This window comes from Bradyrhizobium sp. YCK136, from assembly GCF_044570075.1.
Taxonomy (GTDB): domain Bacteria; phylum Pseudomonadota; class Alphaproteobacteria; order Rhizobiales; family Xanthobacteraceae; genus Bradyrhizobium; species Bradyrhizobium diazoefficiens.
The window spans coordinates 8657157-8713407 of sequence record NZ_CP172424.1 but is presented as its reverse complement, the minus strand read 5'-3'; the positions used below and the strand labels follow the sequence as shown (position 1 = coordinate 8713407).

The 56251-nt window shown below is 65.5% G+C and carries 50 protein-coding genes, 1 other RNA gene and 2 pseudogenes (2 of these 53 only partly in view); 27 read left to right on the top strand and 26 right to left on the bottom strand.

Features of this window, described 5'->3' with window-relative positions; genetic code table 11:
• On the bottom strand, positions 1-10 hold the start of the coding sequence (locus ACFLEY_RS42105; RefSeq protein WP_060909159.1) for a protein-disulfide reductase DsbD domain-containing protein. It extends 830 nt beyond the left edge of the window; the window shows 10 of its 840 coding nt (coding positions 1-10); its start codon is at positions 8-10; the stop codon falls past the left edge of the window.
• 142 nt (positions 11-152) lie between these two features.
• On the opposite strand from ACFLEY_RS42105, the gene ACFLEY_RS42100 reads away from it, so the two are divergent.
• A complete protein-coding gene (locus tag ACFLEY_RS42100; protein ID WP_011084308.1) occupies positions 153-797 on the top strand; it encodes a YqgE/AlgH family protein in 645 nt (214 codons plus the stop codon).
• A gap of 162 nt (positions 798-959) precedes the next feature.
• Here ACFLEY_RS42100 and ACFLEY_RS42095 read toward each other — a convergent pair whose 3' ends face one another.
• Positions 960-1847 (bottom strand): TauD/TfdA family dioxygenase, encoded by an 888-nt coding sequence (locus tag ACFLEY_RS42095; RefSeq protein ID WP_060909158.1) that lies wholly within the window; start codon positions 1845-1847, stop codon positions 960-962.
• Positions 1848-1945: 98 nt separating this feature from the next.
• Positions 1946-2725: an SDR family NAD(P)-dependent oxidoreductase gene (locus ACFLEY_RS42090; protein ID WP_060909157.1), complete on the bottom strand. Its 780-nt coding sequence runs from the start codon at positions 2723-2725 to the stop codon at positions 1946-1948.
• A gap of 98 nt (positions 2726-2823) precedes the next feature.
• Between ACFLEY_RS42090 and ACFLEY_RS42085 the strand changes: the two genes are divergently transcribed.
• Both ACFLEY_RS42085 and ACFLEY_RS42080 read left to right on the top strand, forming a co-directional pair.
• A complete protein-coding gene (locus tag ACFLEY_RS42085) occupies positions 2824-3561 on the top strand; it encodes an SDR family NAD(P)-dependent oxidoreductase (protein ID WP_060909156.1) in 738 nt (245 codons plus the stop codon).
• A 72-nt stretch (positions 3562-3633) separates the two neighbouring features.
• Positions 3634-4008, top strand: a complete 375-nt coding sequence (locus ACFLEY_RS42080) for a CsbD family protein (protein WP_060909155.1) — start codon at positions 3634-3636, stop codon at positions 4006-4008.
• Positions 4009-4076: 68 nt separating this feature from the next.
• On the opposite strand, the gene ACFLEY_RS42075 is transcribed toward ACFLEY_RS42080, so the two are convergent.
• Both ACFLEY_RS42075 and ACFLEY_RS42070 read right to left on the bottom strand, forming a co-directional pair.
• The gene (locus ACFLEY_RS42075; RefSeq protein ID WP_060909154.1) at positions 4077-5786 is read right to left on the bottom strand and encodes an SGNH family hydrolase; all 1710 of its coding nucleotides are present in this window, start codon (positions 5784-5786) and stop codon (positions 4077-4079) included.
• 180 nt (positions 5787-5966) lie between these two features.
• Positions 5967-7349 (bottom strand): lytic murein transglycosylase, encoded by a 1383-nt coding sequence (locus ACFLEY_RS42070; protein ID WP_373565348.1) that lies wholly within the window; start codon positions 7347-7349, stop codon positions 5967-5969.
• Positions 7350-7553: 204 nt separating this feature from the next.
• Here ACFLEY_RS42070 and ACFLEY_RS42065 point away from each other — a divergent pair, with 204 nt between their 5' ends.
• A complete protein-coding gene (locus ACFLEY_RS42065) occupies positions 7554-8429 on the top strand; it encodes a UTP--glucose-1-phosphate uridylyltransferase (RefSeq protein WP_011084315.1) in 876 nt (291 codons plus the stop codon).
• 133 nt (positions 8430-8562) lie between these two features.
• Here the strand turns inward: ACFLEY_RS42065 and ACFLEY_RS42060 are convergent, their stop codons facing one another.
• Entirely contained in the window at positions 8563-10059 is a 1497-nt protein-coding gene (locus ACFLEY_RS42060; RefSeq protein WP_028173459.1) for a diguanylate cyclase, read from the bottom strand.
• Between the two features lie 153 nt (positions 10060-10212).
• Here ACFLEY_RS42060 and ACFLEY_RS42055 point away from each other — a divergent pair, with 153 nt between their 5' ends.
• Positions 10213-10479, top strand: a complete 267-nt coding sequence (locus tag ACFLEY_RS42055) for a hypothetical protein (RefSeq protein WP_028173458.1) — start codon at positions 10213-10215, stop codon at positions 10477-10479.
• A gap of 42 nt (positions 10480-10521) precedes the next feature.
• Here the strand turns inward: ACFLEY_RS42055 and ACFLEY_RS42050 are convergent, their stop codons facing one another.
• Together ACFLEY_RS42050 and ACFLEY_RS42045 are read right to left on the bottom strand one after the other, a co-directional pair.
• Positions 10522-13398 (bottom strand): EAL domain-containing protein, encoded by a 2877-nt coding sequence (locus tag ACFLEY_RS42050; protein WP_060909152.1) that lies wholly within the window; start codon positions 13396-13398, stop codon positions 10522-10524.
• Positions 13399-13536: 138 nt separating this feature from the next.
• A complete protein-coding gene (locus ACFLEY_RS42045) occupies positions 13537-14535 on the bottom strand; it encodes an NAD(P)H-quinone oxidoreductase (protein ID WP_060909151.1) in 999 nt (332 codons plus the stop codon).
• Positions 14536-14648: 113 nt separating this feature from the next.
• On the opposite strand from ACFLEY_RS42045, the gene ACFLEY_RS42040 reads away from it, so the two are divergent.
• Complete coding sequence (locus ACFLEY_RS42040; protein ID WP_060909150.1) at positions 14649-14840, top strand: DUF1192 domain-containing protein; 192 nt, start codon at positions 14649-14651, stop codon at positions 14838-14840.
• Positions 14841-15418: 578 nt separating this feature from the next.
• A complete protein-coding gene (locus ACFLEY_RS42035; protein WP_011084322.1) occupies positions 15419-15928 on the top strand; it encodes a DUF1465 family protein in 510 nt (169 codons plus the stop codon).
• Positions 15929-16136: 208 nt separating this feature from the next.
• On the opposite strand, the gene rpmE is transcribed toward ACFLEY_RS42035, so the two are convergent.
• A complete protein-coding gene (gene rpmE, locus ACFLEY_RS42030) occupies positions 16137-16364 on the bottom strand; it encodes a 50S ribosomal protein L31 (RefSeq protein ID WP_011084323.1) in 228 nt (75 codons plus the stop codon).
• Between the two features lie 201 nt (positions 16365-16565).
• On the opposite strand from rpmE, the gene ACFLEY_RS42025 reads away from it, so the two are divergent.
• Positions 16566-18416 (top strand): ABC transporter ATP-binding protein/permease, encoded by a 1851-nt coding sequence (locus ACFLEY_RS42025; protein WP_060909149.1) that lies wholly within the window; start codon positions 16566-16568, stop codon positions 18414-18416.
• A gap of 196 nt (positions 18417-18612) precedes the next feature.
• On the opposite strand, the gene ACFLEY_RS42020 is transcribed toward ACFLEY_RS42025, so the two are convergent.
• Genes ACFLEY_RS42020 through ACFLEY_RS42010 form a run of 3 tightly spaced genes read right to left on the bottom strand, consistent with a single transcriptional unit; the run spans position 18613 to position 21111 of the window.
• A complete protein-coding gene (locus ACFLEY_RS42020) occupies positions 18613-19059 on the bottom strand; it encodes a GNAT family N-acetyltransferase (protein ID WP_060909148.1) in 447 nt (148 codons plus the stop codon).
• Entirely contained in the window at positions 19059-20087 is a 1029-nt protein-coding gene (locus tag ACFLEY_RS42015; RefSeq protein ID WP_011084326.1) for a peptidoglycan -binding protein, read from the bottom strand. Before ACFLEY_RS42015 ends, ACFLEY_RS42020 begins: the two co-directional genes overlap by 1 nt.
• Positions 20088-20091: 4 nt before the next feature.
• A complete protein-coding gene (locus ACFLEY_RS42010) occupies positions 20092-21111 on the bottom strand; it encodes a hypothetical protein (RefSeq protein ID WP_038965387.1) in 1020 nt (339 codons plus the stop codon).
• Between the two features lie 185 nt (positions 21112-21296).
• On the opposite strand from ACFLEY_RS42010, the gene ACFLEY_RS42005 reads away from it, so the two are divergent.
• The 5 genes from ACFLEY_RS42005 (at position 21297) to ACFLEY_RS41985 (ending at position 28013) form a co-directional block, all read left to right on the top strand.
• Positions 21297-21449 (top strand): hypothetical protein, encoded by a 153-nt coding sequence (locus ACFLEY_RS42005; protein ID WP_171901146.1) that lies wholly within the window; start codon positions 21297-21299, stop codon positions 21447-21449.
• Positions 21446-22486, top strand: a complete 1041-nt coding sequence (locus ACFLEY_RS42000) for a cyclopropane-fatty-acyl-phospholipid synthase family protein (RefSeq protein ID WP_060909147.1) — start codon at positions 21446-21448, stop codon at positions 22484-22486. Before ACFLEY_RS42005 ends, ACFLEY_RS42000 begins: the two co-directional genes overlap by 4 nt.
• Positions 22487-22832: 346 nt before the next feature.
• Positions 22833-23240: a hypothetical protein gene (locus ACFLEY_RS41995; RefSeq protein WP_038965389.1), complete on the top strand. Its 408-nt coding sequence runs from the start codon at positions 22833-22835 to the stop codon at positions 23238-23240.
• A 420-nt stretch (positions 23241-23660) separates the two neighbouring features.
• Positions 23661-24854 carry an efflux RND transporter periplasmic adaptor subunit gene (locus ACFLEY_RS41990; RefSeq protein WP_011084331.1) on the top strand — a complete coding sequence of 398 codons (1194 nt, stop codon included), beginning with the start codon at positions 23661-23663 and terminating at the stop codon, positions 24852-24854.
• Between the two features lie 6 nt (positions 24855-24860).
• Positions 24861-28013: a multidrug efflux RND transporter permease subunit gene (locus ACFLEY_RS41985; RefSeq protein ID WP_060909146.1), complete on the top strand. Its 3153-nt coding sequence runs from the start codon at positions 24861-24863 to the stop codon at positions 28011-28013.
• Positions 28014-28145: 132 nt separating this feature from the next.
• Here the strand turns inward: ACFLEY_RS41985 and ACFLEY_RS41980 are convergent, their stop codons facing one another.
• From ACFLEY_RS41980 to tkt, 8 genes are all read right to left on the bottom strand, one after another.
• Entirely contained in the window at positions 28146-28937 is a 792-nt protein-coding gene (locus ACFLEY_RS41980; RefSeq protein WP_028173448.1) for an inositol monophosphatase family protein, read from the bottom strand.
• 98 nt (positions 28938-29035) lie between these two features.
• Positions 29036-30100: a tetratricopeptide repeat protein gene (locus tag ACFLEY_RS41975; RefSeq protein WP_211433871.1), complete on the bottom strand. Its 1065-nt coding sequence runs from the start codon at positions 30098-30100 to the stop codon at positions 29036-29038.
• Between the two features lie 8 nt (positions 30101-30108).
• Positions 30109-30783, bottom strand: a complete 675-nt coding sequence (locus ACFLEY_RS41970; RefSeq protein WP_060909145.1) for a thiamine phosphate synthase — start codon at positions 30781-30783, stop codon at positions 30109-30111.
• A gap of 3 nt (positions 30784-30786) precedes the next feature.
• Entirely contained in the window at positions 30787-31812 is a 1026-nt protein-coding gene (locus ACFLEY_RS41965) for a class I fructose-bisphosphate aldolase (protein ID WP_060909144.1), read from the bottom strand.
• A 239-nt stretch (positions 31813-32051) separates the two neighbouring features.
• Positions 32052-33119, bottom strand: a complete 1068-nt coding sequence (fba, locus tag ACFLEY_RS41960; RefSeq protein ID WP_011084337.1) for a class II fructose-bisphosphate aldolase — start codon at positions 33117-33119, stop codon at positions 32052-32054.
• Between the two features lie 54 nt (positions 33120-33173).
• Positions 33174-34370 (bottom strand): phosphoglycerate kinase, encoded by a 1197-nt coding sequence (locus ACFLEY_RS41955; RefSeq protein ID WP_060909143.1) that lies wholly within the window; start codon positions 34368-34370, stop codon positions 33174-33176.
• A gap of 139 nt (positions 34371-34509) precedes the next feature.
• Positions 34510-35517 (bottom strand): type I glyceraldehyde-3-phosphate dehydrogenase, encoded by a 1008-nt coding sequence (gap, locus tag ACFLEY_RS41950; protein ID WP_060909142.1) that lies wholly within the window; start codon positions 35515-35517, stop codon positions 34510-34512.
• Between the two features lie 149 nt (positions 35518-35666).
• The gene (gene tkt / locus ACFLEY_RS41945) at positions 35667-37682 is read right to left on the bottom strand and encodes a transketolase (protein ID WP_082755570.1); all 2016 of its coding nucleotides are present in this window, start codon (positions 37680-37682) and stop codon (positions 35667-35669) included.
• Positions 37683-38048: 366 nt separating this feature from the next.
• On the opposite strand from tkt, the gene ACFLEY_RS41940 reads away from it, so the two are divergent.
• The 5 genes from ACFLEY_RS41940 to ACFLEY_RS41920 all read left to right on the top strand — a co-directional run bounded on the left by ACFLEY_RS41940 (position 38049) and on the right by ACFLEY_RS41920 (position 40790).
• Positions 38049-38369 (top strand): DUF4164 domain-containing protein, encoded by a 321-nt coding sequence (locus ACFLEY_RS41940; RefSeq protein WP_020608063.1) that lies wholly within the window; start codon positions 38049-38051, stop codon positions 38367-38369.
• Positions 38366-38749 carry a cell division protein ZapA gene (locus ACFLEY_RS41935; protein ID WP_060909141.1) on the top strand — a complete coding sequence of 128 codons (384 nt, stop codon included), beginning with the start codon at positions 38366-38368 and terminating at the stop codon, positions 38747-38749. The genes ACFLEY_RS41940 and ACFLEY_RS41935 overlap by 4 nt, the downstream gene beginning before the upstream one ends.
• Before the next feature lie 274 nt (positions 38750-39023).
• Positions 39024-39184, top strand: a non-coding RNA gene (gene ssrS, locus ACFLEY_RS41930) — 6S RNA.
• A gap of 207 nt (positions 39185-39391) precedes the next feature.
• The gene (locus ACFLEY_RS41925) at positions 39392-39988 is read left to right on the top strand and encodes a 5-formyltetrahydrofolate cyclo-ligase (protein WP_060909140.1); all 597 of its coding nucleotides are present in this window, start codon (positions 39392-39394) and stop codon (positions 39986-39988) included.
• Positions 39966-40790 (top strand): TIGR00282 family metallophosphoesterase, encoded by an 825-nt coding sequence (locus ACFLEY_RS41920; protein ID WP_060909139.1) that lies wholly within the window; start codon positions 39966-39968, stop codon positions 40788-40790. The genes ACFLEY_RS41925 and ACFLEY_RS41920 overlap by 23 nt, the downstream gene beginning before the upstream one ends.
• A 207-nt stretch (positions 40791-40997) precedes the next feature.
• Here ACFLEY_RS41920 and ACFLEY_RS41915 read toward each other — a convergent pair whose 3' ends face one another.
• Genes ACFLEY_RS41915 through ACFLEY_RS41905 form a run of 3 tightly spaced genes read right to left on the bottom strand, consistent with a single transcriptional unit; the run spans position 40998 to position 44979 of the window.
• Positions 40998-42341, bottom strand: a complete 1344-nt coding sequence (locus tag ACFLEY_RS41915; RefSeq protein WP_060909138.1) for a cytochrome c — start codon at positions 42339-42341, stop codon at positions 40998-41000.
• Positions 42338-44506, bottom strand: a complete 2169-nt coding sequence (locus ACFLEY_RS41910; RefSeq protein WP_060912732.1) for a xanthine dehydrogenase family protein molybdopterin-binding subunit — start codon at positions 44504-44506, stop codon at positions 42338-42340. The genes ACFLEY_RS41915 and ACFLEY_RS41910 overlap by 4 nt, the downstream gene beginning before the upstream one ends.
• 8 nt (positions 44507-44514) lie before the next feature.
• Positions 44515-44979, bottom strand: coding sequence for a (2Fe-2S)-binding protein (locus ACFLEY_RS41905; protein ID WP_028173437.1), 465 nt, complete (start codon positions 44977-44979; stop codon positions 44515-44517).
• Between the two features lie 147 nt (positions 44980-45126).
• On the opposite strand from ACFLEY_RS41905, the gene ACFLEY_RS41900 reads away from it, so the two are divergent.
• Positions 45127-46256, top strand: a protein-coding gene (locus ACFLEY_RS41900; RefSeq protein ID WP_129557324.1) for an IS3-like element ISRj2 family transposase whose coding sequence is annotated in 2 segments (ribosomal slippage) — positions 45127-45379 and positions 45379-46256 — 1131 coding nt in all. Because the reading frame shifts where the segments join, the coding sequence is not laid out codon by codon here.
• 254 nt (positions 46257-46510) lie between these two features.
• A pseudogene (locus ACFLEY_RS41895) lies at positions 46511-46849 on the top strand (transposase); the annotation flags it as partial.
• 125 nt (positions 46850-46974) lie between these two features.
• Here the strand turns inward: ACFLEY_RS41895 and ACFLEY_RS41890 are convergent.
• Both ACFLEY_RS41890 and ACFLEY_RS41885 read right to left on the bottom strand, forming a co-directional pair.
• Entirely contained in the window at positions 46975-48399 is a 1425-nt protein-coding gene (locus tag ACFLEY_RS41890) for a methyl-accepting chemotaxis protein (protein ID WP_161536587.1), read from the bottom strand.
• Positions 48400-48518: 119 nt separating this feature from the next.
• On the bottom strand, positions 48519-50267 hold the full coding sequence (locus ACFLEY_RS41885) for a methyl-accepting chemotaxis protein (RefSeq protein ID WP_060909136.1): 1749 nt from the start codon (positions 50265-50267) through the stop codon (positions 48519-48521).
• Positions 50268-50472: 205 nt separating this feature from the next.
• On the opposite strand from ACFLEY_RS41885, the gene ACFLEY_RS41880 reads away from it, so the two are divergent.
• The 7 genes and pseudogenes from ACFLEY_RS41880 to ACFLEY_RS41850 form a co-directional block, all read left to right on the top strand.
• Positions 50473-51219 carry a YebC/PmpR family DNA-binding transcriptional regulator gene (locus ACFLEY_RS41880; protein ID WP_011084350.1) on the top strand — a complete coding sequence of 249 codons (747 nt, stop codon included), beginning with the start codon at positions 50473-50475 and terminating at the stop codon, positions 51217-51219.
• Positions 51220-51458: 239 nt separating this feature from the next.
• Positions 51459-51986, top strand: coding sequence for a crossover junction endodeoxyribonuclease RuvC (gene ruvC, locus ACFLEY_RS41875; protein ID WP_211434367.1), 528 nt, complete (start codon positions 51459-51461; stop codon positions 51984-51986).
• A gap of 185 nt (positions 51987-52171) precedes the next feature.
• The gene (gene ruvA, locus ACFLEY_RS41870; protein WP_011084352.1) at positions 52172-52789 is read left to right on the top strand and encodes a Holliday junction branch migration protein RuvA; all 618 of its coding nucleotides are present in this window, start codon (positions 52172-52174) and stop codon (positions 52787-52789) included.
• A gap of 20 nt (positions 52790-52809) precedes the next feature.
• Complete coding sequence (gene ruvB, locus ACFLEY_RS41865; RefSeq protein ID WP_171901310.1) at positions 52810-53841, top strand: Holliday junction branch migration DNA helicase RuvB; 1032 nt, start codon at positions 52810-52812, stop codon at positions 53839-53841.
• 93 nt (positions 53842-53934) lie between these two features.
• Positions 53935-54804, top strand: coding sequence for a DUF6869 domain-containing protein (locus tag ACFLEY_RS41860; RefSeq protein WP_060909133.1), 870 nt, complete (start codon positions 53935-53937; stop codon positions 54802-54804).
• Positions 54805-54889: 85 nt separating this feature from the next.
• On the top strand, positions 54890-55807 hold the full coding sequence (locus ACFLEY_RS41855; protein ID WP_060909132.1) for a metallophosphoesterase: 918 nt from the start codon (positions 54890-54892) through the stop codon (positions 55805-55807).
• A gap of 39 nt (positions 55808-55846) precedes the next feature.
• Positions 55847-55966: pseudogene (locus ACFLEY_RS41850) on the top strand (acyl-CoA thioester hydrolase); the annotation flags it as partial.
• A 69-nt stretch (positions 55967-56035) separates the two neighbouring features.
• Here ACFLEY_RS41850 and ACFLEY_RS41845 read toward each other — a convergent pair.
• Positions 56036-56251, bottom strand: partial view of a recombinase family protein gene (locus ACFLEY_RS41845; RefSeq protein ID WP_396604422.1) — the 3' end only. Its footprint extends 882 nt past the window's final position; the window shows 216 of its 1098 coding nt (coding positions 883-1098); its start codon lies off the right edge, out of view; it ends in the stop codon at positions 56036-56038.

The following is a 56251-nucleotide window of genomic DNA, read 5'->3' as shown; positions in this document are numbered from 1 at the left end:
TTGTGAGCATAGTACGTCTTTACAGGGGCAACCCGGGTCAAACCATTGAATTGGTTGTGATGGATGCACTCGAATCAAGTCTCTGCAAGCCTTGATTTGACAGCGGCCGGGCCCAACATCAGGATAGGAATTGAAACCGGAGTGCTTCACCGATGGCTCCCACAGGCAAGAGGACGGGCGAAAGCACCCGCAGCACGGGCCCCGCGCCCCCCAGTTCGGCCGGCTACCTCGACGGCCGCCTCCTGATCGCCATGCCCGTGATGGGCGATGCGCGCTTCGAGCGCTCGGTGATCTATCTCTGCGCCCATTCGGCCGAAGGCGCGATGGGCATCATCGTCAACCATCCCGCCGGCAGTATCGACTTCCCCGAGCTGTTGGAGCAGCTCGGCATCATCAGGAAGGGCGAGCACATCAAGCTGCCGGAGAACGCCGAAAGCATGAAGGTGCTGCGCGGCGGTCCGGTCGATACCGGGCGCGGCTTCGTGCTGCATTCCAGCGATTTCTACATCGAGAACGCGACGCTCCGGATCGACGACGGCGTCTGCCTCACCGCAACCGTCGATATCCTGCGCGCGATCGCCAACGGCTCCGGCCCCAAGCACGCCATCCTCGCGCTCGGCTATGCCGGCTGGGCGCCGGGCCAGCTCGAGACCGAGATCCAGAGCAACGGCTGGCTGCATTGCGATGCGGATGCGGACCTGATCTTCGGCGACGACGTCGACGAAAAATACGGCCGCGCGCTCCGCAAGATCGGCATCGATCCCGGCATGCTCTCGAACGAGGCAGGGCACGCGTAGCTGGTGTGCCGTCGTCGGCTGTCGCGCCTCAGCCTCCGCTGTCATGCCCCGGCTTGACCGGGGCATCCAGTACGCCGCAGCTTCTCGATTCTATCACTGCTGCCTCTGGAATACTGGATCGCCCGGTCAAGCCGGGCGACGACACCGATTGCTGAGTAGCGCCTACTCCGCCGCCTGCCGCTGCACCGTCGGCTCCGTCCCCGCCACCGTCGCGCGGCGCATGTCGCGAGGCTGGGACTGGTCGTAGCGGCGGACGCGGTGCATGGTCTGGCGGTTGTCCCACATCACAAGGTCATGCAGCTTCCATTTGTGGACGTAGACGAACTCGGCCTGTGTCGCGTGCTCGTTGAGATCGCGCAACAGCAGCCGTCCCTCCGGCACGCTCATGCTAACGATCTTGCCGGCATGCGATGAGAGATACAGCGACTTGCGGCGGTGGACGGGATGGGTGCGCACGAGGCGTTGCAGCACCGGCTTGAACATCTGCTTCTCTTCGTCGGTGTACTCGGTGAAGCCGAGCGAGCCGCGCGAATACATCAGCGAGTGCTCGCAGACGAGGTCCTCGATCTCGGCCTTGGTCTCGTCGTCGAGCGCGTCATAGGCCGCGCGCATGTCGGCGAATTCGGTGTTGCCGCCCGTCGGGTTCACCACGCGCGCCGACAGCAGTGAGAATTTTGCGGGAATGGGACGGAACGAGCTGTCGGAGTGCCAGAGGCAGTTGCCGAGGTTGAACAGGTGCGTGCGGCTGTCCTTGGCCAGCGGCTTGCCGTCCTTGCCGAGATTGGAGACGTCGTTCAGGCCGGATTGCAGCCGGTAGTCCTTCTCCTTGGTGACCGTGCCGCCGCGCGCGTCCTCGCGCTGGCCGAAGTTCAGCGCGAAAGCCATCTGCTGCTCGTCGGTGATGTCCTGGTCGTGGAAAACGAGCACCGCGTATTTGTCCATGGCGGACTCGACTTCGCGGGCCTCGCCCGGCGTGAGCGGCTTTCGCAAATCGAGGCCGGAAACCTCGCCGACAAAATGCGTCTGAAGCTGCCGGATGGCGATCGTCATGGCGTTTTCTCCCGCGGACCGCGAGCGGTTGCTCCCGCTCTGCTGACAAAAAAGCTACTCCGGCAACCGCAGATGTCAACGCTTGCGCAGCATACCTCTTACGCGTTGCGGGCCATCAGGCCGCCGTCGACCGGGATCACCGCGCCGGTCAGGAACGACGCGGCCGGCAGGCACAGGCTCAGCGTCATGTGCGCGACCTCCTCGGGATCGCCGTAGCGGCCGAGTGCCGTCCGACGCTTGGCGTAGATGGTCTTGTGCTCTTCCGAGATACGGTCGGTGATCGCGGTGCGGATCGGACCCGGGCAGATGCAGTTGACGGTGATGCCTTCGCGGCCGAGCTCGACCGCGAGCGAGCGGGTCAGGCTCGCCACGCCGCCCTTCGCCGCCGAATAGGGACTGTGCAGCGCGGTGGCGCCGAGCGCCTCGGTCGAGGCAATGTTGACGATGCGCGGGCTCTTCGATTTGCGCAAGTGAGGCAGCGCGGCGCGGATGATGCGCGGATGCGCCGTCAGCATCACGGCGATGCCCTTGGCCCAGGCATCTTCGTACGTCTCGTCATCGATCGCGACACGCACGGAGATGCCGGCATTGTTGACGACGATGTCGAGCCCGCCGAAATGCGCTGCAACGTCATGGACCACGCGCTTGATCTCGCCGCCGTCGGCGACATCGAGCTTCCAGGCCTTCGCCGACCCGCCGCTCGCTGCGATCTCCTTTGCGACGGCTATCGCGCCTTGCTCGTCGTAATCGGTCACCGCGACGTTCGCACCCTCGGCGGCGAACACGCGCGCCGTCGCGCGCCCCATTCCGCTGGCCGCACCAGTGACGAGAGCGGTCAGGCCCTTCACGGACCGGCTCAGCTGTTTGAATTCGGACATGCTGTTTCCTCGCGTCCCTCTGTTTCTTGTTATGAGATTGACAAGGCTGGCATCGATCCGCAGACAGGTCAAACAAGCAAGACAAAAGGGAGGTCGCGATGGCGAACGAGCTCGATTTCACAGGCAGGCAGGTGCTGGTCGTCGGCGGCTCCAGCGGCATCGGCAACGGCATCGCGCAGGCCTTTCGCGCCAGGGGCGCGCATGTCACGGTCTGCGGCACGCGTGCTCACGCAACGGAATATTCGGCTGAGGAAGGCTCCGATCTCACCGGCCTTGCTTACGCGCAGCTCGACGTCAGCAATCCCGCTGCGATCGAAGCCTTCAAGCCGTCCTTCGATCGTCTCGACATCCTCGTGCTTGCGCAAGGCGCTGTGATCTATCGCCGGGGCGAATTTGAAATGACCGGCTTCCGCAAGGTCGTCGAGGTCAATCTGATGAGCCTGATGGCGTGCGCGACGCGGTTTCATTCCATGTTGCGGGATGCGAAGGGCGCGCTGATCATGGTGTCCTCGACCGCGGCCTATCATTCCACCATGGGCAATCCCGCCTACAACGCGTCGAAGACCGGCGCGGTCGGATTGACGCGCACGCTAGGGGAGGCCTGGGCCGAGGACGGCATTCGCGTCAACGGTATCGCGCCCGGCCTCGTCGACACCAAGATGACGAAGGTCACGACCGACAATCCCAAGCGGCTCGAAGGTGCCTTGTCGCGCATTCCCCTGCGGCGATTGGGCACGCCGGCTGACATGGCGGGCGCGGCGCTGTTTCTGGCATCGCCGCTGTCGTCCTACATCATCGGCCAGACGCTGGTCGTCGATGGCGGGCTCATTCTCTAGGCGATTGCTCTAGGCGATTGGAACTGCGCTGCGCCTGATCGGTTACTCCGGCTGACCCCCGAGGAGGACCACATGGACAAGGATCGAATTGTTGGATCGGCCAAGGAATTCGCTGGCCGCGCGGAAGGCGCAGTCGGAGATCTGGCGGGCGATGCGCAGACACAGGCGTCGGGCAAGGCGCGCGAGGCTGCCGGCACCGTGCAGAATCTCTACGGCCAGGCCAAGGACGCCGTGCGTGAGGCCAGCGAGACCGCGGCCGGCTACGCCAAGGATGCCTACGACAACAGCGGCGAGACCTTTCGCGATGGTTCGCAGGCGATTGCCAGGAAGGTGCAGGACAATCCGCTCGGCGCACTGCTCGTCGCTGGCGGCATCGGCTTCGCGCTCGCGCTGCTGATGTCACGGCCGGCACGCCGCCCGGCGCCGCGCTGGCGCTATTACGGCTGAGCCACCCCGCCTCGTCATTCCGGGCTCGCGCTTCGCGCGCCCGGAATCGCATCACATCAGAAATCCAGCTACCGGATCACTTCCGCCGATCGGCCGACATTGCCCGGCGGACGCGGGATCGCGGGGTTTTGGGCTGGATTGCGCGGCCCTGGTGCCGGCGCCAGCTGACGCGGTGCCGGCTGCGGCGAGCCGAAGCCGAAGAAATCACGGAACGACGGCGTCGCCTGGGCCGGCTGCTGCACCACCGGCGGTTTCTTCGGTGCGAGCTTTGGCGGCGCGATCGCAGCAGCCGCCGCGCCCGGCGCGCCGGGAGCAGCAGCGCCGCCGTCGGGCGTCGTCGTGGCCATCGGCGTATCGCCCTTGGCCTGCTCGCGGCCGACTTCGCGGCGCGGCCAGGCATAATCGTCGGCACGGCCTGCGGGGGCCGTCAGCGGCTCGCCTTTCACCATCGTCTTGGCAGCGAGCGCATCGACGGCAGCGGGACGCGAGCCCGGGCCGCCCAGCAATTGATCGGTCGAGATCGAGGCCGCGACTAGCGGCACGATCGGGCCGGCGAGCGGGCGCGGCGCGGGCTTGCCGGGCTCGACGCTGGTGTCGGGCGTCGCCGGCTCGCTCGGCAGCGCGATCGGGCCGGAGCGGCCTGCGAGCAGGCGCGTGATTTCGCGCTCGACATAATGCGCCAGCTTGCGCGCGCCGGGCTTGGTGAAAAAGACGCCATCATAGGTGCGGAGCTGACGGATCTGGCCTTCGAAGTCAGGACCCTTCTGGAGGAAGCGGCCGGCTTCGTCGACGAAGCCGTCCCAGACATCGACATAGGTGATGCCGGCCTTGGCCGCGCCCTCGCGATAGAGCGAATCCAGGAACAGCATGTCCGCCGTGCCCTTGGGGCCGCGGATCGCGGGCAGGCCGACCCAGAGCACCGGCACGCCCTTGGCCTTCAGGACGTTGGCCAGCTCCTCGATCTTCTTGGCGTAGAGCTCGACCCAGCGGTCGTCGCGGAATTCGTAGAGGCCGTTCGGGTTGCGTGCGGTCTTCTCGGGAATAGCGACCTGCGGCGCGTCGGCGTTGTCGGCGTCATCCTGCGGCAGGTCGGCATCGGCCGGCTTGTCGTCCGGCTTCGCCGCGATATCGGGCTTGGCGTCGCCGGGTTTCGCGTCAGGCTTTCCTTGCGGCTTGGCGTGCGCGCCCTTGTCGTTCTTCTTGTCCTTGTCCGAAGCCTTGTCGGATTTCTCAGTCACCGGCTCGCGGATCGAGATACGATCGTTGAGGCCGAGCATGACGACGATGACGTCAGGCTTCTCGGTCTCGAGGATGCCCTTGGCTGCCGCCGCCCAGTCCGAGGGTTCGCCCTTCGGCTGGTACTTGATCAGGCCGGACGTGGTCTTGTGCTTGCGGATCACGCCCATGTCGGGCTGCTCGCTGTAGGCGTCTTCCAGGCCGTAGGCGAGCCAGTCCGCCATGGCGTCGCCGATCACCAGCACGTTCTTGTCGGCAATGGTGTCACGCTTGCTAGGTGCCGGCGCGCGCGAGAAATCCTGGCGCGGCGCCTGCGGTTGTTGCTGCTGGAACGGCGCGAAGAAGTCGCCGCCGAACCAGCCGCCACCTCCGCCTTGACGTGGCGGCGGGGCCGAACGTTGCGGCGGGCCGCCGAAGCCGGGGAAGTTGAAGAATTGCGCCGAGGCGGGCCCCGCGACCGATACCAGAATCGCAAGCGCCGTCCCCAGCGCGATCAGCGGGCCGGTCTCGGTCAGCGCCTTGAACAGGGACTTCTTCGACATGCGATCTCGGGCACCCGCAACGGGTCTGGAAGTGGCTCGATATAATAACGGAATCAAGCGCCAAACGGGCAGATTCTATTGCAGATTCTCTCGCAGATTCTTTGGCCATACACCGGGGAACCGCCGCCCCGTCAAGGCCGTCAGGCGAAATCCCTGTTCAGGGTTACTTTCGGCGCGATTTCACCGTCCGCGCAGCCGTTCCAGCACGTCGGAGGAGGCAAAACCGTCCGCGGGGACCCCGATCGAGGCCTGGAAGTTGCGCAAGGCCTCCCGGGTCTGGCCGCCGAACTGGCCGTCCGGGGTGCCCTTGTAGAAGCCGCGCTGGGCCAGCAATTGCTGGAGTTCCAGCCGTTCCGTGCGGGCCAGCTCCCGTTCCTGCCGCGGCCAGGGCTGCACGAAGGGCTGCCCCCCACGCAGGCGGTCGGCGAAATGGCCGATCGCCAGCGCATAGGCCTCGGCCGGGTTGTACTTCATGATGACCCGGTAGTTCTGAAGCATCAGGAAGCCCGGCCCCTGCGCGCCCGCCGGCGCCAGCAGATAGGCTTTCTCCGCCGGGTGCGGGAAGGGCTGGCCCGTCGCGCGCTTGAGGCCGAGCTTTTCCCACTGCGCGATCGTCATCGCCTTGGCGCGGTCCGCCAGCATGTAGTTGAATCCCTGGGGCACCACGACCTCAAAGCCCCAGGTCTGGCCGGCCTGCCAGCCGTCCTTCTTCAGGTTGTTGGCGGTGGAGGCGATCAGGTCGGTGGGATTGTCGACGACGTCGCGCCGTCCGTCGCCATCGCCGTCCACGGCAAAGCGCTTGAAGGCGGTCGGCATGAACTGGGTCGGGCCGAAGGCGCCGGCCCAGGAGCCGCGCATCTGCTCGGGCCTGAGATCGCCGCGGTTGAGGATCTCCAGCGCGGAGAGGAATTCGTCCTTGAAATAAGCCTGGCGGCGGCCGATGCAGGCGAGCGTCGCGGTCGATTGCAGCACGCTGCGGTCGCCCATCTGCGTCGAGTAATTGGACTCGATGCCCCAGATCGAGGCGATGATGTAGCGATCGACGCCGGTGGCCTTTTCGGTGGCATCGAACTGCGCCTTGTACTTGGCGAGCACCTCGCGGCCCTTGGCGAGGCGGTTGTCGTTCACGAGAATGTCGAGATAGTCCCAGATCGACTTGGTGAACTCCGGCTGCGAGTCCATCAGGTCCATGATGCGCAGGTCGGGCGCGAGCCCTGCGGTGAAGCGCTGAAAATTTTCCTGGGTGATGTTGCGGCTTGCGGCATCGGGCCACATCCCCGCAACGCAATTGTTGAAATTGGAGGCGCCCTCGCGGATCGCGGCCGCCGTCATCAGCGGATGGCCGGAAGCGCCGTCCTCGCCGCTCCAGGGTTGCGCGCCGCCGGGACCTGGCGGGGCTTGCGAGGGAGCAGGGTTCGAGCCGGAGAAAATACCGCCGAACAGGTTCGACAGGCCGTTCTGCGCCTGTGCCTGCGCGCAAGCCGGCAGCAGCAAGGCAGCCGCAACCAACGCCACGCTGGTCACGGATCCAGCACGTTTTGCCAGTCCTGCCACTGATTGCATCATGTCCCACCTGTCAGGCCAAAAAATCCGCCATCAGGAGGCCCGGTTGCGGTTGCCAATAGCTTAACAAAGATGAAATTTTGGTGTCGGCCTTTTTCTCAACTCTGTAACGGCGAGGCCCCACATCCGCCTTTGTTAGCGGTTGCAAACAAGCTAGCAAGATCACATTGCTCCGTTCACGTCCTCAGGTATTCGATCGATCCCATGAAAATCCGCAAAGCCGTATTCCCCGTCGCCGGCCTCGGCACCCGCGTCCTGCCCGCCACCAAGGCGATGCCGAAGGAAATGCTGACCATCGTCGACAAGCCGCTGATCCAGTACGTCTATGACGAGGCGAGGGAAGCCGGCATCGAGCACTTCATCTTCGTCACTGGCCGCAACAAGAATGTCATCGAAGATCATTTCGACAAGATGTTCGAGCTCGACGCGACGCTGGCTGCGCGCGGCAAGAAGGCCGAGCAGGAGATCCTGGCGCAGAACCAGCCGGAAGCCGGCGCCGTCAGCTTCACCCGCCAGCAGGCGCCGCTCGGGCTCGGCCACGCGGTCTGGTGCGCCCGCGACATCGTCGGCAACGAGCCGTTCGCGGTCGTGCTGCCCGACGAGCTCGTGCTCAACACGCCCGGCTGCCTGAAGCAGATGATCGAGACGGCGTCCTCGCTCGGCGACAAATCCAACCTGATCGCGGTCGAGGCAGTGCCCGACCATCTCACCCATCAATACGGCATCTGCGGCGTCGGCAAGCGCACCGGCAAGATGTTCGAGGTCGACGGCATGGTCGAGAAGCCGGCCAAGGGCACCGCGCCCTCCAACCTCTCCATCACCGGCCGCTACATCCTCCAGCCGGAGATCTTCAAGATCCTGGAGACCCAGGAGCGCGGCGCCGGCGGCGAGATCCAGCTCACCGACGCCATGATCGGCCTCGCCAGGTCGCAGAAATTCTACGGCGTCGAGTTCGAGGGCGAGCGCCATGATTGCGGCTCCAAGCCCGGCTTCCTCCGCGCCAACATCGCCTACGGCCTGAAGCGCCCCGAGCTGCGCGACGGATTGATCGCGGAGATGAAGAAGTATCTGGGGCAGTGACATCGAAGGCGGACGCCTTCGATGTCATCCCGGGATGGTCCGAAGGACCAGACCTCAGGTGCGCAATTGCGCACCGGGGGATCTCGAGATTCCGGGTTCGGCTCTTCGAGCCGCCCCGGAATGACAGCCTAGATCACGCCACCAGCGACAGCTTCGGCAAGCTCGCGACCACGGACTGGTTACGCCCGCCCGCCTTCGCGGCATAGAGCGCCTTGTCGGCGGCGGCGACCAGGATCGACCAGTCCATGCCGGCGGCGGGGACGAGACTGGCGATGCCGCAGGAGACCGTCGAGGTCGCCGCATCGTCGGACCAGCCCTGCACCTTGCCGCGGATCGCCTCGGCGATCCCGAAGGCCTCGGTGGCGGAGGTGTTCGGCAGCAGCACGGCGAATTCCTCGCCGCCATAGCGCGCGGCGCAGTCGCCGGCGCGGCTCACCGAATCGGAAATGCAGATGGCGATGCCGACCAGCAGCTGGTCGCCGGCCTGGTGGCCGAACGTGTCGTTGTAGGCCTTGAAGTGATCGGCATCGATCATCAGGAGCGCGACCGGCGTCTTCTGGCGCATCGCGCGCCGCCATTCGACATCGATGACAGCATCGAACTTGCGGCGGTTCTTCAGGCCGGTGAGCGCGTCGGTTGTTGCCATCTCCTCGAGCTTGCGCTCGGCCTCGGCGCGTCGGTCGATCTCGCGTGCGAGCACGAGCGTCGATCCCAGCACGAACAGTGCAAGCGCCAGCACCACGGCGCCGATGCGATAAGCTTCCTTCTGCCACAGCGCGAACACGGCGCTCAGCGGCTTGCCGGCCACCACGAACAGCGGACTGGACCCGCCGCTGCGGACATAGAGCCGCGGGGTGGCGTCGACCGGGCCCTTGCCCGCAAAGGAGCCTCCGACCTGGAGGTTTTCCGGTTTCCAGTCCGGTCGCGTGCCGAGGTTCTTGCCAATGACGTCGAGATCGAACGGCCGCCGCATGATGATGGTGCGGTCGCGCCTGAGCACGGTGATGGTGTCTTCAGGGTCGAGGCTCAGGCGCTCGAACAATTCGTGGAAATAGCTGAAGCGGATCGAGCCGGCGACGACGCCAAGGAAGCCGCCGTCGGTGTCGCTGATGCGCCGGCTGAGCACGATGGAATAGGTGCCGCGGAACAGCATCGGCCGGCTGATGAAGAGGCCCGCTTCCGGATTGTCGTGATGAACCCTAAAGTAGTCCTCCTCGCTCCGGCTCTCCGGCAGGGGATCGAGCGTGGAAGCGTCGATGGTCAGCCTGCCCTCGGCATCGAACACCTGGATCGCGCCAAAATGCCGTGCCGTGGTCGCATGGTCGAACAGGATGAGGTGGCGGACCGTCTTGGAGACCGTCGCGAGCTCGGGCAGCAGCATGTTGTTGGCGACCGCCTTCAGCGACAGGTCGTAGATCTCGATGTTGCGGCTGACGTCGGACTCGATGGTCGTCGCCAGGTTTTCCAGCGTTTGGCGGGCGAGTGCCTCCTCGCCGCGGCGCATGTCGAGCATGACGTTGACGCAAATGGTGGAAAAGCCGATCACCGTCACGACGGACGATATGATCAGCAATTTCGCCGAGATCCGCCACGGCCGGCGTGCCGTGACTTCGCGCCATCCAGACAGCATCGTTTGCTCCCGATCCTAGTGGATGCGCCCGAAAGCTTGAGTAGTGTTTAAGGTAGGACGGCACTGCCGCAATGAGTTAAGAAACGGTTGATGCGGCTCACGGTTTTGGGCAGGCCTGATCGGGCAAATCCGGCTTCGGACGAGAGGACGACGGTGAACGACTACGACGCGTTGCGCGACTATCTGCTGCGGCAGAAGCAGGACGAATTCGTGCTGAGCTTTGAACAGATCGAGGAGATCATCGGCGCGGCCCTGCCGCGTGCGGCGAATCGCGCCTCGTGGTGGGACAGCCTGCGCAGCCCCGACATCCAGATGCCGCAGCGCGAGGCCTGCCTCGCCGCCGGGTTCGTGGCGACACGGATGCCGGACGGCGCGAGCGTCAGGTTCACGAAAAAGAAGAAGAACGACCGGCGGCGGTGAAGCTGCCGACCTCGAGGTTGATGTGGCGCGCGAGTCGCGAGTTCAGCTCGCCGCTTCCAGCCGCACTTCCGTCAGCAGGCGCATCGCCGCATCGGCGTCCATCGGCTCGCCGAAGGCAAAGCCCTGCGCGTATTCGCAGCCCATCTGGTAGAGCTCGACCGCGTCGGAATCGGTCTCGGCGCCTTCGGCGACCACGTCCATGCCGAGGTCGTGCGCGAGCGCGATGATCGACTTCAGGATCACCGGGCGGGTGCCGCGGTTGGTGGTGCGCACGAACGACTGGTCGATCTTGATGGTGTCGAACGGGAATCGCTGGAGATAGGCCAGCGAGGAATGGCCGGTGCCGAAATCGTCGAGCGACAGCCCGGTGCCGAGCTCGCGGATCCGCGTCAGCATCTGCGCCGCGTGCTCCGGGTTCTCCATCACCAGCGATTCCGTCAATTCCAGCTTCAGCGTGCCGCGCGCCACCGACGAACGCGACAGCACGGTGCGGATGTCGTGGATCAGGTCGTGGCGCAGCAATTGCCGCGAGGAGACGTTGACGGAGGCGAAGATCGGCTCGCGCGAGCGCATCGCGCGCTGCCAGATAGAGAGCTGCTTTGCGGTCTGGTCGAGCACGAACATGCCGAGGTCGACGATCAGGCCGGTCTCTTCGGCGATGGTGATGAATTCCGACGGCGCCATGCGCCCGAGCTTGGGGTGGTCCCAGCGCGCCAGCGCCTCGAAGCCGGCGACGGAGCGGTCCTCCAGCCGGACGATCGGCTGGTAGAGGATGGTGAGCTCCTGCCGCTCGATGGCGCGGCGCAGCTCGCTTTCCAGCGTCAGGCGGTCGGTCTTGCGGGCGCGCATCGCCGGCTTGTAGACGTCGATGCGGTCGCCGCCGATGCGCTTGGAGTGATACATCGCCAGCTCGGCATCCTTGATGATCTCGTCCGTCAATTGCGTCTGAGGATCAGAAAGCGCGAGCCCGATCGAGGCCGTGAGAAAAATCTCGCGCTCGTTGAAGGCGATCGGCGCACGGATGGTCTTGCGGATGGTCTCGGCGAAGGCGGTGATGCGGGCGGGATCCTGTTCCGACAGCAGGATCAGGCCGAACTGGTCGCCGGCGAGCCGCGCCAGCGTGTCCTGCGGCTTCAGGATGCGGGTGAGACGGCGGGCCAGCGTCAGCAGGATGGAATCGCCGACCGCGATGCCGACGGAATCGTTGACCTGCTTGAAGCGGTCGAGGTCGATCACCATCAGCGTCGGCCGCAGCGTCGGCATGGTCTTGGCGAAATGCGCGACCGCACCCAGCCGGTCCATGAACAGCTTGCGGTTGGGCAGGCCGGTGAGGTTGTCATGCACGGAATCGTGCAGCAGGCGCTCCTCGGCATTGCGCAGCTCGGTGACGTCGGTGAGCGTGCCGACCACGCGCGAGACCTCGCCGTCGGAGCCGACCACGGGACGCGCCTTCAGCGCGAACCACATGAAATGACCGTCCGGGGTGCGCAGGCGGAAGTCCTGCACCAGGCGGCCGCGGCGCTGGTCGAGCACGCTGTCGAGCGCGGCGCGGAAACGGTCCTGGTCGAGCGGATGCAGCACTTCCAGCCAGGACGCCGCCGGGCCTTCCAGCGTGCCGCGCTTGAGGCCGAGCAGGGCTTCGGTCTCGGGGCTGGTGAAGACCTTGTCGGCGGAGACGTCCCAGTCCCAGATCAAATCGCCGGAACCGGCGAGTGCCAGTGCGCGCCGCTCGATGTCGGAGACGACGCCGGTGGTGGCGCCGCCGCCGGCGAAGGCGTGCTGCATCACCGTGAAGCCGATCAGCATCACGATCAGGACGAGGCCGCCGAGCAGCGCCGGGCCGACGATGTCGTTGGTGACGGAGCCCGCCACCGTCATGCCGGCCGCGACCACCCAGACCACCAGGAGGAACCAGGTCGGGATCAAGAGCACCGCGCGGTCGAAGCCGTGGGTGGAGAGATAGATGATGAGCGCGAAGCCGGCGAAGGCGATCAGCACCAGCGAGATGCGCGCGATGCCGGAGGCCACCGCCGGGTCGAACAGCGCCAGTGCGACCAGCGAGCCGAGGAAGGCGAGCCAGCCCACCGTGATGTGCGAATAGCGCACATGCCATCGACTGAGGTTGAGATAGGCGAACAGGAACACCAGCAGCGTCGCCGCCAGGATCGCTTCACCCGCCGCGCGCCAGATGCGCTCGGCGTTGTTCGACATGTCGAGCACCTTGCCCCAGAAGCCGAAATCGACGCCGATATAGACCAGCACGGCCCAGGCCAGCGCCGCTGCCGCCGGGAACATGATGCTGCCCTTCACCACGAACAGAATCGTGAGAACGAGCGCCAGCAGCCCCGAAATGCCGATCACGATGCCCTGGTAGAGCGTGAAGGAATTGACCTTGTCCTTGTAGGCTTCCGGCTCCCACAGATAGAGCTGCGGCAGCTTGTCGGTGCGCAGCTCCGCGACGAAGGTGATGACGGCGCCGGGGTCGAGCGTGACGCGGAAGACGTCGGCGGTCGGGCTTTCCTGCCGCTCCGGCCGGTCGCCGGTCGAGGGCGTGATGGTCGCGATGCGCGACAGCCCGAGGTCGGGCCACAGCAGCCCCGAGGAGACGATGCGGTAGTGCGGGGCGACGATCAGGCGGTCGAGCTGGTCGTCAGTGTTGTTGGCGAGCGCGAACACCACCCAGTTCTGGCCGCCCTCGCGGGCGCGCACCTCGATGCGGCGGACGATGCCGTCGGTGCCGGGCGCGGTCGAGACCTGGATGCGGTCGGCATCGCTGCGCTGATGCTCGAGCACGCCGGTGAGGTCGATCGCGGGCGCGTCACCGCGGACGCTGACGGCGTCGAGCGCGCGCGCCGGAAGCGCGGCGACAAGAATCATGAGGCCCAGCGCGATGGGCGCGAGGCACCTGATCAGACGCAAGGTCAGTTCTCCGCGTTCGACGCAAACTTCGTGTGCAAGGCGATTTCAGACCGGACGGAATTGGTTCGGTGCGTCGCGATAGATGCCACGAAAGCAAGGAAAATCAAAGGGTTTCCGGCGTCCCTATGGGGCAGAGGCCTAGGCCTCCAACACAATTTTGCCAATATGTGCGCTCGTCTCCATGCGCCGGTGGGCATCGGCCGCCTTTTCCAGCGGGAAAGCGCTGTCCATCACCGGTTTGACCCGGCCTTCGCGCAGAAGCGGCATCACTTTCGCCTCGATCGCGGCCACCATCGCCGCCTTGTCCGCATTACTACGGGGGCGCAGCGTCGAGCCGGTATGCGTCAGGCGCTTGACCATGACCTTGGCGATGTTGACGCTGACCTTGGGGCCGTTGAGGGTCGCGATCTGGACGATGCGGCCGTCAACCGCGGCAGCGTCGTAGTTGCGGTCCACATACTCGCCGGCGACCATGTCGAGGATCAGGTTGACGCCGGCATTGCCGGTCTCCGCCTTCACCACGGCGACGAAGTCTTCGGTCTTGTAGTTGATGGCGCGGTCGGCCCCGAGCTTGAGGCAGGCATCGATCTTGTCCTGCGAGCCGACGGTGACGAACACCTTCGCGCCGAACGCCTTCGCAAGCTGGATCGCCATGGTGCCGATGCCGGAGGAGCCGCCATGGATCAGCAGCGTCTCGCCGGCCTTGAGGCCGCCGCGCTCGAACACATTGTGCCAGACCGTCATCAGGGTTTCCGGCAGCGCGCCGGCTTCCTTGATCGACAGCGCCGGCGGCACGCTCATCGCCTGGGCGTCCTGAGCGATGCAGTACTGCGCATAGCCCCCGCCGGCGACCAGCGACATCACCTTGTCGCCGATCTTGTGCCGCTTGGCATTGCCGCCGACGGCGACGACTTCACCCGCGATCTCAAGGCCCGGCAGGTCGCTGGCACCGGGCGGCGGCGGATAGGCGCCGGAGCGCTGCGCCACGTCGGGCCGGTTGACGCCAGCGGCCTGCACCTTGACCAGGATCTCGTCGGGACCGGGCTGCGGCAGGGCCCGTTGTTCCGGCACCAGCACCTCCGGTCCGCCGGGCTTGGAGATGGCGACCACGGTCATTTGCGCGGGCAGCTTGTCCATGATGTGTCCTTGAGCAAAGGTGCGGGAGGAAACGAGGCCATTGCTTAGCCAGCGCGGTCCGAACTGGCAACCGCCTCAGCCGTGTGCCCGGTGCGAACGCAGGAGGAACGATCATGGCGACGGAAGACGACGACCGCCCGCGCAAGAAGATCACGCATGAAATCGGACAGGATCTCTCACTGTTGTCCGTGGAGGAACTGACCGAGCGCGTCGCCCTGCTCAAGACCGAGATCGCAAGGCTGGAAGAAGCCGCCACCAAGAAGCGCGCCTCGCGCGATGCGGCGAACAGTATTTTCAAGTCGTAGCGGCTGTCGCTCCACTCTCGTGTCCAGGACGTGGCGCCCGAACTCTCCTCGTCGTCATTCCGGGGCGGCGCGATAGCGCCGAGCCCGGAATCCATAACCACAGGCTTTTGCAGGGGGCAGGCTGACAGAGCCGGGTCGCCTCATCCGCTCGTGGTTATGGATTCTCAGATGCGCAATTGCGCATCATAGCTCGCGACTTCGGCGCGCCCCGGAATGACGAGGGGGAGTTTGTTCCGCAGTGCACTCGGCCACTGACCGACATGGCTAACGAACCCTCAAAAAATTCGCTCGTTTACCGTCGATTAAGCTTTCGGCTTTATGACTGGAACTGTCCTCGTTTGGACACCGAGTGGCTCCTGTCCACTCTGTTTGACGCCTCCCTGTTATCAACTTTCAAAGCCGCCGGTCTTCCGGCGGCTCTTTTTTGCGTCTCGTTGCGGTTGAATTCCGAGGAAAGACCCGCGGAAACCATATCCGAGCTTGTCGCTGGACTCCGCGTCCCGCCCGCGCAATGATTTGTTCATCATAAAGCCGGCGCAAAGCCGGACAGGTAAACAGTTGCGTAAGGGGCGTTAACCATGGAACGTTTGCAAGCCGACGGCGCTCTCGTTCAACTCAGCGAGCGGTTCACCAATTCGGCTGCGTTCGGCACGCTGTTCCGCGAGGGCATGGACCTCGTCGAAGAGACCGCCGCCTATCTCGACGGCGCCGGCCGCACCGAGGCCAAGGCACTCGATCGCGCCGTCAGCCTCACCTATGCGACCGAGAGCATGCGCCTCACCACCCGCCTGATGCAGCTCGCCTCCTGGCTGCTGCTGCACCGCGCGGTGAAGGAAGGCGAGATGACGCTGGTCCAGGCCAACCGCGAGAAGACCAAGGTCAAGCTCAGCGCGGCCGATCCCGGTCCCGCCGACACCATCGAGAAGCTGCCCTCGCAGCTGCAGGATTTGATCCATCGCTCGATGAGCCTGCAGACCCGCGTGCGCCGCCTCGACACCACCATCCACACCCCGCCGGCCGAGCACATCGCGATCGGCAACCCGTTGGTGCCGCACCTCAACGCGCTGAAGGCCGCGTTCGAGCGGTAAGCTCTATCGACAATCTCGGTCGTCATTCCGGGACGCGCCTCTTGGCGCGGGCCCGGAATCCATACTCCCGACCGTGGTTATGGATTCTCAGATGCGCAATTGCGCATCATAGCTCGCGACTTCGTCGCGCCCCGGAATGACAGCCGGAAAAAACAAAAACGCCCCCGGTCTCCCGGGGGCGTTTTCCGTCGCGGCCGAAACGGCCGGATCAATCCTTCTTGAGGAAGCCCGAGAACTTCTTCTGGAAGCGCGAGACGCGGCCGCCGCGATCCATGATCTGGGCGTTGCCGCCGGTCCAGGCCGGGTGCGACTTCGGGTCGATGTCGAGGTTCAGCGTGTCGCCTTCCTTGCCCCAGGTGGAGCGGGTCAGGTACTCGGTTCCGTCGGTCATCACGACCTTAATCGTATGATAATCCGGATGAATTTCGGCTTTCATGGCAATTCCTAGGGCGACCTGCGCCTTGCTTGAGTGGCTATCGAATGACGGATTTGGCCGGCTCTATACCCCAGCGGACCCTTCAAAACAAGCCATTGTGGGCAAAGGAGAACCGGGCCGTCCCCTAAGGGACATCCCGGATTTGCCACTCCCCCCGCACCGGCCTATGTGGAGCACATCTGTCTTCCTGGGTCCGATCTCATGAGCGCTGTGGAACGGCTTGACGACCAGTACCGCGACGAGCGCGATGCCGCGCCGCCTGAGGCCCCGTCCATCGAAGCCGAGCTGATCGAGCAGCCCGCCAAGGGCCGCGCCAAGCTGCGGCCGCTGCTCGCGCTCGCGCCCTATGTGGCCCGCTATCGCGGCCGGGCCGCGCTCGCCTTCGTCGCGCTCACGATCGCCGCGCTGACCACGCTGCTGGTGCCGGTCGCGGTGCGCCGGATGATCGATTTCGGCCTGACGCCTGAGGGCATCGAGCTGATCAACAGCTACTTCTCGGTGATGATCGCGGTCGTCGCCGTGCTCGCGCTGGCAAGCGCCGCGCGCTACTACCTCGTGATGACGATCGGCGAGCGCATCGTCGCCGACCTCAGGCGCGATGTCTTCGCTCATTTGCTGTCGCTGTCGCCCGCCTTCTTCGATTCCGCGCGCAGCGGCGAATTGATCTCGCGGCTCACCGCCGACACCACCCAGCTCAAATCCGCCGTCGGCGCCTCGGTGTCGATCGCGCTGCGCAACCTGATGATGTTCTTCGGCGCGGTGGCGATGATGGTCATCACCAGCCCGAAGCTGTCGGGCTTCGTGCTGCTGGCCATTCCCCTGATCGTGCTGCCGCTGGTCGCCTTCGGGCGCTGGGTGCGGCGTCTGTCGCGCAATGCGCAGGACACGCTCGCCGAGGCCTCCGCCTATGCGGGCGAGCTGGTCGGCGCGATCCGCACCGTGCAGGCCTATACCAGCGAAGGGTTGGCTGCGAAGCGCTTCGGCGGCGAGGTCGAGCAAGCCTATGAAGCCGCGCGCACCTCGACGCAGGCGCGCGCCGTGCTCACCGCCATCATCATCTTCATCGTGTTCGCAAGCGTGGTCGCGATCCTCTGGATCGGCTCGCATGACGTGCTCACCGGCGCCATCTCGCCGGGCCGGCTCGGCCAGTTCGTGCTTTATGCCGCGTTCGCGGCCGCCGGCCTCGGCCAGCTCAGCGAGGTCTGGGGCGAGGTCTCGGCGGCCTCCGGCGCTGCCGAGCGGCTGTTCGAGATCCTGCATGTGCAGCCCGACATCAAGGCGCCCGCCTCACCGCGCGCGCTGCCGGTGCCGGCGCGCGGCGAGGTCGGGTTCGACCAGGTCAGCTTCGCCTATCCGGCACGGCTCGACGTCAAGGTGCTCGACGTCGTGTCGTTCACCGTGCGGCCCGGCGAGAAGGTCGCCATCGTCGGCCCCTCCGGCGCCGGCAAGAGCACGATCTTTCATCTGCTGCTGCGCTTCTACGATCCGCGCAGCGGCCCGATCTCGCTCGACGGCGTGCCGGTCAGGTCCGCCGATCCCCGTGATTTCCGTTCCCGCATCGCGCTGGTGCCGCAGGAATCGAACGTGTTCGCCGCGAGTGCCCGCGAGAACATCCGCTTCGGCCGGCCCGATGCGACCGACGCCGAGGTCGAGCGCGCCGCCGAGCTCGCGCATGCCGCCGAGTTCATCCGTCGCCTGCCCGAAGGCTTCGACACCCCGCTCGGCGAGCGCGGCGTGACGCTGTCCGGCGGCCAGCGCCAGCGCATCGCGATCGCGCGCGCGATCCTGCGCGATGCGCCGCTGCTGCTGCTCGATGAAGCCACCTCCGCGCTCGACGCCGAAAGCGAGACGCTGGTTCAGACCGCACTCGAAGAGCTGATGAAGCACCGCACCACGCTGGTGATCGCCCACAGGCTTGCCACCGTGCTCTCCTGCGACCGCATCCTGGTGATGGACCAGGGCAAGATCGTCGAGCAGGGCACGCATGCCGAGCTGGTGGCTGCGAACGGGCTCTACGCGAGGCTCGCGAGGTTGCAGTTCGAGGGGGCGTGACGAGCGAGACACCCGCCGGCTGCCCTAAATTCGGTGTCGTCCCGGCGAAGGCCGGGACCCATAACCCCAAGAAGAAGTTTGTCGAAGACTCGTAGTGAAGAGTCCTCTCACGGTACGGTCACCTGCGCCTATCGATAGATCACGCGGTATGGGTCCCGGCCTTCGCCGGGACGACGCCGGAGAGATTGGCGCGCGCCTACGGCCTCCACACCATCTTCAGCACCGGCCGTCCCGAGGTCAGATTCACGTCGTCGCCGGCATGCGCAAAGCCGTTGCGCTCGTAGAAGCGGATGGCGCGCGTGTTGTCCTTGTTGACCAGCAGCGTGACGCCAGAAGGTGACAGGCGCTTGGCTTCCTCCACCAGCAGCCGCGCGGCATCCGAGCCCCAGGATGCGGGATCGACCACGAGCTGGTCGAGATAGCCCTCGCCGTCGATGGTGACGAAGCCGGTTAGCGCGCCGTCCGCCTCCGCAACCACGATCGAGGCCTTCGGCACCAGATCCTTGCGCCAGCGCTCGCGCCACCAGTCCAGCCGCGCCGCGAAGTTGATCTGCGGGTAGGCCTGCTGCCAGGTGCGATGCCAGAGGTCGATGGCGGCAGCCTCGTCCTCGGCGCGATAGGGGCGGAGGTGGAGGGCGCTCACTACCGCTCCGTCAGCTTCAGCTCGATGCGGCGGTTGCGCTTGTAGGCGTCCTCCGTGTTGGCGGTGTCGAGCGGCTGGAATTCACCGAAGCCGGCGGCGACGAGGCGCTGGGCCGGCACGCCGAGCGAGATCAGGTACTGCACCACCGAGATCGCGCGCGCCGCGGACAGGTCCCAGTTCGACTTGAAGCTCGCACCGCTCACCGGGCGCACGTCGGTATGACCGTCGACGCGCAGCACCCAGGCGATCTCGGCCGGGATCTTCTTGTCGAGCTCGATCAGCGCGTTCGCCACCGTGTCGAGCTCGGCGCGCCCCTCTGGCAGGAGCGTCGCCTGGCCCGTGTCGAAGAACACTTCGGACTGGAATACGAAGCGGTCGCCGACGACGCGGATGTCGGGGCGGTTGCCGAGGATGGCGCGCAGCCGGCCGAAGAATTCCGAGCGGTAGCGCGACAATTCCTGCACGCGCTGCGCTAGGGCGACGTTCAAGCGAGAACCGAGATCCGCGATCCGGTTCTGCGATTCCTTGTCGCGCTTCTCGCTGGCATCGAGCGCCTCTTCCAGCGCGGCGAGCTGCCGCCGCAGCGCGCTGATCTGCTGGTTCAGCACCTCGATCTGCGCCAGCGCCCGCGCCGAGACCGCCTTCTCCGAGTCCAACGCCTTGCCGAGTTCGGTGGACTTGCCCTGCGCGTCGTTGCCGGCGGCAGCCAGGCCGTCATAGAGGCCCTTGATGCGGTCGCGCTCGGACTCCGCCGAGGCGAGGCCGGCCTTCAATTGCGAGACCTGGTCGTCGAGCGTGAGCTTGCCGAGCTTCTCCAGCGAGAGCAGCTCGTTGAGCTGGGCGATCTTGGCGTTGAGCTGCTCCAGCGCCTTGTCCTTGCCGCTCACCTCCTGCGACAGGAAGAACTGCACGACCAGGAACACCGACAGCAGGAACACGATCGACAGCACCAGCGTCGACAGCGCGTCGACGAAGCCGGGCCAGTAGTTGAAGGCGCCGTCGCTGCGGCGGCCGCGCGCTAGAGCCATGTCGCTAACCCTTCTCGGGCTGGCGCGCGAGCCGCTCCAGCAGGCGGCGGATCTCGCGGTTCTGCTCGCCCTGGCCGTCGGCCCATTCGCGGATCATCTGCTGCTCGGTGCGCATGTGCGAGACCAGCGCCTGGATGGCTTCGGCAAGGCTCGCCATCGCCGCCGTGGTGCCGCGGCTGGCGCTGCCTTCCTCCAGCACGGAGCGCAGCCGCTCGACGGCGGCCTGAAGCTCGCCGCTGGCAACACCCCCGCCGGTGGCGGCCACAGTCACTTCGCCGCGGCCATATTCGCGCACGGTGGTGGCGAGCCAGTCCTCGAGGTCGGTGTAGAAGCGGTTCTGGGCCTGGCTCGATTGCAGGTCGAGGAAGCCGAGGATCAGCGAGCCGGCGAGACCGAACAGGGAGCTCGAGAACGAGATGCCCATGCCGCCGAGCGGCGCGGCGAGGCCCTCCTTCAGCGTGTCGAACAGCGCCCCGGAATCGCCGCCGACCTTGAGCCCGTCGATCACCTTGCCGACCGAGCCGACGGTCTCGATCAGGCCCCAGAAGGTGCCGAGCAGGCCGAGGAAGACGAGCAGGCCGGTCATGTAGCGGGAGATGTCCCGGGCCTCGTCGAGGCGGGTCGCGATCGAATCGAGCAGGTGCCGCATCGTGGTCTGGGTGATCGTCATCCGCCCGGTGCGCTCGCCGCCCAGGATCATGGCCATCGGCGCCAGCAGCTTGGGGTGCCGGGCCGGGGCAAGGCCGGGATCGGCGATGCGGAAATTATTGACCCAGGACACCTCTGGGTAGAGCCGGATGACCTGGCGGAAGGCCAGCACGATGCCGATGAACAGCACCGCCCCGATCAGGGCGTTGAGGCCCGGATTGGCGAAGAAGGCCTGGATGATCTGCTTGTAGAGCACCACGCCCACCAGTGCGCAGAGCACCAGGAAGACCAGCATCCGCACCAGGAAGACGCTGGGCGAGGATAGCTTGGTGTATTCGATGTCCATGGGGGAGCGGGGCGAGGCGCCTGACGGCATGTCCGGTATCATCCGTTACGAAAGCTTGCTTGCGGCGCGCACTATGGCACAGCGCCAGCCCAAAAAAAGCGTCGGATGCGCGGATTCCGTGGAGAGCTTCCGGAACCCAAAGCCGAAACCGCGCTTTGATAAGGACGTATTTTGCAAAACTTCGGCAATCCGCAGGCTTAGGTCGGATTTTTTGCATGGTGACGGATCTCGGGGGACTGGACGTCATCGCGCCGTTGCTCGCGGTCCTGATGGCGTTCGCCAGCATCCGGCTGGGCGGCAACGCCCGAACCTGCCCGTTGCTTCTTCCGCGTCCCGAACCAGACATGACCAGGGGAGTGGCCGCATGAGCGTCGTTTCCGCGATCATCGGGACTGCCGAACGCGTGCCGCTGCCTGATGTCGTGATCCGCGCCGCGATCCAGCGTCTGTGCTCGCGGACGGCGACCCGCATCTCCGCCCTCGGCGCGGACGACGAGGCCGCCTTCGCCGGGCGGATGATGCTGCGGCCGATCGCCGAGGACGTCGATGCCGCCAATGCCGGGCACGACGAGGCGCCCGCATCCTTCATCGCGCAGGCGCTCGGCCCCAACCGCAAATACTCGTCCTGCTTCTACACGACCGATGCGACCACCCTGCGGGAGGCGGAAGAGGAGGCGCTGCGCCAGACCGTCGCGCATGCCGGTCTCGCCGATGGGCAGACCATCCTCGAGCTCGGCTGCGGGTGGGGCTCGCTGTCGCTCTGGACGGCGCGGCAGTTTCCGCATGCCAAGGTGACGGCGGTGTCGAACTCGCAAGGCCAGCGGGCCTATGTCGAGGAGCAGGCGCGGCTGCGCGGGCTTTTGAACCTGCGCGTGGTCACCGCCGACATGAACGTGTTCGCGCCCGAGGGCCAGTTCGACCGCATCGTCTCGGTCGAGATGTTCGAGCACGTGATGAACTGGCGCAAGCTGATGACGCGCCTGCGGTCATGGCTCGCGCCCGAGGGGCGCCTGTTCATGCACATCGTTACCCATCGTTCCGGCTCCCATCTGTTCGACCGGGCCAATCGCGAGGACTGGATTGCGCAGCACGTCTTCACCGGCGGGGTGATGGCGAGCCATCACCTCGTCAGGCAATTCGACGACATCTTCACGGTCGAGAAGGAATGGTGCTGGAGCGGCACGCATTATCAGCGCACCGCCAACGACTGGCTCGCCAATTTCGATGCCCATCGCGACGCGATCGAGGCTTCCTTGCGCAACGTCCATGGCGACGAGACCGCCTTATGGATGCGACGCTGGCGCTGGTTCTTCCTCGCGACATCGGGCCTGTTCGGCTACGCCGGCGGAACGGAATGGGGCGTCAGCCACTACCGGATGAAGGCGGCGGATGAGGGGGTCTCATAGTCCCGCGTGCCCAGCGCATGCATGAGGTCCGCTGTGCCCCATAGCGGCGCGATGGCAGACCTCATCCGAGGTCCGAATTGGGGCCAATTCCGGACATTCCTAAGGGGCCGCAGTGTCTTCGTGCGACGCCACCTGTTTCCCGGATGCGTCAGGTGACGTAGAATGTCACTGCCCCTTGAAGCGGGACGTGCCGAAATCACCGTCCGGGCAAACGAGAGCACGGGTGCTATCGGCAGGCACACTCCTCTTAGAGACCGTTCTTTTTTCGGTCTCGCACCACCGTTCACCACGAACTTTGCGCGCTGCGTTTGCGGCGGCTCGTTCGAGTAATGTCGGGAGGAAAGCAATGAGCAAGGTCAATCGAAGGTCCGCACTGGGAATCGGGTTGGCTGCAGTTTCGGCTGCCATGGTAAAGCCAGCGGCCGCTCAAGCCACAAGCTACAAGGATACGACGCCTTGGCCAGGTGTCGTGGTGCGTGAATATGAAGGCGAAACACCATCCCTGATCCCAGGTTTTAAGACCGTCTCAATGCGCGATATCATTATGCAGCCGGGGTCGAAGACCATGGGCCCCCCGATGATGAATGCCATGGTCTGCCATGTCACCGAAGGGGAGCTTCGGCTTGAGCAGGAGGGAAAGACCTTTACGGGCAAGAAGAATTTTGTCTGGACCTGCAACAAGGAAACAAAAGAACAGGCGTACAACGACGGGAATGTGGTCGCGATTATGCGGATCACCGACCTGAAGGCTTAAGGCTCGTTTCTTCGCAAGAGATTTATTGTGGGAGCGGATGGCGCATGCGACGACGCGCCATCCGCGTGCAGGACCGCTTCGGGTCACGAGCGGTGATGCTATGATTGATCGCAAAACTTCCGCTTGGCCGTCAGTAGCTGAATGTCGTTTGCGCCCTCGTGAACGCACGTCCCGGCTCGAAACGTTTGATTGCGATGTTCTGTCGCAGCACGCGGCGATGGAACTCGACTCACAATCCGGTGAGAGCCGGAAAGTGACCTGAACTCAGCACGATAGGTCATGTGACATTGGGCCGCCCGCGCCACGCGTTGCATCGCAGCAGGCGCATTCTATTTTGACGACATCAGCCGCGCGTGATTTGCCCAGAATGGGCCCGCGCGGAGCGTGACCAGTTTCAACAACATCGGGGCACTTAACTTCATGTCAGGACTTCGTGCGCGATCGGCATGCGTTGCAATGATGCTCGCGGCCTTTGCGCCGCTGCTCGCGGGCTGCGAGGAATCCAGCTCGGCCGTGTCCGCCGCCCAGCCTGCCGATCCTGACGTCAGCATCGTCGTCGTCAAGCAGCAAGCCCGCGCCGTGGTGCGCGAATTGCCCGGCCGCATCGCGCCGACGCGCGTCTCCGATGTGCGGCCGCGCGTCTCCGGCATCGTGGTCGAGCGCCTGTTCCGCCAGGGCAGCGAGGTCAAGGCGGGCGATGCGCTCTATCGCATCGATCCGCGTCCGTTCGAGGTCGAGGTGATGGCCAACGAGGCGGCGGTCGCCAAGGCCGAAGCCGGGTTGATGCAGGCCAAGCAGCAGGCGCACCGTATCGCCACGCTCACCAGCCAGCGTGCAGCGCCCGAAGCCGAGAACGAGAAGGCGGTTGCCGCCGAACGCCAGGCCCATGCCGAGGTCGAGGGCCGCAAGGCCGACCTCGCGCGTGCCAAGCTCAATCTCGACTATGCCACCGTGCGCGCGCCGATCGACGGCGTGGTTGGTGCAGCGCTCGTCAGCGAAGGCGCGCTCGCCGTGCAGAACGAGACCAACCTCGCCACCATCCAGCAGCTCGATCCGATCTATGCCGACTTCACCCAGTCGGTGAACGAGCTCAACCAGCTCCGCCGCGCCTTCGAGAGCGGCGATCTCGATCGCATCGAGGCCGATGCCGTCAAGGTGCGCCTCGTGCTCGACGACAACACCCTTTATTCGCTCGACGGCAAGCTGCTGTTCTCTGAAGCCAAGGTCGACGCCCATACCGGCCAGGTGACGCTGCGCGGCGAGTTCCGCAATCCGAAGCGCGAGCTGTTGCCGGGCATGTATGTCCGCGTCCGCCTCGACCAGGGCCTCGATAGCGACGCCATCGCGGTGCCGCAGCAGGCGATCCAGCGCAATGGCGGCGGCGGCAGCGAGGTGTTCGTCGTCAAGGATGACAACCGCATCGCGGTGCAGCCGGTCCGCACCGGCTCGGTGCAGGACGGCATCTGGTTCGTCACCGATGGCCTCAAGGCCGGCGACAAGGTCGTGGTCGAAGGCTTCCAGAAGTTCGCGGCCGGCGACAAGGTCAAGCCGCAATCCTGGTCGGAGGCGGACGCGACCGCAGATAACCGTCACGCTCAGAAGCTGACGCGGTAACGTGCCATGGCGAGTTTCTTCATCGACAGGCCGATCTTCGCCTGGGTTGTGGCGCTGTTCATCTGTCTGATCGGCGCGATCTCGGTGCCGCTGCTGCCGATCGCGCAATACCCGATCATCGCGCCGCCCTCGATCTCGATCTCGACCAGCTATCCCGGCGCCTCGCCGGAGAACCTCTACAACAGCGTCACGCGCCTGATCGAGGAGGAGCTCAACGGCGCCTCCGGCATCCTCAATTTCGAATCGACCAGCGACTCGCTCGGCCAGGTCGAGATCATCGCCAATTTCCAGCCCGGCACGGATACCAGCGCGGCGTCCGTCGAGGTGCAGAACCGCATCAAGCGCGTCGAGGCACGGCTGCCGCGCGCGGTGATCCAGCAGGGCATTCTGATCGAGGAAGCCTCGAGCGCGGTGCTCCAGATCATCACGCTGAACTCGACCGACGGCAGCCTCGACGAGGTCGGCCTCGGCGACTTCATGATCCGCAACGTGCTCGGCGAGATCCGCCGCATCCCCGGCGTCGGCCGCGCCACGCTGTATTCGACCGAGCGCTCGCTTCGAGTCTGGGTCGATCCGGCCAAGCTCGTCGGCTATGGACTGACCGCCGACGACGTCAACAAGGCGATATCGGCGCAGAATGCGCAGGTCGCCTCGGGCAGCATCGGCGCCGAGCCGTCGACGTCGACCCAGCGCACTTCCGCGCTGGTGCTGGTCAAGGGCCAGCTCTCGTCCCCCGATGAATTCGGCGCCATCATCCTGCGCGCCAATGCCGACGGTTCGACCGTGCGCCTGCGCGACGTCGCGCGCATCGAGGTCGGCGGCCTAAGCTACCAGTTCAACACCCGCCTCGACGGCAAGCCGACCGCGGGCCTGTCCGTGCTGATGTCGCCGACCGGCAATGCGCTGGCGACCGCGAGCGCGGTCGAAGAGAAGATGAAGGAGCTGTCGCGCTTCTTCCCTGCCAACATCTCCTACGAGATCCCCTATAACATCACGCCCGTGGTCGAGGCCTCGATCAAGAAGGTGCTGTCGACGCTGGTCGAAGCCGTGGTGCTGGTGTTCGTGGTGATGTTCTTGTTCTTGCAGAACATCCGCTACACCATCATTCCGACCATCGTGGTGCCGGTGGCGCTCCTGGGCGCCTGCACCACGCTGCTGCTCGCCGGCTACTCCATCAACATGCTCTCGATGTTCGGCATGGTGCTCGCCGTGGGCATCCTCGTCGACGACGCCATCGTCGTGGTCGAGAACGTCGAGCGCATCATGAGCGAGGAGGGGCTGCCGCCGAAGGAGGCGACGCGCAAGGCGATGTCGCAGATATCGGGCGCCATCATCGGCATCACGCTGGTGCTGATGGCGGTGTTCGTGCCGATGGCGTTCTTCCCCGGTTCGGTCGGCATCATCTACCGCCAGTTCTCGGTGACCATGGTGGCCGCGATCGGCTTCTCCGCCTTCCTCGCGCTGTCGCTGACGCCGGCGCTGTGCGCCACTTTGTTGAAGCCCGTGGCCAAGGGGCACGGCCATTCCAGCAACGTCGTGTTCAGCCGGTTCAATCACATGCTGGAGGCCGCTCGGTTTCACTACGGGCGCACCGTCGGCTTCTCGCTGAAGCGCACCGGCCGCCTGATGCTGGTCTATGTCGCTCTGCTCGTCGGCCTGTCCTGGGCCTTCGTCAACCTGCCAGGCGGCTTCCTGCCCGTCGACGACCAGGGCTTCGTCACCACCGACGTGCAGACGCCGTCGGACTCCTCCTACGCCCGCACCGAAGCCGTGATCGAGAAGGTGGAAAAATATCTGGCGCAGCGGCCGGGCGTCGACAACGTCACCTTCCTCACCGGCTTCAGCTTCTCCGGTCAGGGCATGAACACCGCGCAGGCTTTCATCACCTTGAAGGACTGGTCGGAGCGTGGGCCGAAGGAGTCGGCCGCCGCGATCGTTGCCGACATCAACCGCGATTTGTCGTCGTCGATCCGCGATGCGAAGATCTCCGCGCTGCAGCCGCCGCCGATCGACAATCTCGGCAACTCCTCGGGCTTCTCGTTCCGTCTCCAGGACCGCGGCCAGAAGGGCTATCCGGCACTGATGCGCGCCGCCGACCAGCTCATCGCGGAAGCCAATGCGAGCCCGGTGCTGCAGAAAGTCTATGTCGAGGGCTTGCCCGAGGCGGGCGTCGTCAATCTCGTGATCGATCGCGAGAAGGCCGGCGCCTTCGGCGTCACCTTCGAGGACATCAACAACACCATCTCGACCAATCTCGGCTCGAACTACATCAACGACTTCCCGAACCGCGGTCGCATGCAGCGCGTCGTGGTGCAGGCCGACGCCCGCGACCGCATGCGCACCGAGGACATCCTCAACTACAACGTCAAGAACAGCCGCGGCCAGCTCGTGCCGTTCTCGTCGTTCACCACGGTGGAGTGGGCACGCGGCCCGACACAGATCGCCGGCTTCAACTACTATCCGGCGGTGCGCATCTCCGGTGAGGCCAAGCCCGGCTTCACCTCGGGCGACGCCATCGCCGAGATGGAGCGCCTTGCCGGCAAGCTGCCGCGCGGCTTCGGCTATGAATGGACCGGTCAGTCGCTCCAGGAGAAGCTGTCGGGCTCGCAGGCGCCGTTCCTGCTCGCGCTCTCGGTGTTCGTGGTGTTCCTGTGCCTCGCCGCGCTCTACGAGAGCTGGACCATTCCGCTCGCGGTGCTGCTCACCGTGCCGCTCGGCATCGTCGGTGCCGTGATCGCGGCGATGCTGCGCGGCCTGCCCAACGACGTCTATTTCACCGTCGGCCTGATCACCATCATCGGGCTCGCGGCCAAGGACGCGATCCTGATCATCGAGTTCGCCAAGGATCTGCGCAAAGAAGGCAAGCCGCTGGTGGACGCGACCATCGAGGCCTGCCGCCTGCGCTTCCGCCCGATCCTGATGACCGGCCTTGCCTTCATCTGCGGCGTGCTGCCGATGGCCATCGCCCACGGCGCCGGCGGCGCCAGCCAGCAGGCGCTCGGCAGCATCGTCATGGGCGGCATGATCGCGGTGGTGATCCTGGCGCTGCTGATGGTGCCGGTGTTCTTCGTCTCCGTGCAGCGCGTGCTGGCGGGTGATCGGGAGAAGGTGGCGGCGGAGGGCGAGGCCTACGGGCCGCCGGCGCCGGTGAAGCTATAGGGCAAACTGTCATTCCGGGGCGCGCATCGCGCGAACCCGGAATCCATCGCGCCACCATTGACTCGGATCAATGGATTCCGGGCTCGCGCCAAGAGGCGCGCCCCGGAATGACGACGTGGAGGGGGCGGCGCGCTACGCAGGCTTCCGCAAAATCTTCACCAGCTCCCCGTGCACGAACTCGTTCCCGCACACCACATGCCCGGTCACCAGCGCATCGCCTGTCGTGTCGATGTCGCTCACCGTGCCGCCTGCCTCGCGCACCATGATCATGCCGGCGGCGATGTCCCAGGATTGCAGGTTGCGCTCCCAGTAGCCGTCGAGGCGGCCGGCGGCGACGAAGGCGAGGTCGAGGGAGGCGGCGCCGAAGCGGCGCAGGCCCGCGACGCGGTCCTGGATCGCGGTCATCTCGCGGCGGAATTCCTCGTGGTCGCCGCGGCCGATATGGGGCAGGCCGCAGGCCACCACGCATTCGTTGAGCTGGCGGCGGCCGGCCACGCGCAGGCGCTGGTCGTTGAGGAAGGCGCCCTTGCCGCGCTCGGCGATGTAGAGCTCGTCATTGGCGGGGTTGTAGATCACGCCGGCGATGATCGTACCCTCGCGGGCGAGGCCGATCGAGATCGCGAATTGCGGGATGCCGTGCAGGAAGTTGGTGGTGCCGTCGAGCGGATCGACGATCCAGGTGTGGCTCTTGTCGGTGCCCTCGCGGGTGCCGCCTTCCTCGCCGATGAAGCCGTAGCCGGGCCGCGCCTTGGCGAGGTCCTGGTAGAGGATCTCCTCGGCGCGCTTGTCGGCGAGCGAGACGAAATTCGCCGGCCCCTTGAGCGAGACCTGCAGATGCTCGATCTCGCCGAGATCGCGTTTGAGGCTGCGGCCGGCGCGGCGCGCGGCCTTGACCATGACGTTGATAGTGGCGGAATACAGCATGAGCTTCCGGTCTTGATCGGGGGAAATGGCGCGAAAACGCGCCTGTTTGGGGGATTGGGTGCCCTGTGGGGGGCCCAACGTCAAGTCATTGCGTCAGGTCATTTGGCGCCGAGCCATTTCCTGGCGGCGGCCTCGGCCTTGGCCCGGTCCTCGGCCGGCAGATCGGACAATTGCTTGTCGAGCTCCGGATCGCCCTTGCCGCCGGTCTTGGCCACCAGGTGCCATTTGAACCCCTCGACCTTGTCCACGGGCGTGCCCATGCCGTTGATCAGCACCCAGGCCAGCCGATTCTGCGCGATCGCGCTGCCCTGGCGGGACGCCTTGCGGAGCAGGGCTACGGCCGCCGGCTGGTTCTTCGGCGTGCCGGTGCCGTTGAACAGCGCGATGGCGTATTCGACCTCGGCATCGACATTGTCGGTCAGCGACGCCGCCTGGAGCAGTCGCACCGCGCGTTCCGGGTCCTTCGGCACGCCGGTGCCTTCCTTGTAGAAGGTCGCCAGCGCGTATTGCGCCTCGGGCAGGCCGGCGTCCGCCGCCTGCCGCAGCAGCTCGGCGGAACGCTTGACGTCCTGCGGCAGGGTCTGGCCGTCGAGATAGAGCAAAGCGAGGTTATAGGCCGCCTTGGGCTCGCCGAGCTTGGCGGCGGAGGCCATCAGCTTCACCGCCTCGCCCTTGTCGACCGGGCCGCCGCGGCCGGCGATGCGCATCATGGCGAGCGCGAACATCGCCTCGCGGTCACCGGCGTCGGACGCACGCTTGTACCATTCGAGCGCCTTGGCGTAGTCGCGCTTGATGCCCATGGCGTTGGAATAGAGCTCGCCCAGCATGGTCATCGCCTTGGGATCGCCCGCCTGGGCGCGGGCGGTGGCGAGCTCGAACGCGGTCTTGTACTGGCCGCGCTGGTAGGCGCCGAACACCAGGTCGACATTGGAATTGTCGGTCGGAGGCGCCGGGATCACGGTCGCGGGCAGCGCCGGCTTGGGGGAGGCGGACGGCTTCGGTGCCGGCGCGGCCTCCTTCTTCTTGGGGGGCGCGGGCGGCTTGGCTTTCTGCTTCTCGGCCGGCGGGCTCGGCGTCGTGGCCGGCGGCGTGATCTGGAGTTGCGCTGCCGCGGGCACCGTGAGCAGCAGCGTGGCCAGGATGGTGATGCGCGGGAGCTTCATGTCGGGCGCTAGCCGTGCTCGCCCGCGGGATTTTGGCTTGCGAGCGCAGCCGCATGGGCCTTCTTGATCGTGGCGTCGGCCTCGATCAGTGCGGCCTTGGCCCCGCGCGGATCGGCCCAGACGAACTCGCCGACCAGCACGAAATCGGCGCCGCTGGCGGCGAAGTCGTAGGCCTCTTCCAGCGAGGTCGCAAAGCCGACGCAGGGCGGCTCGAACAGCTCGGCCCACCAGTCCAGCCGCTCGGCGATCGCCTCGGACGACGGACGCTGGCCCTTTGCATCGGGCTCGCCGAACAGCAAATAGTCCGCGCCAATTTCGCCCGCATCCATGGAATGGTGCCGCGTCGTCAGCCCGCCGACGCCGGCGATGCGATCGGGCTTGAGAGATGGCAGCGCCTCTTTCAGCGCGGCGATGCCGGGCAGGTGCGCGCCGTCGGCACCGCCGCGCGCGACCAGTTCGGCATGGCCGTCGATCAGCAGCGCGGCGCCGGCCTTCTGGACCGGCGGCGCGAGTGCCTTGATCCACGAGATCATGGTGCGCTGGTCGGTCTCCTTCAGCCGCACCAGCACGGCCGCGACGTCGGCGGCCGCGAGCAGGCCCGGCAACTCGGCGACGAGCGAAGCTGGGTCATCGACAACAGGCGTCGCGAGATAAAGGCGCGGCGGAGGCGATTTGTTCGACAAGGTCTAGGCCGCTTTCTTTTCCAGGCTGCTTTGCCATTCGCCTTTGGAGGCGAGGCCGTTCATTCGTGCACGATGGCTGAAGGCGCGCTGGCCGGCCGCGACGTTCTCGGCCTTGCCGGACCAGGCCTTCTGCGGCGCGGCCTGAAGCGCGCGGCCGTAGGAGAAGGTCAGGCCCCAGGGCAGCGGGCCGAGCTTGTGCATGGCGTTGAGATGCGCGGTTGCCTCTTCGTCCGACTGGCCGCCGGAGAGGAAGGCGATGCCGGGCACCGCCGCCGGCACACAGGCCTTGAGCAGCCGTATCGTCTTCTCCGCGACCTCCTCGACGGGGGCCTGCTTCGCGCACTTCTTGCCTGAGATCGCCATGTTCGGTTTCAGCACCATGCCCTCGAGCGCGACGCGCTGCACGCGCAATTCCTGGAACGTCTTGTTGAGCACGCGCTGCGTGACCTCGTAGCAGCGGTCGATGTCGTGATCGCCGTCCATCAGCACTTCCGGCTCGACGATCGGCACGATCTGCGCGGCCTGGCACAGCGCGGCATAGCGCGCCAGCGCGTGGGCGTTGACGCTGATCGCCGTCATCGAAGGAATGCCGCTGCCGATGTCGATCACCGCGCGCCATTTGGCGAAGCGCGCGCCGCGCTCGTAATATTTCTTCAGCCGCTCGGCGAGCTTGTCGAGCCCGACGGTGACGAGCTCGCCGGGGCACATCGGCAGGGCCTGCGTGCCTTCGTCGACCTTGATGCCCGGGATGGCGCCGCTACTCTCGATCAGCTTGACCAGGGGCGTACCGTCCTTTGCATCCTGCCAGATCGTCTCGTCATAGAGGATCACGCCGGAGATGTACTGGCTCATGGCTTCCCTGGATCGGAACAGCATCTCGCGGTAGTCGCGCCGGTTCGATTCCGTCGATTCCACGCCGATCGCGTCGAAGCGCTTCTTGATGGTGCCGGAGGATTCGTCGGCGGCAAGGATGCCCTTGCCGGGCGCGACCATGGCGGTCGCGATCCTGTTGAGCTCAGTCAGATCCATCGAGAGGTCCTCCCAAAACGATTCTGCCCTTGCCCGTGAAAATAGACCGTTCTCGGGCAAATGCCGAGTTAACGTTCGTCGCAGGGGTAAGGGGGTTCTCTGTCATTCCGGGATGCGCCGAAAGGCGCAGGCCCGGAATCCATAACCCCAGGCTGTGGTTATGGATTCCGGGCCCACGCTTCGCGTGTCCCGGAATGACGGGAGGGTGTGTCCGGAGGCCTTACGCCACCGCGCGATCGCTACGCGACGCGGGGGTCGAGCTCGCCCTTGGCGTAGCGCTTGGCCATCTCGGCGGTGGTCAGGACCTTCTTGATCTTGGAGGCCTGGCCGGCGGTGTTGAACTCCTGGAGCCGCTGCTTGCACAGCTTGGTCATCGCTTCCATCGCCGGCTTCAGGTACTTGCGCGGGTCGAACTCTTCCGGATTGTCCTTCAGCACCTTGCGGATCTGGCCGGTCATCGCCATGCGGTTGTCGGTGTCGATGTTGATCTTGCGCACGCCGTTCTTGATGCCGCGCTGGATCTCGGTAACAGGCACGCCCCAGGTCGGCTTCATCTTGCCGCCATAGGTGTTGATGATGTCCTGGAGGTCCTGCGGCACCGACGACGAGCCGTGCATGACGAGGTGCGTGTTCGGCAGCTTGCGGTGGATCTCCTCGATCACCTTCATGGCGAGGATGTCGCCGTCCGGCTTGCGGGTAAATTTGTAAGCACCGTGCGAAGTCCCCATCGCGATCGCGAGCGCGTCGACCCTGGTCTCCTGCACGAACTTCACGGCCTCGTCCGGATTGGTCAGGAGCTGGTCGTGGCTGAGCTTGCCTTCGGCGCCGTGGCCGTCTTCCTTGTCGCCCATGCCGGTCTCGAGCGAGCCGAGCACGCCGAGCTCGCCCTCGACCGAGATGCCGCCGAGATGGGCCATGTCGGTCACGGTCTTGGTGACGCCGACATTGTAGCCCCAGTCGCCGGGGGTCTTGCCGTCGGCCTTGAGCGAGCCGTCCATCATCACCGAGGTGAAGCCGGCCTGGATCGCGGTCATGCAGGTCGCCGGCTCGTTGCCGTGGTCGAGATGCACGCAGACCGGGATGTGCGGATAGATCTCGGTCACCGCGTCCATCATGTGCTTGAGCATGACGTCGTTGGCGTAGGAGCGCGCACCGCGCGAGGCCTGGATGATGACGGGCGCATCGACCTGGTTGGCGGCGTCCATGATCGCCAGCGCCTGCTCCATGTTGTTGATGTTGAAGGCCGGTACGCCGTAATCGTTCTCAGCCGCATGGTCGAGCAATTGACGTAACGTGATCCGAGCCATGTGTCTTTTTCTCCGGTTTGGGCCTTCAGGGCCCGCTAGCTACTTGTCGACTGACTACTTGATGCGCAGGACCTCGACGCCGGGCAGTGGCTTGCCTTCCATCCATTCAAGAAATGCGCCACCGGCGGTCGAGACATAGGTGAAGTCACCGGCCACGTGGGCCTGGTTGAGGGCCGCGACGGTGTCGCCGCCGCCCGCGATCGAGATCAACTTTCTCGCCTTGGTGCGCTCGGCGGCGTGCTTGGCGGCCGCGACCGTGCCGCGGTCGAACGGCTGCATCTCGAAGGCGCCGAGCGGCCCGTTCCAGACCAGCGTCGCCGCGTCGTCGATCGCCGCGTGCACGCGCGCGACCGATTGCGGGCCGACGTCGAGGATCATGCCGTCGGCCGGGATCGCATCGAGGCCGTAGGCGTGGGACGGCGCGTTGGCCGCGAAATGATAGGCGACGGTGGCGTCGACCGGCAGGATGATGGCGCAGTTGGCGGCTTCCGCCTTCTCAATGATGCGCAGCGCGGTCGGCGCGAGATCCTTCTCGGCCAGCGACTTGCCGATGCCGACGCCCTGGGCGTGCAGGAAGGTGTTGGCCATGCCTCCGCCGATCACCAGCGCGTCGACCTTGCTGACGAGATTTTCGAGCAGGTCGATCTTGGTCGAGACCTTGGCGCCGCCGATGATCGCGATGACCGGCTTGGTCGGCGAGCCCAGCGCCTTCTCCAGCGCATCGAGCTCGGCCTGCATGGTGCGGCCGGCATAGGCCGGCAGCTTGTGGCCGAGGCCTTCGGTCGAGGCGTGGGCGCGGTGCGCGGCCGAGAACGCGTCATTGACCCAGATGTCGCCGAGCTTGGCCAATTCCGCGACGAAGGCGGGATCGTTCTTTTCCTCTTCCTTGTGGAAGCGGGTGTTTTCCAGGCACAGGATGTCGCCGTCCTTGAGTGCCGCCACGGCCGCGGCCGCGGGCTCGCCGATGCAGTCGTCGGCAAACGCAACGGGCTTGTTCAGGACCTTCGACAGCGCCTCGGTGACGGGCTTGAGCGATTCCTTGGCATCGCGTCCCTTCGGCCGCCCGAAATGCGCGAGCAGGATCACCTTGCCGCCCTTGTCGGCGAGCTCGGTGATGGTCGGCGCGACGCGCTCGAGCCGGGTTGCGTCGGTGACGCGCCCGTTCTCCATGGGCACGTTGAGGTCGACGCGCAGCAGCACGCGTTTGCCCTTCACGTCGACGTCGTCGAGGGTGCGGAATTTGTTCGCCATGGGATGGCCTCAACCATTTGGACTGTCATTCCGGGGCGCGCTTAGCGCGAACCCTGGTGCGCAGTTGCGCACCTGAGAATCTCGAGATTCCGGGTCTGGTCCTTACGGACCATCCCGGAATGACGAAACCGCTGCGGAGTTAGATCACCTTCGCGATCGCGACCGCGGTGTCGGCCATGCGGTTCGAGAAGCCCCACTCGTTGTCGTACCAGGACATCACGCGCACCAGCGTGCCGTTCTGCACCTTGGTCTGGTCCTCGTGGAAGGTCGAGGAGTGCGGATCGTGGTTGAAGTCGATCGAGACGTTCGGCGCATTGGTGTAGCCGAGGATGCCCTTGAGCTGCTGCTCGGAGGCGCGCTTCATCGCCGCGTTGATTTCCTTCACGTCGGTGGCGCGCTTGGCAATGATCTTGAGGTCGACGACCGAGACGTTCGGGGTCGGCACGCGGATCGCGACGCCGTCGAGCTTGCCCTTCAGTTCCGGCAGCACGAGGCCGATCGCCTTGGCGGCGCCGGTCGAGGTCGGGATCATCGACATCGCCGCCGCGCGGCCGCGATAGAGATCCTTGTGCATGGTGTCGAGCGTCGGCTGGTCGCCGGTATAGGCGTGGATCGTGGTCATGAAGCCGGTCTCGATGCCGACGAGATCGTTCAGGACCTTGGCGACCGGCGCGAGGCAGTTCGTCGTGCAGGAGCCGTTGGAGACGACCAGGTGATCCTTGGTCAGCGTGTCGTGGTTGACGCCGTAGACGATGGTGGCGTCGGCGCCGTCGGCGGGCGCGGAGACCAGCACGCGCTTGGCGCCGGCGGTCAGATGTGCGGAGGCCTTGTCCTTCGAGGTGAAGATGCCGGTGCATTCCAGCGCGATGTCGACGCCGAGATCCTTCCAGGGCAGCTTCGAGGGATCGCGCTCGGCGGTCACCTTGATCTTGCCGCCTCCGAGGCTGATCGAATCGCCGTCGACGGTGACGGTGACGGGGAAGCGGCCGTGAACGCTGTCGAAACGGAGCAGATGGGCATTGGTCTCGACCGGGCCGAGGTCGTTGATGCCGACCACCTCGATATCCTTGCGGCCGGACTCTGCAATCGCCCGCAGGACGTTGCGGCCGATACGACCAAAACCGTTGATTCCAACGCGGACTGCCATCTTTCGTCTCCTTCAATGACCGTTGTCATCCCGCCGGACGCGCGGCTAACGCGTCAGCGAGGGTTTTTTAGGGCGGACGCCCGGTTCGGCCGGGCGGTGCTTGATCATATGGGACGTTACGTAGTCCTTTTTTTTGGCAAGCTCAACTCTCAGGATACGCGCTTCAGCACGGCGTTAACCGCAGCCTCGGCGGTAATGCCGAAATGCTTGTACAGGTCCTTCGCCGGCGCGCTCGCGCCGAACGAATGCATGCCGACAAATTCGCCATCCTGGCCGATCACAGCATCCCAGCCCCAGCGCACGGCGGCCTCGATAGCGACCTTCACCGGCGCGTTGCCGATGATCTCGGCGCGCTTGGCTTCTGGTTGCGCTAACAAAAGCTCGAGCGAGGGCACCGACACCACCCGTGACGGGATGCCGCGCTCGGCGAGCTGCTTCTGGGCGGCGACCGCGATTTCGACCTCGGAGCCGGAGGCGAACAGCGTCGCCTTGGCTTCGCCCTGCGCCGGAACCAGCTCGTAGGCACCGGCCGCGCAAGGATTGTCGTTCGGCGCGGTGGTGCGGAGCTGCGGCAGGTTCTGCCGCGTCAGCGCCAGCACCGTCGGGCCGTCGATGCGGTTGAGCGCGAGCTCCCAACACTCGGCGACTTCGACGGAGTCGCAGGGACGGAACACGCGCATGTTTGGAATGGCGCGAAGCGCGGCGAGATGCTCGACCGGCTGATGGGTCGGGCCGTCTTCGCCGAGGCCGATGGAATCGTGCGTCATCACGTAGACGACACCGGTGCCCATCAGCGCGGCAAGGCGCATCGCCGGACGCGCATAGTCGGTGAACACCAGGAAGGTTGCGCCGTTCGGCGCGAAGCCGCCGTGCAGGAAGATGCCGTTCATCGCGGCGGCCATGCCGTGCTCGCGGATGCCGTAATGGATGAAGCGGCCCTTCGGCGTCTTGGCCGAGAAGGCGGTCGCCGACTTCGCCTTGTTGTTGTTGGAGCCGGTGAGGTCGGCCGAGCCTGCGAGGAATTCCATCGGCATGGCGCCGGCAATGACTTCGATCACCGCTTCCGAGGATTTGCGGGTGGCCGCAACCAACGGCTTTTCCAGTAGCTCCTTCTTGTACGCGCGCACCGCCTTTGCGAGCGAGGCCGGACGCTCATGGCGCAGGCGGCGCTCGAACTCGGCGCGCTTGCGGCTGCCGAGCTCGCCGAGCCGTCCTTCCCATTCCTGCCGAGCCGCAGCGCCGCGGCTGCCGGCCGCGCGCCAGGCTTTCAGCACGTCGTCGGGCACCGAGAACGGCTCGAGCGAGATGCCGAGATTTTCCTTGGCGGCCTTGAGCTCCTCGGCGCCGAGCGCCTCGCCGTGCACCTTCGACGTGCCGGCCTTGTGCGGCGCGCCGAAGCCGATGGTGGTGCGGCAGGCGATCAGCGTCGGCTTGTTGGACTTCTTCGCGCGCGTGATGGCCGCTGTGATGGCGGCCTGGTCGTGGCCGTCGATCTTCTCGGCGGCCCAGCCGGCGGACTTGAAGCGCTTCACCTGATCGACGGAATCGGCGATCGAGGTCGGGCCGTCGATCGAGATGCCGTTGTCATCGTAGAGCACGATCAGCTTGTTGAGCTTCCAGTGCCCGGCCATCGCGATCGCTTCCTGCGACACGCCCTCCATCAGGTCGCCGTCGGAGGCGAGCACGAAGGTGTGGTGATCGACGATCTTCTTGCCGAACTCGGCGGCGAGCATCTTCTCGGCGAGCGCCATGCCGACCGCGGTCGAGATGCCCTGGCCGAGCGGACCGGTGGTGGTCTCGATGCCCTTGGTGTGGAAGTTCTCCGGGTGGCCAGGCGTCAGCCCGCCGAGCTGGCGGAATTGCTTGAGCTGCTCCAGCGTCATGTCGGCATTGCCGGTCAGGTACAGCAGCGAATAGAGCAGCATCGAGCCGTGGCCGGCCGACAGCACGAAGCGGTCGCGGTCCGGCCAGGCGGGCGCGGCGGCGTCGAATTTCAGGAACTGCGTGAACAGCACCGTGGCGATGTCGGCGGCGCCCATCGGCAGGCCGGGATGGCCCGATTTCGCCTTCTCGACAGCGTCCATCGAAAGGCCGCGGATCGCGTTGGCCATACGGGAGTGGTCGACCTGCGTATGGGCCATACGGGTGGCATCGAGCTGCATCATGATGAAAATCCGTCTGGAATGAGGTGCTTGATGGCCGTGTGCGCCGCGCTGGATCGAGCCTGGCGGTCACGGGAGGTTGGGGGCTGGATAGCATCTCGGTTCCGGGAGTCCAAGGCAATCAAACGCCGGTTTGGCCGCAAAAGTTGCTTACGGCATGATCCGGAAAAGCCGCAGCCGCGGATCATGCAGATCTGGAACCAGCCGGCCGCCATGCCGAGGGCCGATCTAGCGGTGCATAGTTTCGCGGCGACATTGCGCTGGGCTAGCTTGCCACGTAAATTTCTGCTTCTAACCGCTTGCCGAACCGAGTCTTTTGCCGGGCGGCAAGCCCCGATGCAAAGGCCACCAAGGTCCGCCGCTGACCGCATGAACGATCGCGTATCCAACAGTTCCGCCATGACGGAGTCCTCCGCCGTCGAGATCGAGATCGCGACCCGCAGGCTCATGGCGGCGCTCGACGCGCTCGAGAGCGCGGTGGAGCGCCGGCGCGACGCCGATCGCGACGAGAACGAGCTCGCCGCGCGAATCCAGGCGCTCGGCGCGGACCGCTCGCGGCTTGCCGATGAGCTCGATGGTGCGCTGGTGAAGGCGCGCAAGCTCGAGCGCACCAATCGCGAGATCTCCGATCGGCTGGATTCCGCGATCGTCACGATACGCTCGGTGCTCGATACCGGAGAGGATGGATGAGCCACATCAACGTCACCATCAACGGCCGGCAATACCGCATGGCCTGCGAGGAGGGGCAGGAGGTGCGGCTGCTCAAGCTCGCCGAAAGCCTGGAGACGCGGATTCAGTCGCTGCGCGGAAAATTCGGCGAGATCGGCGATGCGCGCCTGACCGTGATGGCGGCGCTGACCGTCTGCGACGAGCTGGTCGACGCCGGCAACCGCGTCCGCAGCATGGAGCAGGAATTGACCGAGCTGCGGGATTTCCGCAATGCCGCCGTCGAGCGCGCCAGGATGACGCAGACCGCGGTGGTGAACGCGCTGAACGCTGCTGCTGAGCGCATCGAGAAGTCGACCCAGGTCCTGAACCGGACCGTCGGAGGCGGCATCGCGATCGGGTAGGGGCCGCGGAAGACTCGATCAGTTGGTCCGCTCGATGTAACCGCGGGCTCAACCTCTCCCGCTTGCGGGAGAGGTCGGCGCGAAGCGCCGGGTGAGGGCTCTCACCTCTTGGGGAATCTCAGTGCGGAGACACCCTCTCCCCAACCCTCCCCCGCAAGCGGGGGAGGGAGCGCACTTCCGCCGTGGCGGCAGGAAGGACTGATTTCATTGCACCGAAGCTCGGCAGCCCGTCGGCGGGCTGGCGGTTCGTCAGTATCGTTGTTACATTGCAAAGGCGAGGCTGCGACGCGCGTCCGGAGCCATATATCCCCGGGGCCTTATCGATCCTTTAGGGAACTGTCCCTGGCCGGGCCCGTGGGCCCGGACATATGGTGCCCACCTACTTTCGTAGGGAACTCCGGGATCGAGTGCTTCAACGGCGTCCGCGGCTTCGCACTTTTGTTTGCTTGGTTTGTGCTTGTCGAAATTGCGTCCCCGACACGCTTGCGGTTCAATTGAGTCTCGGTGTCATGCCCGCGAAGGCGGGCATCCAGTACGCCGCGGCGTCTCGGTTCTTGCAACTCGCGTCTCTGGAATACTGGATCACCCGCTTTCGCGGGTGATGACAGCGGAGCGAGGCTCTGCCTTCGGGGGAAAGCGCGCATGTCCAATTCGAAAGCCGAGCTCCGTGCCAAAGCCCTCGCCAAACGCGACGCGCTGAGCGAGAAGAAGCGCGCCGCCGCTGCCACCAAGCTCGCCAAGCGCGGGCTGCCGTACAAGCTGCTGCCCGGCAGCATCGTCTCCGGCTATTCGCCGATCCGCAGCGAGATCGACCCGATGCCGCTCTTGAGGAAGCTCGCCGAGGAGGGCGCAAGGCTGGCGCTGCCCTGTGTCACCGCGCGCGGCCAGTCGCTGGTCTTCCGTATCTTTCATCCGAACGACCGGCTGATGCTCGGCCCGCTCGGCATTCCCGAGCCGTCGCCGGCAGCAAGCGAAGTCATCCCCGACATCATGCTGACGCCGCTCGCGGCCTTCGACCGGCTCGGCCACCGCATCGGTTATGGTGCCGGGCATTACGACTTCACCTTTGCGCACTTGCGCAAGACCAAGCAAATCGTCGGCATCGGGCTTGCGTTTGCCGCGCAGGAGATCGAGGCGGTTCCGGCACTATCCCACGACGTCGCGCTGGATTATGTGCTAACCGAATCGGACGTGTTCGATTTCCGGAGTTCTGAAGTTGCGCATTCTCTTCGTGGGTGATGTCGTCGGCCGTGCGGGGCGCACGGCCATCGCCGAATATCTGCCCGACATGGTCAAGGACTGGTCGCTCGATTTCGTCGTCGTCAACGGCGAAAATTCCGCCGGCGGCTTCGGCATCACCGAAGCGATCTATCAGGAGTTTCTCGATGCCGGCGCCGACGCGGTGACGCTCGGCAATCACTCCTGGGACCAGCGCGAGGCCCTGGTGTTCATCGAGCGCGCCGACCGCCTGGTGCGGCCCGCGAACTATCCGCGCGGCACGCCCGGCCGCGGCGCGGCGCTGGTCGAGACCAAGAACGGCAAGCATGCGCTCGTCGTCAATGCTTTGGGCCGCGTCTTCATGACCCCGTTCGACGATCCCTTTGCGGCGCTGGAGCGCGAGCTCGGCGCCTGTCCGCTCGGCGTTGCAGCGGATGCGATCGTCGTCGATTTCCATTGCGAGGCGAGCAGCGAGAAGCAGGGCATCGGCTTCTTCTGCGACGGCCGCGCCAGCCTCGTCGTCGGCACCCACACCCATGTGCCGACCGCCGATCACCAGATCCTCACGGGCGGCACCGCCTACATGACGGATGCCGGCATGACCGGCGACTACGATTCCATCATCGGCATGCAGAAGGAAGAACCGCTGCGCCGGTTCACGTCGGGGATTCCCTCCGGCCGGTTCGAGCCGGCGGCGGGGGTGGCGACACTCAGCGGCGTTGCGATCGAGACCGACGATGCAACGGGCCTCGCGCTGCGGATCGCGCCGGTGCGCGTGGGCGGCCGGCTGGAGCCGGCAACGCCGAGGTTCTGGTTGAGCTGAAGCACGTCGCCACACCCTCGATGTCGTCCCGGCGAAGGCCGGGACCCATACCCACAGGGAGTAGTGTGGGGCACAGCTCCCACTCCGAGTCTTCGCCAAACTACTCCCTGTGGGTAGGGGTCCCGGATCTGCGCTTCGCTTGTCCGGGACGACGGCGGAGATTGATGCGCGCGATTGCGCATCAATCTCGCCGCGGATGGCTGCGCGCTACTCCGCCGTCTGCTCCCTCAGCTCCGCCACATCCTTCGCCGTCAGCTTCGAGCCCTTCGCGCCGAACCGCGCCGTCACATAGTTCGCCACCGCCGCGATCTCGTCGTCGGTGTAGGCGTTGCCGAACGCCGGCATCGACAGCGCACCATCAGGCGTATGGCGCTTGGTGCCCGAGATCACGATCTGCGCGACGTTGGTGGCGGTGGGGTCGTTGACGGCCCAGGTGCCGGTGAGTGTCGCCATCGGCGACACCGGGCTCTCGCCGCTCCAGCCGTGGCAGCTGGCGCAGGCGCTGGCGAACACCTTCTTGCCGCGGGCGTCGGCCGTCACGCCGTCCTTGTGCGAGGCGGGCGCGACCGGCGCCGTGGTGGCGGGGAGGTCGGGCGAGGGCTGCGGCGGCACGCTGCGCAGGTAAGCAACGATGCTGCTTATGTCTTCGGGGGCGAACTGGCTGAAGCTGTGGTCGACGGCTTCACCCATCGGACCCGAGGCCGAGCCGTGGCCCGGCGCATGGCCGAGCGACAGATACGAGATCAGATCCGCGTCGCTCCAGTTGCCGAGACCTGTCGCCTTGTCCGACGAGATGTTGAAGGCGCGCCAGCCCGCCGTGATCGCGCCGGCGAACTTCTTGCGGTTATCCAGCGCGAAGCCGAGATTGCGCGGCGTGTGGCACTCGCCGCAATGCGCCAGCGCTTCGGCGAGATATGCCCCGCGATTCCATTCCGGGCTCTTCGACGTATCCGGCGCAAAGCGCGTGTCCGGATTGAACACGGCCGACCAGAAGATCATCGCCCAGCGCTGGTTGAACGGGAACGACAGCGTGTTGTCGGGCGCCTTGGCGCGCACCGCCGGCAGGCTGAACAGATACGCTTTCACCGCGAGCACGTCCTCGTCGGTCATGAAGGTGTAGGACGTGTACGGCATCGCCGGATAGAGCCGCGCGCCGTCATTGCGTTTGCCGTGCTGGACCGCGTTCAGAAAATCCTGGTCGCTGTAATTGCCGATGCCGGTGTCCTTGTCCGGCGTGATGTTGGTCGAATAGAGCGTGCCGAACGGCAGCTTGAAGGCGAGCCCGCCGGAATAGTCCTCCTCGCCCGGCTTGGTGTGGCAGACCATGCAGTCGGCGGCCTTCGCCAGATATTCGCCGCGTTCGACCAGGCTCGCTTTCTCCAGCTTTGCCGGCACGCCGGTCGGCTTTCCGGCGCGGTAATCCGCCAGCGCCACTTTCGTGCCGCCGGCAAAGTCGAGCGGGCCGGGCCCGCGGACGAGGAAGACGCCAAGCGCCACCGCGACGATGGCGATCACAACGATACTTGTGAGGATACGCATCGTGCCGCTCATGCCTTCTTCCCCGCAGCCAGCAGTTTCCGGTCGATCGGCAGGCGCCGCAGCGCCACGCCGGTTGCGGCGTAAATCGCGTTGCGCAGCGCCGGCGGCCCCGCCGTCGTGCCGGTCTCGCCAATTCCGCCGGGTGCCTCGCCGCTCTTGACGACGTGAACCTCGATCTTGGGCGTCTGATGGATCCGCAGCATCCGATAGTCATTGAAGTTGGATTGCTGGACTCGCCCCTTTTCGATGGTGATCTCGCCGTAGAGCGCGGCGGTGAGGCCGAAGATCAGCCCGCCCTCGACCTGAGCCACGATCGTATCGGGATTGACGGCGATGCCGGTATCCACCACCGAGGTCGCACGGCGTAGATTGATCTCGCCTTGCTCGTCGACCTCAGCTTCCACAACGGTTGCGATGAAACTCCCGAAAGACGGCTGCAAGCACACGCCGCGCCCGACGCGCGCCGGCAAGGGTTGACCCCAATTGGCTTTCTCTGCCGCAAGATTGAGGACGGACAGGAAGCGCGGTTGATTGGCCAGCATTCCACGGCGAAACTCGACCGGGTCCTTGCCCGCCTTGCGCGCCAGTTCGTCGATGAAGCATTCGACCGCAAACACGTTGTTGTTGGGCCCGACCCCGCGCCAGAACCCCGTTGGTATCGCCGGCGGTTCGGCCCGCACATATTCGACGTGGACATTCGGGATGTCGTAGGGCACGTCGGTGGCGCTGTCGATCGCGTCGATATCGATGCCCTTCTGGAAGGCCGGCGGCAGCCAGCGCGCGATGATCGCAGCGCCGGCAATCTTGTATTTCCAGCCGACGATCTTGCCGGCCGACAAGGTCGCTGCGATCGTATCGCGATAGACCGGTCGATAGACGTCGTGCTGAATGTCCTCCTCGCGGGTCCACACGACCTTGACCGGCCCGTCGACCTCCTTGGCGATGCGAACGGCCGCGACCACCATGTCAGGCTCGAGCTTGCGGCCGAAGCCGCCGCCCAGCAGGTGCTGGTTGACGGTCACCTTCTCGACCGGGAGCCCGGCCGCCTTTGCCGCCTCCGACTGCACGCGCGCCATGATCTGCGTTCCGGTCCAGATTTCGCAGGAATCGGGCTTGCAATGCACCGTGGCGTTCAGCGGCTCCATCGTTGCGTGGGCGAGAAACGGCAGCTCGAACGAAGCCTCGAGTTTTTCGCCGCTCGCAAGGCCCTTGGCGATGTCGCCGGTGGATCTGGCGACCACGCCGTCCTTTGCGCTGGCGGCGCGCAAATCGTCCCAAATCGCCTTCGAATTGAGCTTTGCGTTCGGTCCCTCGTTCCACGTGATGTCGAGCGCATCCAGGCCCTTTTTCGCCGCCCACATGTGATCGCCGACGACGGCGACGAGATCGTCGAGCACGACGATCTTTCGCACGCCCGGAATCTTCTTCGCGGCACGATCATCGACCTTGCCGACCTTGCCGCCGAAGACCGGGCACTGCGCCAGCGTTGCGAACTTCATGTTCGGCACGATGGCGTCGATGCCGTAGACCGCCTTGCCGTTGACCTTCTCGGGCGTATCGAGCCGCTTGAACGGCTGGCCGATATAGACGAAATCCTTGGGGTCCTTGAGCGGGACGTCCTTGGGCGGCGTCTGGCCGCTCGCGGCAGCCGCAAGCGCGCCATAGGAGAGCGTCCGGCCGCTGGCCTTGTGGGTCACCTCACCCTTCGACGTCGTGCAACTGGCGGGATCGACGTTCCATTGCGCAGCTGCAGCCTGCACCAGCATGGCACGCGCGCTGGCGCCGGCTTCACGCAGCGGCTTCCAGAATGCCCGGACCGATGTGGAGCCACCGGTCGCCTGAATGATGAAAATCGGATTGCCGTAGAGCTTCTCGTTGGCCGGTGCGTGCAGCAGTTGGACTTTCGACCAATCCGCGTCGAGCTCTTCCGCCAGGATCATCGAGATCGCGGTGTAGATTCCCTGCCCCATCTCGACCTGCGGCATCACCAGCGTGGTCGCACCTTCAGGGTCGATCCGGATGAAGGCGTTGGGCGCGAACTTGCCATCGGTCGTATCCTTCGGCTGCACCGGCTCGTTGACGGCGGCGCGCAGCGGCAGGTGGAAGGCGAGCAGGAAGCCGGTGGCAAGGCCGCCGGTCAGGAGCGTGCGGCGGGAGACGCTGTTGTGTGCATTCATGGCGGACCTCACGACTGACGGCCGGAGGCCGCCTGCTTGATGGCCTCGCGGATGCGCACATAGGTGCCGCAGCGGCAGATGTTGCCGGCCATGGCGGCGTCGATGTCGGAATCATCAGGGTTGGGCGTTGCCGCCAGCAGTGCCGCGGCCGACATGATCTGGCCGGACTGGCAGTAACCGCACTGGATCACTTCGGCATCGAGCCAGGCCTTCTGCACCTTCGCGCCCGTAGGCGTGCTGCCGATATGCTCGATGGTGGTGATGGTGCGGTTCTGGACCGCGCTCACCGGCAGCACGCAGGAGCGCACCGCCTTGCCGTCGACATGCACCGTGCAGGCGCCGCATTGCGCGATGCCACAGCCGAACTTGGTGCCGGTCATCCCGAGGATGTCGCGCAGCACCCACAGCAGCGGCATTTCCGGCGGCGCGTCGAAGGATTTCGTTTCGCCATTGATGGTGAGAACAGTTGCCATATGCATCCCCTTGCTCGACGATCGCTTGCGGCGATCAATTCGGCGAATTTCCGCGCGACAGAGCTGGCCCCGCAAATTCGGACAGTAGCTTGAGTGGATTTTCTGCCTGACAGCGGCGAGGATTCTTGCTGCGAATCAGGAGCGAAGATGACGAAGAAGAGCCGCCGGACGCATTCTCCGGCATTCAAGGCGAAGGTTGCTTTGGCTGCGGTCAAAGGCGACAAGACACTGGCGGAGCTGGCGCAGCTGTTTGATGTTCATCCGAACCAGATCACGATCTGGAAAAACCAGCTCCTGGAAGGCGCCGCCGGCGTGTTTGGGCATGACAAGACATCGGCCGAGACGCCGGTCGATTTGAAGGCGTTACATGCCAAGATCGGCGAGCTGGCGTTGGAAAACGATTTTTTGTCCGGCGCGCTCACCAAGGCGGGCCTGCTGAGCGCAAAGCGATGATCGACCGCGGTCATGATCTTTCTATCGTGCGCCAGGCGAAGGTCCTGAAGCTGGCTCGCAGCACGGTCTACTATGAACCTCGGCCAGTTTCGGCCGAGGACCTTGCCTTGATGCGTCGGCTCGATGAGCTGCATCTCGATTATCCCTTCGCGGGAGCGCGTATGCTGCGATCGTTGCTGCGGCGGGAGGGCGTATACGCCGGTCGCCGCCACATCGCGACGCTGATGAAGCGCATGCGGATCGAGGCGGTCTATCGTCGCCCGAACACGAGCAAGCCGGCTCCGGGTCACAAGATCTACCCGTACCTGTTGCGCGGATTGAAGATCGAGCGGCCCGACCATGCGTGGGCAATGGACATCACCTACATTCCGATGCGGCGTGGCTTCGTCTATCTCGCGGCGGTCGTCGATGTGTTCAGCCGACGGGTCCTGGCCCATCGCGTCTCGATCACAATGGAGGCGGCCTTCTGCGTCGAAGCGGTCCAGGAGGCGTTGGCGAAGCACGGCAGGCCCGAGATTTTCAACACGGATCAGGGCAGCCAGTTCACCAGCCTCGAGTTCACCGATGTGCTGCTGGACGCGAAGATCGCCATCAGCATGGACGGCAAGGGCGCCTGGCGCGACAACGTGTTTGTCGAGCGGCTCTGGCGCACGGTCAAATACGAAGAAGTTTATCTCCGCGCCTACGACAGCGTGTCCGAGGCGCGAGCGTCAATTGCCAAGTATCTGGCCTTCTACAATCAGGGACGCCCTCACTCGAGCCTTGACGGGCGCACGCCCGACGAGGCTTACTTCGGCACGCAAGCTATGGTGATGGCCGCATGACCGTCGCCGACGGTTTTGTCGTCGCTCTGGTCGGGCTACGCCCTCCCGACGCAACGACAAAACCGTAAAGCCCCGCGTTCAGCATAACCCGGCAGGAATCCACTTAAATCCAGCGGGGCGCTGTCCAAACAACCGGGGCCAGCTCTGATGATCGTGCGAATGCGCAAAATCATGCGATCACGAAATTCGTGCGATTGGGAAAAGCGAGCGACGGCAAGCACGGTGCACGGGATCAATTGCAACGGCCAATGGTCATGAACAGCGTCACCGCGGCTTTTCCGAACCGCAAGCTTCACGTCATCCTCGACAACCTCAACACCCATAAAAAGAACGAGGACTGGCTCAAGGCCCACCCCAACGTGCAATTTCATTTCACGCCGACAAGTGCGTCATGGCTCAATCAGGTCGAAGTATGGTTTTCCATCTTGCAGGGGCAGTCGCTCAGCGGCACCTCCTTCACGAGCCTCAAGCAGCTTCAGGAACACATCGATGCCTACGTCAACGCATACAACGACAGAGCCGAGCCCTTCGTCTGGACCAAGAAAAAGGTCCGTCAACGCCGTTTCAAAGGCCGCCGTATCACTCAGCTCTGATTCCGGGTACTAGCTTCGATCTCATCCCATGAGGCTTCTAAGCCATTGATTCCGCGCGCCCCGGCTATGGGGTTGTTTTTCAGGTTTTTGATTGAAGGTCGCAGGAGCGGCCGTCGCGAGATCCTTCAGCCGTGCCGGAAGCCCATCCGGAACGCGCCCCAGTGCTTGCCGCGGATCATGATCGGCGAGGACAGATCCTTCATCAGCACGAACTGCCCGCCGCCCATGTCGCGGCGGTAGGTCTGGAGCAGGAACGGCTTGGTGTTCGCAGCGACCTTCTTCACCGCGCGATCGGTGAACAGGCGGCGGTTGCGACAATTGGCGTTGTTCCAGACCGGGTCCTTGCCCTGCGGCAGGCGGTAGTTCGGATTGTGGGTCGGCAGGTAGCCGCCCTTGGCCCAGGCGACGCAGAACACGATGCGGGGATCGGCTTTCTGGATCGGGTCCTGGATGGCGGGCAGCACGCGATCGGTGAAGTCGACGTAGTTGGTGAGATACTGCTTTGGATCGGTGCCGGGAATCTCACGGTACTGCTCGTCCATGAGCTGGTCGAGCGTGATCTCGCCGCGATCGATCGCGGCCTCGAACTCGGCCGAGATCCGCTTGGCGGTCTCGACGACCGCGCGGATCAGCGGCGCGTCCGACGTCTCCACGCCGCTGTCGGCGATCATCGCGATCAGGCCTTCGGAGGTGTCGAGCAGCTTGGCCACCCGCTCGTCGGCGTATTTGAGGTCGCGCGAGGAGAGGTCGACGCCCTTGGCGAGCTCGTTGAGCTCGCTGATGACGGTGTCGCAATGGCCGAGATTGGAGGTCGCCGCGCGCGCGACGCTGTCGATCTCCGCTTCCACGGAGGCGAAACCCTGCTGGACGCGCGAGATGATGCTGGAGATCTGCTGGGCGCCTTCGCCGGCGGTCTTCGCGCGCTGCGAGGCGTCGCTGCTCTCGCCGATCAGGCCTTCGATCTGGCCGTCGAGATCGCGCACGGTGTCGGAGATCTGGTGCGTCGCCTGGCGGGTGGCTTCCGCGAGGTTCTTCACCTCGCTCGCGACCACCGCGAAGCCGCGGCCGGCATTGCCGGCGCGCGCGGCTTCGATGGTTGCGTTCAGCGCAAGCAGGTTGGTTTGCTTCGCGATCGCCTCGATCGAGCCGGACACCTTGGCCACCTGCGCCAGCGCCGAGCCGACCGCGCTCAGGCGCGCCTCGATCCGCCCAACGGCGGCGACAAGCTCGGAGATGTGGCTGACGGCGGTATCGACCGCGCTGCGCGACTGCGCGATCTCGCCGACCGCCGCGGACGTCGTCGTTTGCACCGCCTGCGACGCATTGGCGATGTCGTGGTTGGCCGAGACCATCGTCTCCGCCGTCTCCTGGAGGTGATGGAACCGTTCCGACTGGTTCGCGACGCGGTTGGCGACTTCCTGGACGTTGCCCGCGATGTCGGCGAGCTCCACGCCGAGACCGCCGATGCGGTCGGCGAGCTGGTCGATCAGGCGTTCAGCCAGCGTCCGGTTCGACCCGGTGTCCAATACTGCAAGTTGTGCCAGAGACATGTACGGGTTTTCTCCAGTCAGAGCCGTGGATTGGCTCTCGGCGGCATTCCCATTCCAGTTTCGACCTTAGAGGATGATTCGCGAGCGGCGTCTTGCCCAGGAGTGCACGAGAGCGTGCACTACAGCTTGTAAGCTGTGCGGAATCCGCCCCAGTGCCGGCCCTGCACGCGGATCGGGACGTCGATTTCGCGCATCATCACCGTATTCCCGTTACCCATGTCGCGCGCATAGCTCTGGACCAGGTACGAGCGCAGGTTGCGCGCGGCCGCGAGCCCCGCCGGATCGTTGAAGATGCGCCGGTTGCGGCTGTTGGCCGTGTTCCAGGCGGCGTCGCCCGGCCGCTGCGGATGCGAATAGATCTTGTTGTGCACCGGCAGGAAGCCGTTGCGGTCGACCATGGCGCAGAACGCCATGCGCGGTTCCTTGGCGAGAAACGCTTCCTGGAACGGCGGCAGTGCGCGGTCAGCCCAGTCCAGATACCTGGTGCGGTATTGCTGTGGATTGGTGCCTGCGATCTCCACATAGTCGGTGTCGAAAAGGTCGTCGATCCCGACCTCGCCGCGTGCAACCGCCTGCTCGAAGATTTGGGTCAGCGCGTTGCCCGCTTCCATGGCGCGGGTGACGAACTCCGTGTTCTCCTCGTGGATCGACCACAGCCGGTCTTCGATCTTCTCGCGGAGCTCGGCATCGGGATTGACGAAATGCGCGCGGGCTCCGGCCTTGGACTGCTCGACGACGCGCAGGCGGCAGGCGCCGACGGCTTCGAGCGTGCCTTCGATCATCGCCTGCGGCGCCAGCCGGCCTGCATCCGCACCGCCGATCAGCACGCCGTCCATCGCGATCTCGTAGACCGGCATCACGCCGCGCGCGCTCTCGAATTTGAGATGGCAGGGCAGCCGCTCGGTCTTGCGGCGGTCGTCGTGCTCGCTCTGGCGCAGCAGCACCGCGCAGCGCGATTTCAGCTTCTGTGCGAAGGTGGTGACCGCCTTGCCGGCGCTGGCGACGTTCTCGCCATGGGTCTCGGCCGCCTTGGTCGCGGCGTCGATCTCGGCCGCGCTCTGGCCGACCGAGACGATGAACTCCGACGCGCTGGCGGCATTGCCGGAGACTTCGCTCGTGGTGGCGTTTTGCTCGGCGACCGCGCCATTGACGGTCTCGAATACCGGGCGGATCGCCTCGATCGCCTGCGAAATGCGGTGCACGGCATCGGCGGAGCCGGCGGCGTCGCGCTGCAGTGCATCGATCTTTTTGGTGATCTCTTCCGTCGCGCCCTGGGTCTGCACCGCGAGCGCTTTCACTTCGGTCGCGACGACCGCAAAACCCTTGCCCGCAGCGCCCGCGCGCGCGGCCTCGATGGTCGAGTTGAGCGCGAGCAGCGTCGTCTGCCGCGCGATCTGCGCGATCAGATTGACGACGTTGCCAATGGCGGCGGAGGACTCGCGCAGTCGGTCGACATTGGCGCGGGCTTCCTGCGCCGCGGCACTGGCCTCGTCGGCGAGCTTGCCGGCCGCGCGAACCTGCGCGCCGATGCCCAGCGCGGACTGGGTGAACTTGTCGGCGGCATGGGCGAAGGTGGATGCGGTCGACTGTGCGGCGTTGGTGCGGCCGGTCAGGGCGTCGGTCCGGTCGCGGATGGCCGCAAGCGTCGTGGCGGTCGCTTCGGCGCCGCCGGCCACCGAATTGGCGGCGCGCTCGAGCTGGCGAATCATCGCGCCCAGCTCGAGTTCCAGCAGTTCCAGGATTTCCCTGGCAGAATCGCTCTCAGCGGCCGGGCCGGGCTCGGAATGGGCCGGCGGCGCCGCAGCCTGCGGGGCGGCCGCGGGCGCAGCCATGTCCGGCAGAGGCTTCCGAAATAGTCCGAACGCCATCAGGTCTCTCTTGTCGGGGGACGGTCGTACGCTATTTTCGCAGGCCGGAATGAAGTCAGGGTTAACGATGCCTGACATCTGGGCAAGGGCCACTACGGTGTTACCTTAAAGTCGTAGAGCCTCTTTCATTCCGGTGGGTTGGCGGCCTATAAGGCCGCGCTTCCCACGCTCACCTTAGGCGCACGATTCCTTTACGAGACCACGCATGGCCGGACATTCCCAATTCAAGAACATCATGCACCGCAAGGGGCGGCAGGATGCCCAGAAGTCGAAGCTGTTCGGCAAGCTGGCGCGGGAAATCACCGTCGCCGCCAAGCTCGGCACGCCCGACCCCGCCATGAACCCGCGCCTCCGCGCCGCCGTGATCGCCGCGCGCGCGGAGAACATGCCGAAGGACAATATCGAGCGCGCCATCAAGAAGGCGCTCGGCAGCGACGGCGAGAACTATGACGAGATCCGCTACGAGGGCTATGGCCCCGGCGGCGTCGCCGTCATCGTCGAGGCGCTGACCGACAACCGCAACCGCGCCGCCTCCGACATCCGCTCCTTCTTCACCAAGTCGGGCGGCAATCTCGGCGAAACCGGTTCGGTCTCCTTCATGTTCGACCGCACCGGCATCATCGAATACGACCGCAGCGTCGCTTCCGACGACGCGGTGCTCGATGCCGCGATCGAGGCCGGCGCAGACGACGTCGTCTCCGGCGAAGGCGGACACGAGATCTACGCCTCGACCGAAGGCTATCGCGACGTCGCCAAGGCGCTGGAAGCCAAGTTCGGCGAGCCGCGCAAGGCCGCGCTGATCTGGAAGCCGCAGAACACGGTCGCCGTCGATGACGAGACCGGCGAGAAGCTGCTCAAGCTGATGGACCTGCTCAACGAGCACGACGACGTCCAGAACGTCTACGCCAATTTCGAGGTGTCGGACGCGCTTGTTGCCAAGATGGGCGGGTAGGGGACACACGAACGGTGCGCGCCCTCGCCCCGCTCTGCGGGGAGAGGGTTGGGGTGAGGGGCTGTTTCCGCGTCGGCGGTGATAGAGGGACTCGTGGAGAGTCCCCTCACCCGGAATCCGCGCTTCGCGCGCATTCCGGCCTCTCCCCGCAAGCGGGGAGAGGCGAAGAGCGACACTTCCCCTGTTACTTCCGTTCTGTTTCTGTTTCCCCCGCCGCAGCCAGCCGCTATCACTGGCCCATGACTGCGCTCCCGATTCGTGGCCCCGTTCGCATCATCGGCATCGACCCTGGCCTGCGCCGTACCGGCTGGGGCGTGATCGAGGCTGAGGGCAACCGCCTGATCTATGTCGCCTGCGGTTCGGTGGAACCGCCGGACGACCTGCCGCTGTCCAGCCGCCTGCTCGCGATCCACGAAGGGCTCGCCTCTGTCCTGTCCGATCACAAGCCGATGGAAGCCGCCGTCGAGCAGACTTTTGTGAACAAGGACGGCGTTGCGACGCTGAAGCTCGGCCAGGCCCGGGGCGTCGCCATGCTGGCGCCCGCAATGTTCGGCATCAGCGTCGCCGAATATGCGCCGAACCAGGTGAAGAAGACTGTGGTCGGCGCCGGCCATGCCGACAAGCAACAGATCGCGATGATGCTGAAGATATTGCTGCCGAAGGCCGAATCGCCGTCAGCCGACGCTGCCGACGCGCTCGCCATCGCCATCACCCACGCCCATCACCGCCAGAGCACGGCGCTCAGGCTGAAGGTGGTGGGAGTTTAAGTTCGAGTCATGAGGCGCAACATGAGCCGCACGCACACTCTTCTCCCTCCCCCCTTGTGGGGGAGGGTTGGGGAGGGGGGCAGCCCCGGGCGCCGGCGTCTGTGGCTTACCCCCCTCCCGGATCGCCTTCGGCGATCCGACCTCCCCCACAAGGGGGGAGGTAACAAGAAGAGCGCTGCGCAATCATGATCGGCAAGCTGAAGGGCCTGATCGATTCCTACGGCGAGGATTTCGTCATCCTCGACGTCGGCGGCGTCGGCTACCAGGTGCATTGCTCGACGCGCACGCTGCAGCATCTGCCGTCGCCCGGCGAGGCCGCCGTGCTGTCGATCGAGACCTATGTCCGCGAGGACCAGATCAAGCTGTTCGGCTTCCGCACCGACCAGGAGCGTGAATGGTTTCGCCTGCTCCAGACCGTGCAGGGTGTCGGCGCCAAGGTCGCGCTCGCGGTGCTCGGCACGCTGGCGCCCTCCGACCTCGCCAATGCGATTGCGCTGCGCGACAAGGCCGCGGTGGCACGCACGCCGGGCGTCGGCCCCAAGGTCGCCGAGCGCATCGTCACCGAATTGAAGGACAAGGCGCCGGCCTTCGCCAATGTCGATCCCGCCGTGGTGCATCTTGCCGGTGCCGTCGACGACCAGCGCGCGCCGCGCCCGGTGGCGGATGCGATCTCCGCGCTGGTCAATCTAGGCTATGGCCAGCCGCAGGCCGCCGCGGCCATTGCATCGGCCTCGCGCAGTGCGGGTGAAGGCGCCGAGACCGCGCAGCTCATTCGCCTCGGTCTGAAGGAACTCGCGAAGTGAGCGATCCCAAGGCCAACCGCATGGTCTCGCCAGAGCGCCGCAGCGACGATGTCGGCGACACCGCGCTGCGCCCGCAATCGCTGTCCGACTTCGTCGGCCAGCAGCAGGCGCGCAAGAACCTCTCGATCTTCATCGAGGCGGCGCGCAAGCGCGGCGAGGCGCTGGATCATGTGCTGTTCGTCGGGCCCCCCGGCCTCGGCAAGACCACGCTGGCGCAGATCGTAGCCAAGGAGCTCGGCGTCGGCTTTCGCGCCACGTCGGGTCCCGTGATTGCCAAGGCCGGCGATCTCGCCGCCCTGCTGACCAACCTCGAAGAGCGCGACGTGCTCTTCATCGACGAGATCCATCGCCTCAGCCCGGCGGTGGAAGAGGTGCTCTATCCCGCGATGGAGGATTTTCAGCTCGACCTCATCATCGGCGAGGGCCCGGCGGCGCGCTCGGTGAAGATCGAGCTGTCGAAGTTCACCCTCGTCGGCGCCACCACGCGTGCGGGCCTCCTCACCAATCCCTTGCGTGACCGTTTCGGCATTCCGGTCCGGCTCAATTTCTACACGATCGAGGAGCTCGAAAGCATCGTCAGCCGTGGCGCGCGCGTGCTGAACGTCGGCATGAGCGCGGACGGCGCCAACGAGATCGCGCGCCGCGCCCGCGGCACGCCGCGCATCGCCGGGCGCCTGCTCCGGCGCGTGCGCGATTTTGCTTCCGCCGCGGATGCCGAAACGATCGATCGCAAGATCGCCGATCACGCGCTGAGCGCGCTCGAGGTCGACGCCGCGGGCCTGGACGCCATGGACCGCCGCTACCTCACCACCATCGCGATGAACTATGGCGGCGGTCCCGTCGGTGTCGAGACGATGGCCGCAGCGCTCTCCGAGCCGCGCGATGCGATCGAGGACATCATCGAGCCCTATCTGATCCAGTGCGGCTATCTCCAGCGCACCCCGCGCGGCCGCCTGCTCACCTCGCACGCCTTCCGCCATCTCGGTCTCGCCGAACCCAATCGCGATGCGGCGCAGTTCGGCCTGTTCGGCACCGACGAAAGCGACGACTGATCGCCGAAGTCGATGAACCCGCAGGTTCCATCCCAGCACTAATCCGAACGCGCGGCGAACGGGATCGCCGTACACGGACTGGAGTGGGAAGGAATGGAGCCGACGGACGACACGAGGCTGCTCAAGATCATCGCGGCCGCGCCGCAGCTGCGCACGCCTGACGAAACCGAGGCGTTGCTGGATTCGATGCCGCTTGGCGAGCTGGCGTCGATGTGGTGCGCGCTTCAGCGCGTCAGCCGTCGCGACCAGATCGGCAGCATCTGGGCCATCAAGGTCTATTTCGACCATCTGCCGCATCGCAAGCCGCAAGCCGCGCTCAATCTCGTGCTCGATGTGCTCAAGACCGAGGCCGACAAGCCGACGGTGATGCAGCTGAACGACAAGTTCCTGCTGGCGCTATTCTATGCGCATGGCAAGGAGATGATGGCGCGTGTCGAGCAGGAAGCCGCGCACAATGACAGGCTGCGCTGGCTGCTAGGCGGCGTGCATGTCGGTCCCGACGATCCCTTGATGTCGCGTATTGCAAGCCTGGCCGATCGCGAGGCGTGGCATGCCGACCATCTGGCGCAGCGCACGCCGCGCGAGCCGCTCGATTGCGCCAACATGTCGGTTGCCGAGCTCGCGGGCGCCTGGGTCGAGCAATATTCCAGATCCGAGCGCGACCAGGACGACAATCTGTTCGCGATCATGGATTTCGAGCGCGACCTGCGCGAGGACGATCCCGACAGGATGATCGACCTGATCCTGGAGATCCTCAAGATCGAGTCCAACCCGGTGCTGCTGTCGCTGCTGGCCGCCGGTCCCCTCGAAGACGTGATCAGCGCCGGGACGATCGACCGCATCGAGCGCGAGGCGCGCGCCGACGCACGTTTTCGCGACCTGCTCGGCGGCGTCTGGTACTACCGCGCGCCCGACGAATTGAAGGCGCGGCTGGATGCGCTTATCGGCGAGAGCCGATGGTAGCGCTTGTGCAGACGGTCTGCACAAGAGTACCCCAATTCCGCTTCAATCGGACCGCATCAAGACGCCGTAGCAGAAGCGGGCTTCCATGATCACGCGCCGTCATCTCATCCGTTCCTTCGGCGGCCTGTCCGCTCTCGGCTTCTCGACCGCCGCCTACGGCGTCGGTATCGAGCCCCACCGGCTCGGCGTCACCCGCTATCATCCGACCCCGCGGCAATGGCCGGCGGATCTGCCGCTCAAGATCGCTGTGATCGCCGACGTCCATGCCTGCGATCCCTGGATGTCGCTGGAGCGGATCGAGGCCATCGTCGACCGCGCCAATGGTTTGAACGCCGACCTCGTCGTGCTGCTCGGCGACTATGTCGCCGGTCTTCACCAGGTCACGCGCATCATTCCCGCGAAGGAATGGGCCAGGGTGCTCGCGGGCCTGAAGGCGCCGCTCGGCGTCCACGCCGTCATGGGTAATCACGATTATTGGGTGGACACGGCCGTGCAGCAGGCCGGGCATGGCCCGACGGTGGCGCATCGTGCGCTCGAGGCGGCCGGCATTCCCGTCTACGAGAACGACGCCGTGCGCCTCACCAAGGACGGCCGCCCGTTCTGGCTCGCCGGCCTCGGCGATCAACTCGCTTTTCTGCCGGCGCGGCGCTTCCGGAGCACGGGGCGCTTCGGTGCCGACGATCTCACCGCGACGCTCGCCAAGGTCACGGACGATGCGCCAATCATCCTGCTCGCGCACGAGCCCAACATCGCGCCGCGCGTGCCCGCGCGCGTCGCGCTGCAACTGTCCGGCCACACCCATGGCGGCCAGGTTCGCCTGCTCGGCTGGTCGCCCGCCGTTCCGCGGCAGCACGGCCTCCGGCTCGCCTATGGTCATGTCAGGCTGAAATGCGACGTCATCATCTCCGGCGGGCTCGGTTGCAGCTTCATGCCGCTCCGTGTCGGCGTGCCGCCGGAGATCGTCGAGGTGACGCTGGGAAGGACGGGGCCGGCGGTGGCGTAACCCGCGCTTGCACGGCCGGCTGTTTTTGCGCAAAACGGGCTGGTTGCAAAAAGCAAAGAGGCTCGCGACGTGACTGCCCATCTCGACGGCGAGATCCGCGACGGCCGCCACCACATGCAGGTCCGCGTCTACTACGAGGACACGGATTTCTCTGACTTGACGTTATCATAGTAGACGAACGCACTGATCTCTCTCGTCTTGCGTCGATTTTCGGGGAAAAGATTCATGCTAGAAAGGGAAGCGCTGTTCAGGTACGGAGTATATTCGTAGGGCATCGCGCTTGCGAACCGGATGCACTACGATGCTGTCGATCAAGTTGCGAAAGGCGACGCGGGTTTCGATGGCCTTCGGATTAATCTTCAGCGCGGTGACCAGTCTCTTGGCCTCCGAACGATATCGGTCACCGAACTTTGGATGGTCGAACGGGATCACGTTTTCGCTGCC

Coding starts and splice junctions, on each gene's coding strand:
- ACFLEY_RS42015 (WP_011084326.1), bottom strand. CDS start 20,087: ATGGCTCTAGCGCGCGGCCGCCGCAGCGACGGCGCCTTCAACTACTGG.
- rpmE (WP_011084323.1), bottom strand. CDS start 16,364: ATGAAAGCCGAAATTCATCCGGATTATCATACGATTAAGGTCGTGATG.
- ACFLEY_RS41860 (WP_060909133.1), top strand. CDS start 53,935: ATGGAGCCGACGGACGACACGAGGCTGCTCAAGATCATCGCGGCCGCG.
- ACFLEY_RS41985 (WP_060909146.1), top strand. CDS start 24,861: ATGGCGAGTTTCTTCATCGACAGGCCGATCTTCGCCTGGGTTGTGGCG.
- ACFLEY_RS42005 (WP_171901146.1), top strand. CDS start 21,297: ATGGTGACGGATCTCGGGGGACTGGACGTCATCGCGCCGTTGCTCGCG.
- ACFLEY_RS41855 (WP_060909132.1), top strand. CDS start 54,890: ATGATCACGCGCCGTCATCTCATCCGTTCCTTCGGCGGCCTGTCCGCT.
- ACFLEY_RS41965 (WP_060909144.1), bottom strand. CDS start 31,812: ATGGATCTGACTGAGCTCAACAGGATCGCGACCGCCATGGTCGCGCCC.
- ACFLEY_RS42000 (WP_060909147.1), top strand. CDS start 21,446: ATGAGCGTCGTTTCCGCGATCATCGGGACTGCCGAACGCGTGCCGCTG.
- ruvA (WP_011084352.1), top strand. CDS start 52,172: ATGATCGGCAAGCTGAAGGGCCTGATCGATTCCTACGGCGAGGATTTC.
- ACFLEY_RS42060 (WP_028173459.1), bottom strand. CDS start 10,059: ATGCTGTCTGGATGGCGCGAAGTCACGGCACGCCGGCCGTGGCGGATC.
- ACFLEY_RS42045 (WP_060909151.1), bottom strand. CDS start 14,535: ATGGACAAGCTGCCCGCGCAAATGACCGTGGTCGCCATCTCCAAGCCC.
- ACFLEY_RS41935 (WP_060909141.1), top strand. CDS start 38,366: ATGAGCCACATCAACGTCACCATCAACGGCCGGCAATACCGCATGGCC.
- ACFLEY_RS41880 (WP_011084350.1), top strand. CDS start 50,473: ATGGCCGGACATTCCCAATTCAAGAACATCATGCACCGCAAGGGGCGG.
- ACFLEY_RS42090 (WP_060909157.1), bottom strand. CDS start 2,725: ATGTCCGAATTCAAACAGCTGAGCCGGTCCGTGAAGGGCCTGACCGCT.
- ACFLEY_RS41980 (WP_028173448.1), bottom strand. CDS start 28,937: ATGCTGTATTCCGCCACTATCAACGTCATGGTCAAGGCCGCGCGCCGC.
- ACFLEY_RS42010 (WP_038965387.1), bottom strand. CDS start 21,111: ATGCCGTCAGGCGCCTCGCCCCGCTCCCCCATGGACATCGAATACACC.
- ACFLEY_RS41940 (WP_020608063.1), top strand. CDS start 38,049: ATGAACGATCGCGTATCCAACAGTTCCGCCATGACGGAGTCCTCCGCC.
- ACFLEY_RS42080 (WP_060909155.1), top strand. CDS start 3,634: ATGGACAAGGATCGAATTGTTGGATCGGCCAAGGAATTCGCTGGCCGC.
- ACFLEY_RS42070 (WP_373565348.1), bottom strand. CDS start 7,349: ATGCAATCAGTGGCAGGACTGGCAAAACGTGCTGGATCCGTGACCAGC.
- ruvC (WP_211434367.1), top strand. CDS start 51,459: ATGACTGCGCTCCCGATTCGTGGCCCCGTTCGCATCATCGGCATCGAC.
- ACFLEY_RS42100 (WP_011084308.1), top strand. CDS start 153: ATGGCTCCCACAGGCAAGAGGACGGGCGAAAGCACCCGCAGCACGGGC.
- ACFLEY_RS42065 (WP_011084315.1), top strand. CDS start 7,554: ATGAAAATCCGCAAAGCCGTATTCCCCGTCGCCGGCCTCGGCACCCGC.
- ACFLEY_RS41925 (WP_060909140.1), top strand. CDS start 39,392: ATGTCCAATTCGAAAGCCGAGCTCCGTGCCAAAGCCCTCGCCAAACGC.
- ACFLEY_RS41905 (WP_028173437.1), bottom strand. CDS start 44,979: ATGGCAACTGTTCTCACCATCAATGGCGAAACGAAATCCTTCGACGCG.
- tkt (WP_082755570.1), bottom strand. CDS start 37,682: ATGATGCAGCTCGATGCCACCCGTATGGCCCATACGCAGGTCGACCAC.
- ACFLEY_RS41995 (WP_038965389.1), top strand. CDS start 22,833: ATGAGCAAGGTCAATCGAAGGTCCGCACTGGGAATCGGGTTGGCTGCA.
- gap (WP_060909142.1), bottom strand. CDS start 35,517: ATGGCAGTCCGCGTTGGAATCAACGGTTTTGGTCGTATCGGCCGCAAC.
- ACFLEY_RS41915 (WP_060909138.1), bottom strand. CDS start 42,341: ATGAGCGGCACGATGCGTATCCTCACAAGTATCGTTGTGATCGCCATC.
- ACFLEY_RS42085 (WP_060909156.1), top strand. CDS start 2,824: ATGGCGAACGAGCTCGATTTCACAGGCAGGCAGGTGCTGGTCGTCGGC.
- ACFLEY_RS41955 (WP_060909143.1), bottom strand. CDS start 34,370: ATGGCGAACAAATTCCGCACCCTCGACGACGTCGACGTGAAGGGCAAA.
- ACFLEY_RS42040 (WP_060909150.1), top strand. CDS start 14,649: ATGGCGACGGAAGACGACGACCGCCCGCGCAAGAAGATCACGCATGAA.
- ACFLEY_RS41990 (WP_011084331.1), top strand. CDS start 23,661: ATGTCAGGACTTCGTGCGCGATCGGCATGCGTTGCAATGATGCTCGCG.
- ACFLEY_RS41910 (WP_060912732.1), bottom strand. CDS start 44,506: ATGAATGCACACAACAGCGTCTCCCGCCGCACGCTCCTGACCGGCGGC.
- ACFLEY_RS42035 (WP_011084322.1), top strand. CDS start 15,419: ATGGAACGTTTGCAAGCCGACGGCGCTCTCGTTCAACTCAGCGAGCGG.
- ACFLEY_RS42075 (WP_060909154.1), bottom strand. CDS start 5,786: ATGTCGAAGAAGTCCCTGTTCAAGGCGCTGACCGAGACCGGCCCGCTG.
- ACFLEY_RS42025 (WP_060909149.1), top strand. CDS start 16,566: ATGAGCGCTGTGGAACGGCTTGACGACCAGTACCGCGACGAGCGCGAT.
- ACFLEY_RS42095 (WP_060909158.1), bottom strand. CDS start 1,847: ATGACGATCGCCATCCGGCAGCTTCAGACGCATTTTGTCGGCGAGGTT.
- ACFLEY_RS41975 (WP_211433871.1), bottom strand. CDS start 30,100: ATGAAGCTCCCGCGCATCACCATCCTGGCCACGCTGCTGCTCACGGTG.
- fba (WP_011084337.1), bottom strand. CDS start 33,119: ATGGCTCGGATCACGTTACGTCAATTGCTCGACCATGCGGCTGAGAAC.
- ACFLEY_RS41890 (WP_161536587.1), bottom strand. CDS start 48,399: ATGTCTCTGGCACAACTTGCAGTATTGGACACCGGGTCGAACCGGACG.
- ruvB (WP_171901310.1), top strand. CDS start 52,810: ATGGTCTCGCCAGAGCGCCGCAGCGACGATGTCGGCGACACCGCGCTG.
- ACFLEY_RS41885 (WP_060909136.1), bottom strand. CDS start 50,267: ATGGCGTTCGGACTATTTCGGAAGCCTCTGCCGGACATGGCTGCGCCC.